This window comes from Shewanella electrica (assembly GCF_022321485.1).
In the GTDB taxonomy this organism is placed as follows: domain Bacteria; phylum Pseudomonadota; class Gammaproteobacteria; order Enterobacterales; family Shewanellaceae; genus Shewanella; species Shewanella electrica.
The window spans coordinates 1-57,671 of record NZ_JAKOGG010000023.1 but is presented as its reverse complement, the minus strand read 5'-3'; the positions used below and the strand labels follow the sequence as shown (position 1 = coordinate 57,671).

General features: G+C 49.0%; 59 protein-coding genes (1 of these 59 running past the window's edge). 28 read left to right on the top strand and 31 right to left on the bottom strand.

The window, feature by feature from the left end:
* The 13 genes from L9G74_RS19410 to phoA all read left to right on the top strand — a co-directional run.
* On the top strand, nt 1-117 hold the final stretch of the coding sequence (locus L9G74_RS19410) for a hypothetical protein (protein WP_238898431.1). It extends 375 nt beyond the left edge of the window; the window shows 117 of its 492 coding nt (coding positions 376-492); the start codon falls outside the window, past its left edge; the stop codon is at nt 115-117.
* 122 nt (nt 118-239) lie between these two features.
* On the top strand, nt 240-2,240 hold the full coding sequence (locus L9G74_RS19405) for an IPT/TIG domain-containing protein (RefSeq protein ID WP_238898430.1): 2,001 nt from the start codon (nt 240-242) through the stop codon (nt 2,238-2,240).
* A gap of 66 nt (nt 2,241-2,306) precedes the next feature.
* Nucleotides 2,307-2,744: a hypothetical protein gene (locus L9G74_RS19400; RefSeq protein WP_238898429.1), complete on the top strand. Its 438-nt coding sequence runs from the start codon at nt 2,307-2,309 to the stop codon at nt 2,742-2,744.
* Nucleotides 2,745-2,849: 105 nt separating this feature from the next.
* Entirely contained in the window at nt 2,850-4,907 is a 2,058-nt protein-coding gene (locus L9G74_RS19395; RefSeq protein ID WP_238898428.1) for an IPT/TIG domain-containing protein, read from the top strand.
* A gap of 172 nt (nt 4,908-5,079) precedes the next feature.
* Nucleotides 5,080-5,547, top strand: a complete 468-nt coding sequence (locus L9G74_RS19390; protein WP_238898427.1) for a hypothetical protein — start codon at nt 5,080-5,082, stop codon at nt 5,545-5,547.
* A gap of 141 nt (nt 5,548-5,688) precedes the next feature.
* Complete coding sequence (locus L9G74_RS19385; RefSeq protein WP_238898426.1) at nt 5,689-6,156, top strand: hypothetical protein; 468 nt, start codon at nt 5,689-5,691, stop codon at nt 6,154-6,156.
* A gap of 87 nt (nt 6,157-6,243) precedes the next feature.
* A complete protein-coding gene (locus L9G74_RS19380; RefSeq protein WP_238898425.1) occupies nt 6,244-6,756 on the top strand; it encodes a hypothetical protein in 513 nt (170 codons plus the stop codon).
* Between the two features lie 107 nt (nt 6,757-6,863).
* On the top strand, nt 6,864-7,376 hold the full coding sequence (locus tag L9G74_RS19375; RefSeq protein WP_238898424.1) for a hypothetical protein: 513 nt from the start codon (nt 6,864-6,866) through the stop codon (nt 7,374-7,376).
* A 120-nt stretch (nt 7,377-7,496) separates the two neighbouring features.
* Nucleotides 7,497-8,099: a leucine-rich repeat domain-containing protein gene (locus L9G74_RS19370; protein ID WP_238898423.1), complete on the top strand. Its 603-nt coding sequence runs from the start codon at nt 7,497-7,499 to the stop codon at nt 8,097-8,099.
* A 557-nt stretch (nt 8,100-8,656) separates the two neighbouring features.
* On the top strand, nt 8,657-9,955 hold the full coding sequence (locus tag L9G74_RS19365; RefSeq protein WP_238898422.1) for an amidohydrolase: 1,299 nt from the start codon (nt 8,657-8,659) through the stop codon (nt 9,953-9,955).
* Between the two features lie 296 nt (nt 9,956-10,251).
* On the top strand, nt 10,252-11,889 hold the full coding sequence (mqo, locus tag L9G74_RS19360) for a malate dehydrogenase (quinone) (protein ID WP_238898421.1): 1,638 nt from the start codon (nt 10,252-10,254) through the stop codon (nt 11,887-11,889).
* A gap of 612 nt (nt 11,890-12,501) precedes the next feature.
* On the top strand, nt 12,502-14,124 hold the full coding sequence (mqo, locus tag L9G74_RS19355) for a malate dehydrogenase (quinone) (protein WP_238898420.1): 1,623 nt from the start codon (nt 12,502-12,504) through the stop codon (nt 14,122-14,124).
* Nucleotides 14,125-14,257: 133 nt separating this feature from the next.
* Nucleotides 14,258-15,655 carry an alkaline phosphatase gene (phoA, locus tag L9G74_RS19350; RefSeq protein WP_238898419.1) on the top strand — a complete coding sequence of 466 codons (1,398 nt, stop codon included), beginning with the start codon at nt 14,258-14,260 and terminating at the stop codon, nt 15,653-15,655.
* Nucleotides 15,656-15,715: 60 nt separating this feature from the next.
* On the opposite strand, the gene L9G74_RS19345 is transcribed toward phoA, so the two are convergent.
* The 3 genes from L9G74_RS19345 to L9G74_RS19335 form a co-directional block, all read right to left on the bottom strand.
* Nucleotides 15,716-16,948, bottom strand: a complete 1,233-nt coding sequence (locus L9G74_RS19345; protein ID WP_238898418.1) for an MFS transporter — start codon at nt 16,946-16,948, stop codon at nt 15,716-15,718.
* A 216-nt stretch (nt 16,949-17,164) separates the two neighbouring features.
* On the bottom strand, nt 17,165-17,365 hold the full coding sequence (locus L9G74_RS19340) for a hypothetical protein (protein ID WP_238898417.1): 201 nt from the start codon (nt 17,363-17,365) through the stop codon (nt 17,165-17,167).
* Between the two features lie 52 nt (nt 17,366-17,417).
* Nucleotides 17,418-17,594 (bottom strand): DUF1328 family protein, encoded by a 177-nt coding sequence (locus L9G74_RS19335; RefSeq protein WP_238898416.1) that lies wholly within the window; start codon nt 17,592-17,594, stop codon nt 17,418-17,420.
* Between the two features lie 266 nt (nt 17,595-17,860).
* Between L9G74_RS19335 and L9G74_RS19330 the strand changes: the two genes are divergently transcribed.
* Entirely contained in the window at nt 17,861-19,246 is a 1,386-nt protein-coding gene (locus L9G74_RS19330; RefSeq protein WP_238898415.1) for a diguanylate cyclase, read from the top strand.
* Here the strand turns inward: L9G74_RS19330 and L9G74_RS19325 are convergent.
* From L9G74_RS19325 to L9G74_RS19270, 12 genes are all read right to left on the bottom strand, one after another.
* Complete coding sequence (locus tag L9G74_RS19325) at nt 19,238-19,672, bottom strand: hypothetical protein (RefSeq protein WP_238898414.1); 435 nt, start codon at nt 19,670-19,672, stop codon at nt 19,238-19,240. The genes L9G74_RS19330 and L9G74_RS19325 overlap by 9 nt on opposite strands.
* A 170-nt stretch (nt 19,673-19,842) precedes the next feature.
* A complete protein-coding gene (locus L9G74_RS19320; RefSeq protein ID WP_238898413.1) occupies nt 19,843-21,756 on the bottom strand; it encodes a CocE/NonD family hydrolase in 1,914 nt (637 codons plus the stop codon).
* Between the two features lie 200 nt (nt 21,757-21,956).
* On the bottom strand, nt 21,957-23,861 hold the full coding sequence (locus L9G74_RS19315) for a CocE/NonD family hydrolase (RefSeq protein WP_238898412.1): 1,905 nt from the start codon (nt 23,859-23,861) through the stop codon (nt 21,957-21,959).
* Nucleotides 23,862-24,099: 238 nt separating this feature from the next.
* The gene (gene dbpA / locus L9G74_RS19310; protein ID WP_275297530.1) at nt 24,100-25,482 is read right to left on the bottom strand and encodes an ATP-dependent RNA helicase DbpA; all 1,383 of its coding nucleotides are present in this window, start codon (nt 25,480-25,482) and stop codon (nt 24,100-24,102) included.
* Nucleotides 25,483-25,576: 94 nt separating this feature from the next.
* On the bottom strand, nt 25,577-26,872 hold the full coding sequence (locus L9G74_RS19305) for a glycerophosphodiester phosphodiesterase family protein (RefSeq protein WP_238898411.1): 1,296 nt from the start codon (nt 26,870-26,872) through the stop codon (nt 25,577-25,579).
* 91 nt (nt 26,873-26,963) lie between these two features.
* Complete coding sequence (locus tag L9G74_RS19300) at nt 26,964-27,176, bottom strand: hypothetical protein (protein WP_238898410.1); 213 nt, start codon at nt 27,174-27,176, stop codon at nt 26,964-26,966.
* Nucleotides 27,166-27,666 (bottom strand): HAD family hydrolase, encoded by a 501-nt coding sequence (locus L9G74_RS19295; RefSeq protein WP_238898409.1) that lies wholly within the window; start codon nt 27,664-27,666, stop codon nt 27,166-27,168. Before L9G74_RS19295 ends, L9G74_RS19300 begins: the two co-directional genes overlap by 11 nt.
* 36 nt (nt 27,667-27,702) lie before the next feature.
* The gene (locus L9G74_RS19290) at nt 27,703-28,137 is read right to left on the bottom strand and encodes a hypothetical protein (protein WP_238898408.1); all 435 of its coding nucleotides are present in this window, start codon (nt 28,135-28,137) and stop codon (nt 27,703-27,705) included.
* A complete protein-coding gene (locus tag L9G74_RS19285) occupies nt 28,130-28,531 on the bottom strand; it encodes a hypothetical protein (protein ID WP_238898407.1) in 402 nt (133 codons plus the stop codon). The genes L9G74_RS19290 and L9G74_RS19285 overlap by 8 nt, the downstream gene beginning before the upstream one ends.
* 126 nt (nt 28,532-28,657) lie before the next feature.
* A complete protein-coding gene (locus L9G74_RS19280) occupies nt 28,658-28,999 on the bottom strand; it encodes a hypothetical protein (RefSeq protein ID WP_238898406.1) in 342 nt (113 codons plus the stop codon).
* Nucleotides 29,000-29,021: 22 nt separating this feature from the next.
* Entirely contained in the window at nt 29,022-29,459 is a 438-nt protein-coding gene (locus tag L9G74_RS19275; RefSeq protein ID WP_238898405.1) for a GNAT family N-acetyltransferase, read from the bottom strand.
* A 62-nt stretch (nt 29,460-29,521) separates the two neighbouring features.
* Entirely contained in the window at nt 29,522-30,445 is a 924-nt protein-coding gene (locus L9G74_RS19270) for a LysR family transcriptional regulator (protein WP_238898404.1), read from the bottom strand.
* Between the two features lie 192 nt (nt 30,446-30,637).
* On the opposite strand from L9G74_RS19270, the gene L9G74_RS19265 reads away from it, so the two are divergent.
* Both L9G74_RS19265 and L9G74_RS19260 read left to right on the top strand, forming a co-directional pair.
* The gene (locus L9G74_RS19265; RefSeq protein WP_238898403.1) at nt 30,638-31,054 is read left to right on the top strand and encodes a universal stress protein; all 417 of its coding nucleotides are present in this window, start codon (nt 30,638-30,640) and stop codon (nt 31,052-31,054) included.
* A 35-nt stretch (nt 31,055-31,089) separates the two neighbouring features.
* The gene (locus L9G74_RS19260; protein ID WP_238898402.1) at nt 31,090-32,313 is read left to right on the top strand and encodes an MFS transporter; all 1,224 of its coding nucleotides are present in this window, start codon (nt 31,090-31,092) and stop codon (nt 32,311-32,313) included.
* Between the two features lie 83 nt (nt 32,314-32,396).
* Here L9G74_RS19260 and L9G74_RS19255 read toward each other — a convergent pair whose 3' ends face one another.
* The 3 genes from L9G74_RS19255 to L9G74_RS19245 are packed head-to-tail and all read right to left on the bottom strand — an operon-like array spanning nt 32,397 to nt 33,697.
* Entirely contained in the window at nt 32,397-32,885 is a 489-nt protein-coding gene (locus L9G74_RS19255) for a GNAT family N-acetyltransferase (RefSeq protein WP_238898401.1), read from the bottom strand.
* Complete coding sequence (locus L9G74_RS19250; RefSeq protein ID WP_238898400.1) at nt 32,863-33,267, bottom strand: ribosomal maturation YjgA family protein; 405 nt, start codon at nt 33,265-33,267, stop codon at nt 32,863-32,865. The genes L9G74_RS19255 and L9G74_RS19250 overlap by 23 nt, the downstream gene beginning before the upstream one ends.
* Nucleotides 33,268-33,286: 19 nt before the next feature.
* A complete protein-coding gene (locus L9G74_RS19245; protein ID WP_238898399.1) occupies nt 33,287-33,697 on the bottom strand; it encodes a hypothetical protein in 411 nt (136 codons plus the stop codon).
* 173 nt (nt 33,698-33,870) lie between these two features.
* Here L9G74_RS19245 and L9G74_RS19240 point away from each other — a divergent pair, with 173 nt between their 5' ends.
* From L9G74_RS19240 to L9G74_RS19225, 4 genes are all read left to right on the top strand, one after another.
* Nucleotides 33,871-34,374 carry a MarR family winged helix-turn-helix transcriptional regulator gene (locus tag L9G74_RS19240; RefSeq protein ID WP_238898398.1) on the top strand — a complete coding sequence of 168 codons (504 nt, stop codon included), beginning with the start codon at nt 33,871-33,873 and terminating at the stop codon, nt 34,372-34,374.
* A 406-nt stretch (nt 34,375-34,780) separates the two neighbouring features.
* Nucleotides 34,781-35,347, top strand: a complete 567-nt coding sequence (locus L9G74_RS19235) for an LOG family protein (protein ID WP_238898397.1) — start codon at nt 34,781-34,783, stop codon at nt 35,345-35,347.
* Between the two features lie 187 nt (nt 35,348-35,534).
* Nucleotides 35,535-36,167, top strand: coding sequence for a hypothetical protein (locus L9G74_RS19230; RefSeq protein ID WP_238898396.1), 633 nt, complete (start codon nt 35,535-35,537; stop codon nt 36,165-36,167).
* A 67-nt stretch (nt 36,168-36,234) separates the two neighbouring features.
* Nucleotides 36,235-36,651: a hypothetical protein gene (locus L9G74_RS19225; RefSeq protein WP_238898395.1), complete on the top strand. Its 417-nt coding sequence runs from the start codon at nt 36,235-36,237 to the stop codon at nt 36,649-36,651.
* A gap of 133 nt (nt 36,652-36,784) precedes the next feature.
* Here L9G74_RS19225 and L9G74_RS19220 read toward each other — a convergent pair whose 3' ends face one another.
* Nucleotides 36,785-37,582: a UDP-2,3-diacylglucosamine diphosphatase gene (locus tag L9G74_RS19220; RefSeq protein WP_238898394.1), complete on the bottom strand. Its 798-nt coding sequence runs from the start codon at nt 37,580-37,582 to the stop codon at nt 36,785-36,787.
* Between the two features lie 114 nt (nt 37,583-37,696).
* On the bottom strand, nt 37,697-38,092 hold the full coding sequence (locus tag L9G74_RS19215; protein WP_238898393.1) for a VOC family protein: 396 nt from the start codon (nt 38,090-38,092) through the stop codon (nt 37,697-37,699).
* Between the two features lie 89 nt (nt 38,093-38,181).
* Between L9G74_RS19215 and L9G74_RS19210 the strand changes: the two genes are divergently transcribed.
* Complete coding sequence (locus tag L9G74_RS19210) at nt 38,182-38,634, top strand: MarR family winged helix-turn-helix transcriptional regulator (protein WP_238898392.1); 453 nt, start codon at nt 38,182-38,184, stop codon at nt 38,632-38,634.
* 204 nt (nt 38,635-38,838) lie between these two features.
* On the opposite strand, the gene L9G74_RS19205 is transcribed toward L9G74_RS19210, so the two are convergent.
* The 7 genes from L9G74_RS19205 to L9G74_RS19175 form a co-directional block, all read right to left on the bottom strand.
* Nucleotides 38,839-39,021 (bottom strand): hypothetical protein, encoded by a 183-nt coding sequence (locus L9G74_RS19205; RefSeq protein ID WP_238898391.1) that lies wholly within the window; start codon nt 39,019-39,021, stop codon nt 38,839-38,841.
* 190 nt (nt 39,022-39,211) lie between these two features.
* On the bottom strand, nt 39,212-40,429 hold the full coding sequence (gene nqrF, locus L9G74_RS19200) for an NADH:ubiquinone reductase (Na(+)-transporting) subunit F (RefSeq protein ID WP_238898390.1): 1,218 nt from the start codon (nt 40,427-40,429) through the stop codon (nt 39,212-39,214).
* A 25-nt stretch (nt 40,430-40,454) separates the two neighbouring features.
* Nucleotides 40,455-41,063 (bottom strand): NADH:ubiquinone reductase (Na(+)-transporting) subunit E, encoded by a 609-nt coding sequence (gene nqrE, locus L9G74_RS19195; protein WP_238898389.1) that lies wholly within the window; start codon nt 41,061-41,063, stop codon nt 40,455-40,457.
* Nucleotides 41,064-41,072: 9 nt separating this feature from the next.
* Complete coding sequence (locus tag L9G74_RS19190) at nt 41,073-41,693, bottom strand: NADH:ubiquinone reductase (Na(+)-transporting) subunit D (RefSeq protein WP_238898388.1); 621 nt, start codon at nt 41,691-41,693, stop codon at nt 41,073-41,075.
* A gap of 1 nt (nt 41,694) precedes the next feature.
* Entirely contained in the window at nt 41,695-42,465 is a 771-nt protein-coding gene (locus L9G74_RS19185; protein ID WP_238898387.1) for a Na(+)-translocating NADH-quinone reductase subunit C, read from the bottom strand.
* Complete coding sequence (locus tag L9G74_RS19180) at nt 42,452-43,687, bottom strand: NADH:ubiquinone reductase (Na(+)-transporting) subunit B (protein ID WP_238898386.1); 1,236 nt, start codon at nt 43,685-43,687, stop codon at nt 42,452-42,454. Before L9G74_RS19180 ends, L9G74_RS19185 begins: the two co-directional genes overlap by 14 nt.
* Nucleotides 43,687-45,048 (bottom strand): Na(+)-translocating NADH-quinone reductase subunit A, encoded by a 1,362-nt coding sequence (locus tag L9G74_RS19175; RefSeq protein ID WP_238898385.1) that lies wholly within the window; start codon nt 45,046-45,048, stop codon nt 43,687-43,689. The genes L9G74_RS19180 and L9G74_RS19175 overlap by 1 nt, the downstream gene beginning before the upstream one ends.
* Nucleotides 45,049-45,597: 549 nt before the next feature.
* On the opposite strand from L9G74_RS19175, the gene L9G74_RS19170 reads away from it, so the two are divergent.
* The 3 genes from L9G74_RS19170 (at nt 45,598) to L9G74_RS19160 (ending at nt 48,859) form a co-directional block, all read left to right on the top strand.
* Complete coding sequence (locus L9G74_RS19170) at nt 45,598-45,861, top strand: chaperone NapD (protein ID WP_238898384.1); 264 nt, start codon at nt 45,598-45,600, stop codon at nt 45,859-45,861.
* A 24-nt stretch (nt 45,862-45,885) separates the two neighbouring features.
* Nucleotides 45,886-48,369 (top strand): nitrate reductase catalytic subunit NapA, encoded by a 2,484-nt coding sequence (gene napA, locus L9G74_RS19165; RefSeq protein WP_238898383.1) that lies wholly within the window; start codon nt 45,886-45,888, stop codon nt 48,367-48,369.
* Nucleotides 48,370-48,430: 61 nt separating this feature from the next.
* Nucleotides 48,431-48,859, top strand: a complete 429-nt coding sequence (locus tag L9G74_RS19160; protein ID WP_238898434.1) for a nitrate reductase cytochrome c-type subunit — start codon at nt 48,431-48,433, stop codon at nt 48,857-48,859.
* Between the two features lie 609 nt (nt 48,860-49,468).
* Here the strand turns inward: L9G74_RS19160 and L9G74_RS19155 are convergent.
* The gene (locus tag L9G74_RS19155) at nt 49,469-50,113 is read right to left on the bottom strand and encodes a class I SAM-dependent methyltransferase (RefSeq protein ID WP_238898382.1); all 645 of its coding nucleotides are present in this window, start codon (nt 50,111-50,113) and stop codon (nt 49,469-49,471) included.
* A gap of 233 nt (nt 50,114-50,346) precedes the next feature.
* Between L9G74_RS19155 and L9G74_RS19150 the strand changes: the two genes are divergently transcribed.
* A complete protein-coding gene (locus L9G74_RS19150) occupies nt 50,347-50,685 on the top strand; it encodes a zinc ribbon domain-containing protein YjdM (protein WP_238898381.1) in 339 nt (112 codons plus the stop codon).
* Between the two features lie 61 nt (nt 50,686-50,746).
* Here the strand turns inward: L9G74_RS19150 and L9G74_RS19145 are convergent, their stop codons facing one another.
* Entirely contained in the window at nt 50,747-50,887 is a 141-nt protein-coding gene (locus L9G74_RS19145) for a hypothetical protein (RefSeq protein WP_238898380.1), read from the bottom strand.
* Between the two features lie 95 nt (nt 50,888-50,982).
* On the opposite strand from L9G74_RS19145, the gene L9G74_RS19140 reads away from it, so the two are divergent.
* Nucleotides 50,983-51,879, top strand: coding sequence for a LysR family transcriptional regulator (locus tag L9G74_RS19140; protein WP_238898379.1), 897 nt, complete (start codon nt 50,983-50,985; stop codon nt 51,877-51,879).
* 58 nt (nt 51,880-51,937) lie between these two features.
* Here the strand turns inward: L9G74_RS19140 and L9G74_RS19135 are convergent, their stop codons facing one another.
* Nucleotides 51,938-52,795 (bottom strand): universal stress protein, encoded by an 858-nt coding sequence (locus L9G74_RS19135; RefSeq protein WP_238898378.1) that lies wholly within the window; start codon nt 52,793-52,795, stop codon nt 51,938-51,940.
* 406 nt (nt 52,796-53,201) lie between these two features.
* Nucleotides 53,202-55,406 (bottom strand): S9 family peptidase, encoded by a 2,205-nt coding sequence (locus tag L9G74_RS19130; RefSeq protein WP_238898377.1) that lies wholly within the window; start codon nt 55,404-55,406, stop codon nt 53,202-53,204.
* 250 nt (nt 55,407-55,656) lie between these two features.
* Here L9G74_RS19130 and L9G74_RS19125 point away from each other — a divergent pair, with 250 nt between their 5' ends.
* Together L9G74_RS19125 and ppa are read left to right on the top strand one after the other, a co-directional pair.
* Nucleotides 55,657-56,619, top strand: coding sequence for a class 1 fructose-bisphosphatase (locus L9G74_RS19125; RefSeq protein ID WP_238898376.1), 963 nt, complete (start codon nt 55,657-55,659; stop codon nt 56,617-56,619).
* Nucleotides 56,620-56,743: 124 nt separating this feature from the next.
* Nucleotides 56,744-57,277: an inorganic diphosphatase gene (gene ppa, locus L9G74_RS19120; protein ID WP_238898375.1), complete on the top strand. Its 534-nt coding sequence runs from the start codon at nt 56,744-56,746 to the stop codon at nt 57,275-57,277.
* Nucleotides 57,278-57,671 lie beyond the last annotated feature (394 nt).

Sequence of the window (57,671 nt, the reverse complement as noted above, 5' to 3'; positions counted from 1 at the left end):
CCTGACGCAGACATTTCAGCAGTATCTATTAACTATAGTGCAGCACTCAGTGGAATAACCGACAGTTGCATATTTAAACACCGCAAAGATAACACTTGGGAAATAGAGTTTAACTAAACGCTAATTAATAATAGATAACTCGCCCATGAGTTAAATTATCGTATGTATGGAAACACATAATATTAAGGGCTGATGCGGATGCAAACGCCCTTACATAAAGCATCATAAGGACATGATAAATGAAACATAAGCAGTACCTTGTGCTACTACTTGCCGCAGTTGTGGTGAGCGCAAGTAGCAATAGCGCATTAGCGCGAACCGACACCAACAAAAACAGCCAAAACAATACGCAGGTTGGCACTTGGGAAAACCCTGATGAAGACGGCGATGGCATCCCTGATGAACTAGATGACTTCCCTTTTGATCCCAATCGCGGCCGACTACCCACCATCGAAGAAGAAGAATTCAACAATAACGTTGGTCAAGCCAATATCGTTGATAGCATTCCAGCCCGTATTAGTGGGGTTATTGATAAAGAAGTAGACATTGATGATTTTAAATTTTCGATTAGCAGAGCCCAAGTGGAGGCACAAAAATACATCAGTGTAGTGCTTTACAAAGATGATCCAAAGTTTACCCCTATTCTTACAATATTGGATGACAATGGTAGTGTCGTACAGTCATCACAATTAGCAATTGATAATACCGGTCGAATCGGAGCAACGATTTTCTTTATCCCCAAAAACGTTGGTAATTATAACGTCAGCGTTTCGGATAAGTATGCCAATGGTGCCGATAGCTTTACCTACACCATTGACGTTTTTCTTGATCAAGACCGCGATGGCGTAGCTGATGAACAAGAGCTCGCCTTGGGGATGGATCCTGAGTTGCAAGATACTGATGGAGATGGAATATTAGACGGTAATGAATACCACGTATTTATCAACCAAACGGAGCGCCTGCTCGACGCTGACAACGATGGAATTCCTAACTGGCTAGATGATGACAGCGACGGAGATGGCATTCCAGACCGTGCCGAAGGTACCGGTAATCAAGACGCCGACTTATTACCCAACTTTGTTGATACCGACAGTGATAATGATGGTATTAACGATAGTATTGATCAGCTTGGAGTTGATACAGATAGCGATCATATCGCCAATTATGCCGATGTGGATGATGATGGCGATTTATTGATTGATAGTAATGACCCAGATCCACTGACACCACTAATGCTTAATAGCAATGTCACTCTGTCAGCAACTAGCTTTACCACCAATAACGGTGACGATTTAGTTAACCAAGCAATGGCTTACCTACCGTTAACCATTTCAGGGAAAAACCTGCCAAAAACCGAAGTTTTTGTCGTTTTAAACAAACGTGGAAATAACGGCCAGCTCGTAAATATTAAGGCAACTCCAACTGATAGCAATAACCTTGAAATAGTAATTCCTGACTTTGCCAATATTGCGCTAGGAGGCGAAGAATTTGACCTATTTGTAGTCGCAGATGGCAAACGCACCAATGAATTACGAGTTAAATTACTCGATAACAATACACCTATGCTTTATAAGCTATCACCCACCAATGCCACCCCAGGTGATACGATTACGGTAACCGGTGAGCACTTTGTTAGTGGTACAAAAATCAATTGGGGAATAAAAAATATAAAACTAAATGTTACATCAAAATATTCTGCAAATTTTGCAGTACCTGATGATGCTGTTAGCGGCTACGCCTATTTGTCTAACCAATATGGTGAGTCACGTTACCTTAACCTTTGGGTTGGTCGACCGGTCGCGTTAAACATTACGGTACCGAATGAATATCTAAATCTCACAGGTCCATTCCATGTATCATTCATAGAAGAAACATATACTAACTTGACAGATATTGATGGTACAGACTATCGGTTTGAAGCTTCATCACCTGACACTGTGCTGGTCAGTAATAGTGATAATGTCATTCTTTTACGTGCCATCATTATGCCATCAGACACAAGTGTTGCATTAACACTCGACTCAACCATAGAAGCAATGGCTCTCACTGGCTATCTTTATAACAAAACTGAGCAACAAATTCGTGAAGCCCGCGTTAAATTACCGACTATAGATGCCTATCAACAACTGGCTAGCTACGTGCGTAGTGGTATAAATGATCCAGAAAAAACTTTTGCTATTAACAACCTTGACGTTGCAGGATTAATTTACACTATTCAAAAAAAATTAAAGAGCAACTAGGTATTGACGATTTGCTAACTAGAACACCATAAAAATGAGAGTTAGATTAAACATTAGGAACTAGCAATGAAACGAATATTAGCGGTTATGACTGGTGCGCTATTGATAAGTGCCACCGCCCATGCCGAGCAGCCAAACTTTGGCTTTAACGCAACAGATAACCAAGACCCTATCTTCGTTAAGAAATGCTTAGCTTATAAACAATCGCTAGTCGATGGCGATAAACAGAAACTATTGAGTTTTGTCGATCCAAAATTGCAAGAGAAATTTGGAGAGCGTTTACAAAACATGATAGATAAAATGATAGCGAAGAGACAAAAGGAGATGCAACAGGCGGACTACAAGCTTGATTACATACGTATTGTAAAGATGGAAAATATGATAAAACCTGACAAAAATATTGCCGCAGTATCCCTTAGATATGCAGCAGAAAAATCAGGAATATCTGAAGGTTGTGGCTTTGAACGTCTGAAAGATAACACCTGGCAAATAGTTTTTAAGTAGATAATTCGCTCATGAGTTAAATTATCGTATGTATGGAAACACATAATATTAAGGGCTAATGCGGATGCAAACGCCCTTACATAAAGCATCATAAGGACATGATAAATGAAAAATAAGCAGTACCTTGTGCTACTACTTGCCGCAGTTGTGGTAAGCGCAAGTTGTAATAGCGCATTAGCGCGAACCGACACCAAAGGAAACAGTCAAAACAATACTCAGGTTGGCACTTGGGAAAACCCTGATGAAGACGGCGATGGCGTTCCTGATGAACTAGATGACTTCCCTTTTGATCCCAATCGCGGCCGACTGCCCACCATTAAAGAAAAGGAATTTAATAATAACGTTGGTCAGGCCACTGTGGTCGGTGGTATCCCGTTTAGAGTCAGCGGTGTCATTGGTACGCCAGTGGATATTGACGACTTCAAATTCACTATCACCCAAGAACAATTGGACAGCGAGCTGTCTATCACCTTTATCCTGTTTAAAGATGAGCCCAAATTTAAACCAATAATGGCACTGATAGATGATCACGGTAACGTTTTAGAGGGCTCATCAACAGCTGTCGCCAATGTCGGCCGTATTGGTAAAACGTATTTTTTCACCCCCGGTTTCAGACTCAAAAGACCGGGTACTTATAACCTCAGCGTATCTGACGTTAACGCTCATGGAGATAAGCGCTTTACTTACACGATTGACGCGTTTATCGACCGAGACAGCGATGGTGTAGCTGATGATATAGAACTCGCGTTAGGCATGAATCCTAAGTTGCAAGATACCGATGGAGATGGCATTTTCGATGGCAACGAATTCCATGTCTTCATCAACCAAACTGAACTCCTACTCGACGCCGACAACGATGGTATTCCTAACTGGCTTGATGATGACAGCGATGGTGATGGCATTCCTGACCGTGTTGAAGGCACCGGTAATCAGGATGCCGACCTATTACCCAACTTTGTTGACACCGACAGCGATAATGATGGCCTATTGGATAACCCGAATAACGCATACATCGACTCGGATGGCGACCGCGTACCGAACTATGCTGATGTGGATGATGATGGTGATCGTATACTCGACATCAATGACGATGCCCTCGGCCAACCACCATACGATAGTTCATTAGAACTATATGGAGCCCTCTTCACCACAGCCCATGGCGATGCTCGTGCTAACGTAGCAATGGCCAATAAGCCGCTAGTCATTTCTGGTAAGAGTTTGCCAAATTCAGAAGTGATAGTGGTACTGAACAAACGGGGCAACGATGGGAAACCAGTAAATATTAAAGCGACCCCAACTGACAAAGAAACGCTGAAATTTATCATGCCAGATTATGCAGATATCGATCTTGGCGGCGAAGAGTTTGACTTGTCTATCGTCAGTAATGGCAAACGCAGTAACGATGTGCGTGTAAAACTACTACGTAATGAATCACCACAGCTTTATGAACTAAAGCCATCAAGTGTCTCACCGGGAGATACCGTCACGGTAACGGGCGATAACTTACTTAGTGATATCAAAATTAGCTGGGGAACATCGTTAGTGCAACTAAAGCTGACCTCACTCAAGACCGCACAATTTGTGGTGCCTCACGATGCGATGAGCGGCCAAGCATATCTGACCAACATCTATGGTCAAAGTCGCTACACCAATATCTGGGTAGGCCACCACATGAAGATAAAAGTCACCATGCCTGATGCCTATCGCAATGTATCAGGACCATTTACGGTTGGTTTCACAAGTGGCCATTACAAGGATATATCAACCATTAATGGTATGGATTATCTCTTTGAAGGAAGCTCTCCTAGTAGTGTATCGATTGATGTCAAAGGTTATAATCGACTATTAGAAGCTATTGCACTGCCTTCAAATAAAACCATTCATTTCACGTTAGATTCAACAATTCAGTCCATGGCGTTGACAGCTTATCTATCGGGTAAAACCGAGCAACAAGTCAAAAAAATTCTCGCCTTACTACCAAGCCTGAAAGAGTATCAATCATTAGCAACCTATATAAAAAATGGTGTTAAAACAGATCTCAAAGCCACCATGTCATTAGACAATATGGACGTTGCAGTGAAGATTTATGAAGTACAAGAAGCACTAGAAAATATTCGAATGGCTGAAGCACAAAAGCAACGTGAAGCTAACCGAAGAAGGTAAGTTAACGTGCTGTGGCGCCGCCAAGCGCCACAGCCAAACTTAGTGCAATAAATAACCACTGATGAAAACAGCTAATGTACAATTACCATCCAGATAGTAGGATCAAGCAGATATTTTATCTCTAACTCGATAGCGCAATAGGGAAAACATAGTCACCATGGAAGGAACAACAATGAAGGGAATATTAGCGGTTATTGCTACAACGCTGTTGATGAGTGCCACTGTCCACGCCGAACAACCTAACTACGGCTTTGAAGCTAGCGATATTAACGACCCAATCTTTAAAGAGAAATGTACCTCATACACTGATGCGCTAACCAATGCCGATGCCGATACAGTTGCCAGTTTTGCCCCCCCTGAGTTTATGGAAAATTACCCGGAGAAGTTTCCGAAAGAAGTAGAGCGTAGAATTAGCAAACACAAAAAATTGCTAGCGCAATATCCTTATTTTAAACTAAAAAAAATATCTATCCGCCAAAATGAAAGTAAAATAGATGTAAAAAGACCTCAAAACAGCATGGTAGTAATCGATACATTGTATGAGGGTTCCCCCAAAGGGACAATTGGGATTAGCTGCCTTTTTATAAAAAACCGCAATAACAAATGGATTTATAGTTTTACAGGAAGAACACATGAATAAGTTCACTTGTCATATCAAGTAGAACTACACCTAATAGATATCTCAATGATAAATATCAATGCCAACATCATTTACTGATGTTGGCTGATGAGTAACTCAGTAGGTAACGAAGAAAACGGACTCACCATGGAAGGAACAACAATGAAAGGAATATTAGCGGTTATTGCTACAACGCTGTTAATAAGTGGAACTGCCTACGCTGAGCAGCCCAACTATGGCTTTGAAGCCAGCAATATTAACGACCCAATTTTTAAAGAGAAATGTACTGCATACACTGATGCGCTAACCAATGCCGATGCCGATACAGTTGCCAGTTTTGCCCCCCCTGAGTTTATGGAAAAATACCCTGATAAGTTTCCAAAAGAAGTAGAGCGTAGAATTAATGAGCACAAAAAAATGCTAGCAAAATATCCTTATTTTAAACTAAAACAAATATCTGTCCTCCAAAATGAAAGTATAATAGATGTAAAAACACCTCAAAACAGCATGGTAGTAGTCAATACATGGTATGAGGTTTCCCCCAAAGGGACAATTGGAATTGGCTGTCTTTTTATAAAAAACCACAATAACAAATGGATTTATAGTTTTACAGGAAAAACACATGAATAAGCTCACTTGTCATATCAAGTAGAACTACACCTAATAGATATTTCAATGATAAATATCGGCACCAACATCATTTACTGATGTTGGCCTATGAGTAACTCTGTAGGTAACGAAGAAAACGGACTCACCATGGAAGGAACAACAATGAAACGAATATTAGCGGTTATTGCTACAACGCTGTTGATGAGTGCCTCTGCCTACGCTGAGCAACCCAACTATGGCTTTGAAGCTAGCGATATTAACGACCCAATCTTTAAAGAGAAATGTACCGCATATACTAATGCGCTAACCAATGCCGATGCCGATACAGTTGCCAGTTTTGCTCCCCCTGAGTTTATGGAAAATTACCCTGATAAGTTCCCAAAAGAAGTAGAGCGAAGAATTAGCAAACACAAAAAAATGCTAGCAAAATATCCTTATTTTAAACTAATAGATATCTCTATCCGCCAAGACATAAGTAAAATAGATGTGAATAATCCTGAAAAAAGTAAGGTATCAATAGTTACCACATATGAGGGTTCTCCAAAAGGGACTATTAGTATTAGTTGTCACTTCAAAAAAAATAGCGATGATAAATGGATATATAACTTCACTGGTAGATGACAAATAGTTCTGAAAAAAAATCTCACTCAGCATACCGAGCGAAAACAAATTAAATGGATATTTATCATTGAAATATCGGTGCCAACATCATTTACTGATGTTGGCCAATGAGTAACTCAGTAGGTAACGAAGAAAACAGACTCACCATGGAAGGAACAACAATGAAAGGAATATTAGCGGTTATAACCGGTGCGCTATTGATGAGTGCAACTGCCTACGCTGAGCAGCCCAACTATGGGTTTGACGCCAACGATATTAACGACCCAATCTTTAAAGAGAAATGCACCGCATACATTGATGCATTAGCAAATGCTGATTACGATACTCTTATGAGTTTCATCTCACCAGAATTAAAAAAACAGTATCCGAAAAAACTACCAATGGAACTTGATAAGAGAATAAGTAAACTACATAAAATTGTATCAGGGTATCCGTACTTTCGAGTGAAAAATATGAAAGTTTCAGAGAAAGGAAGTAATTTCAATTCAACACAACCTAAAAAAAGTGAGATTTTAATACTAGCTACTTATCAAGGCTCCCCAAAAGATATGATATTTTTAGATTGCACATTTGAAAAAACTAGTGATGGGAACTGGATGTATAGGTTTGTAAACAAGTAAAAATGACTAAAACCATCCGTGTCAATTCAAGCAGTATTCAGTAAGGTTTGGTTAAGCTTTGCCAGCTGTAGCGTTACATTGATGCAAACGACAAGGTCGTCACCACAACAAGAGGAACTTATGATGAAAGGCTGGTTTATTAGCGCAGGTTTGCTGGCAAGTAGCTACTCAGTCGCGGTTGCGGCAACGCCGATTTCTCAACTCAAGTTTAGCGATGCTGGCATGGAAAAATGTATCAATGATTCCGCCGCCATTTACAGTACTACCGAGATCGAAAAACTCGAGTTTGTGCAATGTAGTGTGCAGGGCCCTATTTCACTGAAAGGGTTAGGACAACTGCCAAAACTGAGTGTGTTAACCATCATCGGTGGCGAAATCCATGATATTGATGCGCTAACCGATGCAAAAAAACTGGAGATGTTAATGCTTAGCGAATCCAGCGTTCCTCGCTTTGACAAACTCACCCATCACAAGTTGAACCTCGTGCTGAACAAAGTTCAAGCCGATGACTGGCGACAACTCAAGCAGTTACATCTCAGCAGTATCTCTATTCAAAATTCGGTCGATTGCGCAGCCTATAAACCATTGGCGAATGATGATGATTTCATTTTGCTGAGTCCTGATATTGGCGCAGAAGCGATTGCCCAAGGGATGAGAACGAGTCAGCAATATCCGGATAAATTGTTGTTGATGATGGATTGTCCTGTCGATGCATTGAAATAACGAGAGGTTGTTGGTGGAAAATCGCTACACGGCACATCACCTATCTTGCCTAAATCACTCTCTAGCTGCAGAAAACAACCAACAAGGGTCAACAGCTAGAATGTTTCGCTCTAGACGCTATGAACTCCGCCTTACATTGGCGATGCAAGTTAGGGAAAGTGTGAATAAGTCCCGTGCGTGCTCTGCGTGAGCATACAGCTTTCAGCTGCAAGGCTCAGTTTGCCGCGAATATTGAGCACTTTGCACAAAGCAGATCTAGAATTAGGCCACGCCCTACGGGGATTGGTAAGCTCATGCATTGCTGCGTTAGCCAACTTTCAACTTTGCCATGCTACAACATGCCCGCAGTTAGCGGTCTTGAACGGCTATGGCTTACCAACCCAGAGCGTCGCGAAGACTTGTTTGCACCTCCCCTAGCCCCCACTCAGCACTCACATCATTCTCGCAGACAAGTTACCGCCGTAATATTTTGGCAACATTTAATTAGCGTTTTGCTATACAGCCACCTAATGCTTCGGTTAGCCTTAGCCACAAACTTAGGCCTTAATGGGAATGTCATGAAAATCAGAACTATGCTGGCGAGCAGCTTACTTTTTTGTTGTGCCGCTCAGTCAGCGCAAGCCGCCGATGTTAAAACGTTGGTGCAACAAGTACAGCCCGAGGTGATTAACTGGCGTCACCATTTCCATCAACATCCTGAGTTATCTAACCGCGAATACGACACCGCAAAATATGTGGCTAAATATCTCAAAAGCTTGGGCCTGAAAGTACAAACCGGCGTGGCGCATACTGGTGTAGTTGCCATTTTAGATAGCGGCAAACCCGGCCCGGTGGTGGCATTACGTGCCGATATGGATGCACTGCCGGTTAAAGAACTCGGCAACCTGCCTTATCGCTCCAACGTAACGGCGGAATATAAAGGCCAACAAGTGCCAGTAATGCACGCCTGTGGTCATGACACGCATATGGCAATGTTGATGGGCGCAGCCACCGTGTTAGTCAAGATGAAGGACCAACTGCACGGCCAAGTGAAATTTATCTTCCAACCTGCCGAAGAAGGCGCGCCAGTAGGTGAGCAAGGCGGCGCTAAGCTGATGGTGCAACAAGGTGTGCTCAAACAGCCCGATGTGGATGTGATTTTTGGTCTGCATATCAATGCAGCGACTGACGTTGGCACGGTGAAATATCGCCACGGTGGCATTATGGCAGCGGTCGACCCGTTCAAAATTGTGGTCAAAGGCCAGCAATCGCATGGTGCCTATCCGTGGACCAGTGTCGACCCTATCGTTACCGCATCGCAAATCGTCATGGCATTGCAGACCATTGTTAGCCGCGAGCTAGTGCTTATCGACAACGCAGCGGTGGTCACAGTCGGTATGATCCAAGGTGGCAACCGCAGTAATATCATCCCCAGTGAAGTCACCATGGAAGGCACCATTCGCACCTTAAATCCAACGGCTCGCGCGCAGGTTTATGAGGCGATGCAACGTAAAGTCAGCACCATTGGCGCTAGCATGCGCGCCTCGGTAGAGCTAACGCTACCGTATGGTGATAGCTACCCGATCACCTATAACCAACCAGAGTTGATGGATAAAATGCTACCGACGTTAGTCCGTACTGCGGGGAGTGAGCATGTGCAGGAAGCGGTGGCAGTGACTGGTGCAGAGGATTTCTCATTTTTCCAAGAGGAAGTGCCGGGATTGTACTTGTTTGTTGGTGGCAAACCGCTTGATTTACCGGCGGATAAAGCCCCCGCGCATCACACGCCAGAGTTCAGTGTTGATGATGCGGGTATGCCGCTCGGCGTAGAGTTGCTCACTAATCTCACTTTAGATTACTTGCAACAGCACCCGTAATCCGTCACAGTGGTCGGCCAACCAAACTGGTCGACCTCACAAAATCCAACAAAAAGTGATTCGCATCACAAAATAACTTACATAAGTTAACTTAACCAACTTTTCCTTTCGTAATTTGCCAAAGATTTTCACCACTTTGTCTCAGTGCTAGTTTAGCGCCGTTTTAGAACAGCGAACTCCGAAGCAGCGCAGACTGACAGGGGTTCATCAGGGCCACGCCCACTACCTGTTCGCGCTGGATGCGCGCTTTTCTCACAGCAGTGTCCTCCGCTGAATAACTATCAGAGCTAATCACTATGAAAAAAGTCAAACTGACACTGATCACGGCCTTGGTAAGCGCCGCATCGGTATTCACGCCAGCTCAGGCTGACGAACAGCAAGTTGATGTCCTGCTCATCGGCGGTGGCATCATGAGTGCTACCTTAGGTACCTATTTACAAGAATTAGAGCCAAGCTGGTCAATGACCATGGTTGAGCGTTTAGACGGCGTAGCGCAAGAAAGCTCGAACGGCTGGAACAACGCTGGTACTGGTCACTCAGCACTGATGGAGCTGAACTACACTCCTGAAATGCCAGATGGCAGCATCAACGTAGAAAAAGCGGTGAAAGTGAACGAAGCGTTCCAAATCAGCCGTCAATTCTGGTCATATCAAGTGAACAACAACGTGATGCATGATCCTGAATCATTCATCCGTACCGTTAACCACATGAGCTTCGTGTGGGGCGACAAAAACGTTAACTTCCTGCGCAAGCGTTACGCTGAACTGCAAAAGAACACCCTGTTCCAAAGCATGGATTACAGCGAAGATCCAAAACAGATCGCTGAATGGGCGCCGCTGTTGATGGATGGCCGTGATCCTAAGCAACTGGTTGCAGCAACTCACTCCGTAATTGGTACTGATGTAAACTACGGTGAAATCACACGCCAATTAGTTGCCAGCCTGAAAACCAAAGCTAACTTCGATCTGCAACTGCAAACTGAAGTACGCGAACTGCACCAAAACGCAGATAAAAGCTGGACGATCACCGTGGCTGACTTAGCTAACGATGAAGAAGAGCACACTATTAACGCTAAGTTTGTATTCATTGGTGCTGGCGGCGCGTCACTGCCATTGCTGCAAGCGTCTGGTATTCCAGAAGGTGAAGCTTACGGCGGTTTCCCGGTGGGCGGCCAATTCCTGATCACTGAAAACCCAGAAGTGGTAAAACAGCACGTCAACAAAGCTTACGGCCAAGCTGAAGTTGGTGCACCACCAATGTCAGTACCCCACTTGGACGCACGTCGTATCGACGGTAAAGAAGTGCTGCTGTTTGGCCCATTTGCTACCTTCTCTACTAAGTTCCTGAAAAACGGTTCAATGTGGGATCTGTTGGGTTCAACCACTACCGACAACATCATTCCGATGATGAATGTCGGTCTGGACAACTTCAACTTGGTACAGTACCTGATCCAACAAGTGATGCTGGATGATGATGACCGTTTTGCTGAGCTGCAAAAGTACTATCCAAATGCGAAGAAAGAGGATTGGAAACTGTGGACTGCTGGTCAACGTGTACAAATCATCAAGAACGATCCTGAAAAAGGCGGTCGTCTGCAATTTGGTACTGAAGTAGTTTCGTCTAAAGACGCCAGCTTGGCTGCACTGTTAGGTGCATCACCTGGTGCGTCAACAGCGGCACCTATCATGTTGAACGTGATGGAAAAAGTGTTTGCCGATAAAGTAGCTGGTGAGTGGAATGCTAAGCTGAAACAGATCATTCCATCTTACGGTACTAAGCTGAACGGCAATGTCGAAGCCACTGAGCGCGAGCTGACCTATACCAGCGAAACACTGCACCTGCATCCACCTCAAGCGCCGAAAACTGCGGCACCAGCAGGTGATGAAGCAGTGACCATGCCGAAGAAAGAAGATGTAGCAAACATCGAACTGTAATCGACATTTTTTGCCCAATTCAAACAAGCCTCGCTCTACTGAGCGGGGCTTGTTATTTTCCGACATCCTTAACTGTAGCACGTCAAAACCGGCTGAATTCCCACTGTTTGCGGGCAATCGCCACCACTAATTCCGCTTAGAAAATTCATTTGCTATCGGTCATTTGTAAAAAACTTGCAACAATTATTAATTCTGTAAAAAAATTACTCGACGTTAGTCGTATACAATAGTGAACAGCATCACCACCACACCACACATAACCTATTGATTAATAACCAACATAGAGCATTTACTCGGTATAAATTTGGACAATTTCTCCACTTTTGGCCCCCCTTTACAATGCACTAAAAAACCATAAAATTGAGCCACATCACAGTTTCAGTTGCTTAAGTTAACTTAACAGCTCAGCAGACAATGTGTGTTTCAAACATATACCGTCACTTAAGTTAACGGCAGTTTAGCAAGCATGTCTCACCGGATCTTACGGCGCATACCCCAAATTATGTTGCCGAGCAGAGGATGCTCCCGCTCACTAACAGACAGCGAGTGCGTTCCCCTACTTTTGATACTCAGTGACTAAATGCCGTGCAACAATCACAGAGCGATATCAAAATGAGAAAAGCAAAACGTTTAAGGCTCCCTCTGCCTGCAAGTGTTTCATCATTTTTTAGTTCCGCCCATCAGCAAGCGCCTGAGCAGGTTGATGTGTTGCTGATTGGTGGCGGCATCATGAGTGCAACAATGGGCACTTATCTGCAAGAGCTAGCACCCGATTGGACCATTCTCATGGTGGAACGGTTAGATGACGTCGCCAAAGAAAGCTCCAACGGCTGGAACAATGCCGGTACTGGTCACGCCGCACTGGCAGAGCTGAACTACACCCCGCAAATGCCCGACGGCAGCATCAATATCGATAAAGCCATCAAAGTCAACGAAGCCTTCCAAGTCAGTCGCCAATTCTGGGCGCATCAAGTCGAGAGAAAAGTGCTCGGCAATCCTGAAAGCTTTATCCATACCGTTGACCATATGAGCTTTGTTTGGGGCGATGATAATGTGGCATTTCTCAAAGCGCGCCATGAAAAACTGAAAGATCATCCGCTGTTCCAAAACATGGAATACACCGAAGATAGAGAGCAGTTAAGCCAATGGGCGCCATTGCTGATGCAAGGCCGAGCCGCAGACCAAAAAGTGGCAGCAACCCGCTCAGGTATGGGCACTGATGTAGACTACGGTGCCATTAACCGCCAGTTAGTACACAGCTTGCAGCAGCACCCAAACTTTATGCTGCGGGTGAATAGCGAAGTACGCAAATTTAAGCAAAATGCCGACAAGAGCTGGACCATCACCGTGCATGATGTTGTCACGCATCAACAGCGCACCGTCATTGCTAAACACGTATTTATTGGTGCCGGTGGTGCCGCACTGCCACTACTGCAAGCGTCAGGCATTCCCGAAGCCAATGGCTATGGTGGCTTCCCTGTTGGCGGTCAATTTCTGATCTGTGACAATCCAGAAGTAGTCAAACACCACAATGCCAAAGCCTATGGCAAAGCCGAAGTAGGCGCACCGCCAATGTCCGTGCCGCATCTTGATACTCGCTACCTCGATGGCAAAGATGTACTGCTGTTTGGCCCGTTTGCCACCTTCTCGACCAAGTTCCTTAAAAACGGCTCACTGTTTGATTTGATCCGCTCCACCACCACCAAAAACTTTTTGCCGATGACCCGCGTCGGTCTAGACAACCTCAATTTGGTGAAATACTTGGTGGGCCAAGTGCGACAGAACGATGATGATCGCTTCAACGAGCTGCGTAAGTATTACCCCAACGCCAACAAAGACGATTGGCAACTGTGGACCGCGGGGCAACGGGTACAGATCATCAAAAAAGACCAACGTCGTGGTGGTCAATTGCAGTTTGGTACGGAAGTGGTGGCCGCCGCTGATGGCACCCTAGCCGCACTGCTTGGCGCCTCACCTGGCGCATCAACAGCGGCACCTATCATCATGGATGTATTAGGTAAAATGTTCCCAGCACAAGTGCAAGGTGAATGGCGTGACAGCTTAAAAGCCATCATTCCATCTTATGGCACCCAACTGAATAATGACCGCCAAGCCAGCGTTGATGAACTCAATTACACCAGTGAAATCTTGCGCCTGCACAAACTGCCGCAAGCCGACGCTGTAACCCCATTGCCAGCCACACCAGCCAACACTGAGCAACAAATCGCGTCTTAAATGTTCATGCTGACTCCCTTAGCCCAAGTTAAGGGAGTCAGATCCGCTCAAGCTATCTCTACCCCCGTCACCTAACTGTCACATTGCTTTTTTAACATGCGTCCTAATTGCCCCATGATTGATAGGATTCATTTTGAAACGCACTCTGCTTGCTTGTTTATTGCCACTACTGACCACTCCGGTGATTGCCGCCGATTGGACTGACCGTCATGCCTCGGGCGATTTAACCCAAACGGGCGGTGCTCGCCGCATGCAGCAAGACATTACCAACGACTTAAAAGCCTCACTCAGTAACAAACAGGCGAAGAACGTCATTCTATTGATTGGTGATGGCATGGGTGATTCAGAAATTACTATCGCTCGTAACTATGCCCGCGGTGCTGGTGGCTTCTTCGCTGGCATTGATGCCTTGCCGCTCACCGGCCAGTACACCCACTACTCGCTCGATAAAGATACCCACCTGCCAAACTACGTTACCGACTCCGCCGCCTCCGCCACCGCGTGGACCACTGGCACTAAATCGTATAACGGCGCTATCGGTGTTGATGTGTATGGCAACGCCAAAGCTAGCCTGCTCGAGTTAGCCAAAAAAGCCGGTAAAGCCACCGGTAACGTATCGACGGCCGAGATCCAAGATGCCACGCCAGCGGCTGAATACGCCCATATATCCCAGCGAAAATGTTATGGCCCGAGTGCCACCACGCTGAAATGTCCCGAAGCCTCGCTTAAAAGTGGCGGCTTAGGCTCGATCAGCGAGCAACTGCTCAATGCCCGCCCAGATGTGACGTTAGGTGGCGGCCGCGAAACCTTTGATGAGAAAGCCCTCGCGGGCGACTGGCAAGACAAAACCTTGATGGAGCAAGCCTACGACCGTGGTTATCACTTTATCTCTAGCGCAGCGGAACTGGCCGAGGTGACCAATGCAGACCAGAAAACGCCGCTGCTCGGTTTGTTTGCTCCCGGCAATATGCCGGTGCGCTGGCTTGGCCCCAAAGCTAGTTACCACGGCAACTTAGCCAAAAATCCTGTGGTATGTAAGCCCAACCCTGAACGCACCGCCGATATTCCAACACTGGCGCAGATGACCGACAAAGCCATTGAACTGCTGAGTAAAAATAAGGCTGGCTTCTTTTTGCAGGTGGAAGGTGCTTCCATTGATAAACAAGATCACGCCGCCAATCCTTGCGGCCAGATTGGTGAGACTGTCGATTTAGATGAAGCGGTACAAGTGGCATTGAAGTTTGCTAAAGCGCAGGGCAACACGCTGGTGATTGTTACCGCTGACCATGCCCACTCGTCGCAAATTATCTATCCCGATGCGGAAGCGCCGGGGCTGACCCAAGGTTTGTTAACCCACGATGGCGCCAAGATGAGTATCAGTTACGGTAACTCTGAAGCGGGCAGCATGGGCCACACCGGCACCCAACTGCGCATTGCCGCCTACGGTCCACATGCGGCTAACGTGGTGGGACTGACTGACCAAACCGATTTGCACTTTACCATTTTGGATGCCTTGGGCATCAAACATTAATAACCCGTTTTAAGCAAAGGAAGCCCCCTGTGCTCTCAATGGGGGCTTTCTTTTTTCTGGTTACTCTTTCAATTTCTCGCGCTGGCGGATCACTGGGAACATCCACATCCATGCAGCCACCACCACTAACGTGCCCACACCACCAATCACGGTGGCGCCCACAGCACCTAATGCAGCGGCTAACATGCCAGATTCAAACTCGCCTAGCTGATTGGAGGTATTGATAAAAATCGAGTTCACTGCCGTCACACGGCCACGCATCTCATCCGGTGTTTCCAACTGCACCAAGGCACCGCGGATCACCATGCTGACCATATCAAACGCGCCTAACGCAAATAACGCGATCAGTGACAGATACAGGTTGGTTGATAGCGCAAACACTAGCGTTGCCACGCCAAACCCAGCCACAGAGGCAAACATAATCTTACCGACTTTACGCTCCAAGGTATGACGCGCCAGCCAGAATGACATCAACAACGCGCCCACGGCGGGAGCTGCACGCAACAGCCCTAAGCCCCACGGGCCAGTATGCAGAATGTCTTTGGCAAAAATTGGCAACAGCGCCGTGGCGCCGCCGAGTAACACCGCAAATAAGTCGAGTGAAATCACGCCGAGGATCACTGGCCGCGCACGGATAAAACGCACACCAGCAAATAGGTTATCTAAATTCATCGGCTGCTTTTTATGGATTTGATGGCGATAGTGCAGCCCAGTCAACGCGATGATCGAAATCAGATACAACATGGCGGATAATCCATACGCCACCACCGGCCCGCCAATGTATAACAAGCCGCCCAGTGCTGGCCCCGCAATACTGGCCATTTGAATACCGGATGAGTCCACCGCTAACGCCCGCGGCAATACTTCATCGGGCACTAATGCGGGTAACATCGACTTTAATGCAGGGAATTCAAACGCTTTAAACACGCCAATGATAAACACCAACAGCAAAATCCAGTATTCACTTAATAGCCCGAACCAACTGCCGCCCACCAGCAGCAACAAGGCAATCCATTGGCAACTTTGGGTAACCATAACGATATTGCGCCGATGCACTTGGTCAGCCACGTGCCCTGCGGGCAACGCCAATAACACCGAGGGAATAAACTGCGCTAAGCCAATCAGGCCCAGACTGAACGGATCACCCGATAACTCATACACTTGCCAACCTACGGCGACCGACAACATTTGAAAGCCAAAGGCCGAACTTAAGCGGGTGATCCAGTAACGCCAAAACGCGGGATAAGCTTTGAGTGACGCCGATGCTGCCGCCACGTCGGAGATTGCGCTCATAGATTAAATGAATATTAAAAATGAGGAGGAGCTTGATGCTAACACGCCCCACCGCACTGCTCTAGTCGCAATTCGTATCAAGCTAATAAAGTGGCATGCACCACGCTAGTCTTTTCAACAGATGCGTCAACTCTGGTCTAAACGAATACTGCGCAGTTGTATATTCAGGCAAGAAAAAAGCGACCCGATGGTCGCTCTTTCTCAATCGCTGCGAGATTAACAGTTAGTTTCTTTCGAACCCATCTGCTCTTTCAGCTCTTCGCACTTATCTTCAACGGCATTACCTGCATCCGTCATGGTGTTATCAATTTTCTCACCAATGTCTTCCGCTGAAGTATTATCCTCGCCGCCAATCAAGGTGGCACTCAGCAAGATAACTACCACGGCAGCAATAATTAACAGAATAATGTTTCTCATGTTCGACTCCTTGTGACTGTCATGTGTTCAGTTGCAGACTAATTACATCGCTTTACAGTTTCGGTGGACGGCCTCGTAACACACCAGCGACCAGCGAGATCAGCAGTAACACAATAAAAATAAAGAAGATGATCTTCGCGATCCCTGCGGCTGCACCAGCGATACCACCAAAGCCCAGCAGTCCGGCAACAAGGGCGATGACCAGGAAAACCAATGTCCAACCCAACATAGCAACCTCCTTGCTTCGTTTATCGTTGCGGTGATTAGACTAATGCTAAGGGGATGCCAACTTTAACAATTCAGATTAATCACATGATTTTAAATAAAAAAATTTAATTATGTTCAAATTGCCGTTATGCTACCCAAGAATAAATGCGGCAATTTTTACTGCTTAGGCAGTAAGAGTTGCAAAGGGAGATCAACGCGATAACGCGGTTGAACTGCTAAGCTCTAAGCTACTGGCAGTTGGTATAAATCGCCAAAGGACACCTCATTTTGAGTCTTACGAATCGACAAAAGACACTGCTCTGGTTACTCACAGCACTGTATGTTGTGCTTGCGATCGTCATCATTGAGTTTGTCACACAAACCTTTGTAGAACGGCAGATGGCCGCCGAGAAGGCCACGGTCAATGACCGTTTGGCGTTAGTTCGCTCAAAGTTAGAATCGGCCATTTTTATGGATACCTATCTAGCCGACAGCCTCGCCACCGTGGTAACCATCGATCCCAAGTTTGCCATGGATAACTGGAATACCATTGGTGCCAAACTGCTTAACAAAGCCCTTTATGTGCGCAACGTTGGTATCGCGCCAAACAACATCATCTCGCACACCTATCCGCTCAAAGGTAACGAGAAAGCCATCGGTTTTGATTTCCGTAGCAGCCCAGATCAATTACGTACCGTTGAGTTAGCGCGTAAGTTACAAACGGTGTACATCGCGGGACCATTGGAATTAGTGCAAGGCGGCCAGGCAATTATTGCCCGTTACCCTATCTTCGCCGACTTTCCACAAAACAAGCAGTATTGGGGCTGTGTCAGTGTAGTGATGGATTATCCCAAGCTGTTGCAAGAAACCGGTGTGCTCGATATTGATGGTGCCCATATTGCGTTGATGAAACACGATGCCGCCAATCCCACCGGCAAAGTGATTTATGGCAGTGCCGCCATATTTGAACAGGCTGACGTGTCGTTGTCGTTAAAGCTTCCAAATGGCGAATGGCTGATTGGTGCGACCTACGATATCGACCAAGCAGAGCATGTACTCATGACCCGCACTAGCATTCGCGCTATGGGCGGCACGGCGGCACTACTCGCCTTCATTGTGTTGGTCCTGCTGTATCGTCATTATCGCTATGTCCACACAGTGTCGATGCAAGATGAACTGACGCACTTGCCCAATCGCCGTATGGTGATGCAGTTGCTTGATCGCTTGAGCGCCCAAGCAGCAACCGACAAACGCACCTTTGCCGTACTCAATATCGACTTAAACGGTTTTAAAAAAGTGAATGATGAGCTTGGACATCATGTTGGCGACGAGTTACTGAAACATATCGCTCAGTTGCTGCGCACGTATGTTCGCAGCAATGATGTGGTGGCGCGGATGGGCGGCGATGAATTTATTGTGGTGCTGCAAAGAGTCCGCACCACCACAGATATTGCCGCCGTAGCAGACAAGCTAAAAGGTAAAGTGGAAGCGCAACCACTGATATGGCAGCAGCATCAAATTATCCCTTCGTTAAGCATTGGTTTTGCGTTGTACGATAACGCCGATATCTCAATCAAAGATCTGCTGAAACACGCTGATGGTGATATGTACTCCGCCAAGAAACGCCACAAGGCTGCACAGGTTAAAGATGATAGTGACGCGTCATTACTCTAAGGGAACATCAGCCGCATTCATGCTGATAACTTGCCAATAACCTAAGCGTTCGGTCTCGCCTGTCAGCGGCACAAAGCGAATACCAGTTTCGATGAATTGGTAGGTGGTGACTGGCGGACCGTCTGGACAACAATCGCAACTAAAGACAAATGGTTTGGGCAGATAGCCTTGATAAACAACTGAAGCGTCAACGCTGACGTTCGCGATATTAACGTCATTTGCTAACGCAAGTTCCAGCTGTTCACTGGTATGCGCCGCGGCAAAGCTATCAATATTGGCCGTCAGTTGAAATGGTTCAGCCACCGACGCTGTAGGCGCTACGCTGGTAACCGAGCTACAGGCGGCTAAACCACTCGCCATTAACGTAAACATCGCCGCCCGAATAACCACATGTTTGCTTGGCGTCAACAACCCTATCCTTGTCATTAATCTTTCGCCTTGTGCTGAAAATTTCATCACATGCAGTCTAGCGCTAACGGTACGTTACTGGCAATCAAGCAAAAGGTCGAGCAAGTACCATACTCACTCGACCTTGATTTAGTTCAGCAACACCGTCTCATCAGACTGGCGCAATAAGCTAATCGCGGTAGAACTTACTACTTCGCAATCGGCAGCACGATATTTGATGGCGCTTTAGCATCGTGATGCACCTTGATGGTGGCTTTTTTATAATCCTGCGGCTTAGCCCAGAAGATGTTATCCACGTAGGTTTGTGGGTTGCGGTCATACAGCGGGGACAAGCTTGATTGCACCTGCACCATGATCTTATGCCCCGGCAGGAACACGTGATCCACGTTCGGCAGTTCAAACTGATAATGTTCCACTTTGTCTGGCGTTAACGCGGCCGGTTTATCAAAGCCATGGACATAACGACCACGGAAGATCTCAATCCCCAACGGCAGTTCAAAGCCGGTCATCTCTTGGCCGACATAACCTTGCGCATGCCCTTCAGACGTCGTATTCGGGTACACATCCACCAGTTTCACCACCCAGTCACCATCGCTGCCAGAGGTTGAGGCAAACAGGTTCACCAGCGGTGCACCCATAATGTGCACCGGTTTATCGAGCACATCGCTGCTGTACACCAATACGTCTGGACGGCTTGAGGCAAAACGTTGGTCATGCACTAACCACGGTTTCCATTGGCTGGAATCATCCATATTGATGGGGCGCGGAATAAACGGCACCGGCTTAGCGGGATCAGACACATAATCATCAAACGCTTGCTTGGCTTTTGGCGCATCAAACGACAGGCCAAAGTTATCACTCAGGTAGATTTTTTTACCTTCGCCCATTGGCCATTTGCTGGATTCTGTCCACTGATTTACGCCGGTGCTGTAGGTCAACACTGGCGGTGTTTTTGGATCAGGTGCGCCTTTGAGGTAATGATCGAAAAACGGTTTCATGTACTTCACGCGGAACTCTTTGGCGGTATCGCCAGTAAAGGTCAGCGCGCCAAGTTCATAACCGTAGTGATTTACGCCAGAGTGGCGCCACGGGCCAATCACCAACGACACTTTGTCGTTGTTTTTATCTTTCGGCTCAATCGCTTTATATACCGCTGGTGCGCCGTAAGAATCCTCTTGGTCCCATTGACCAACAATCAACATGGTCGGTACTTTCAGCGGCTCTTTGGCGAGGATTTTGTCGACCGCCTGCAATGACCAAAACTCCGTGTACGCTGGGTTTTCAGTCATCTTGCGCAAGAATGGATAGTCTTGATAGCCCCATTTTTTGATGAAATCACCGGTCGAGCCAGCTTCCAAAAAGCGCGTGTAATCATCCATTGGTTCAGTTGCCACACCAGCACTCTCTGCTTTGGCGGTGCTTTGCTCAACGGTGTAACCGATATTCACATTACGAAATGCGCCGTTGTGGAACCAGTCATCCCCCATCCAGCCATCAACCATCGGGCTTTGTGGTGCCGCGGCTTTTAGTGCTGGATGCGGATTAATCTCCGCCATCAAACTGGTAAAACCAAGATATGACGAGCCAACAATACCGACATTGCCGTTAGTTTCCGCCACGTTTTTCACCAACCAATCAATGGTGTCATACGCATCGGTGGATTCATCAATGCCGGTGTTATTTAGCGGGCCAACCACTGGCCGATTGGTAATGTACTCACCTTCAGAGTTGTGCAACCCGCGAATATCTTGGTAGACGCGAATGTAATTGTCTTGCACATACTCGATGTCCATCGCATCGACCAACTCTGCAATATGTTGGCTGGTATTACGCGAGGTGCTGCCTTTGGCGTCGTACGGCGTGCGACTTAGCAAAATCGGCGCAGTCTTGGTGCCCTTTTTCATCAAAATGACGGTGTAAAGTTTAGTGCCATCGCGCATTGGCACCATTTCTACCCGTTTGATGTAGTCGGCTTCAGGGCGGATTTTGTTATAGCTGGCAACGCCATCTGGCGTCATTGGGGTGACTTTATCTGCCGCCGCATAGGCTGCAGGCAACAGGCCACTGGCAGCAATGGCCACCAGCAAAGGATTCAGTTTCATGGAAAAGCCTCTATCTAATGTTGGCAATGGCGTCGAGCTAATGCATTGAGCCACGAGGACGCACATCGCCTTTTTATGATTGTTATATGGTCGGCCAAACGGCGCGAGCAGTGGACTAAGGTACCCCGTCCACCGCGCTGCCGCAAAAGGCAAAAATGTTACATGGCGTAACGCATTGCCTTACGCAGCATCTTTGGCGCTTATTTAACGATGGGCAACTCAATATTAGTGTTGTGGAACACGCTCATGGTGGCCTTTTGATAATCCTGCGGTTTAGCCCAGAAGATATTATCCACATAAGTTTGCGGGTTGCGGTCATACAGCGGGAATAAGCTCGATTGCACTTGGATCATCAACTTATGCCCCGGCAGAAACACGTGATCAACGTTTGGCAACGCAAACTGATAGTGCTCTACTTTGCCCGGTGTTAACGGCGCGGGCGAGGCAAAGCCATGCACATAACGGCCACGGAACGCTTCCAGCCCGACCGCCAGTTCAAAGCCGGTCATCTCTTGGCCGACATAGCCTTGCGCATGCCCTTCTGAAGTAGTGTTGGGATAAACATCAATCAGCTTCACCACCCAATCAGCGTCGGTGCCGGTGGTGGATGCAAACAAGTTCACCAATGGCGCGCCCATGATGTGCAGCGGTTTATCGAGCACCTCACTGGTGTACACCAATACATCAGGGCGACTCGAGGCAAAGCGTTGATCATGCACTAACCAAGGGCGCCACTGGTCGGAATCATTTAAGTTAATCGGCCGCGGTACAAACGGCACCGGCTTGGCCGGATCGGCCACATAATCATCGTGGGCTTTAGCGTTGCCATCTGGCTTGAATGACAGCCCCATATCAGCATTTACATACAGTTTTTGCGGCGTGCCCATCGGCCATTTTGGCGAGACATTCCACTTATTTTCGCCAGTGGCGTAGGTCAGTACCGGCGGTGTTTTGGGATCTGGTGCCCCTTTAAGGTGGTGGTCGAAAAACGGCTTCATGTACTTCAGACGAAACTCTTTGGCAGTGTCACCAGTAAAGGTTAGCGCACCGAGGTTATAACCATAATGATTGACGCCAGAATGGCGCCACGGGCCAATCACCAACGACACCATATCGTTATTTTTATCTTTCGGCTCAATCGCTTTATACACCGCTGGCGCGCCGTAGGAATCCTCTTGGTCCCACTGACCGACAATCAGCATGGTCGGCACTTTTAGCGGCTGCTTGGCGAGGATTTTATCCACCGCCTGTAGTGACCAAAACTCAGTGTAAGCCGGATTTTCGGTCATCTTGCGCAGCATCGGATAGTGCTCAAAACCCCACTTTTTCAGGTAATCGCCGGTAGAACCCGCTTCTAAAAAGCGACTGTAATCATCTTGTGCGCCCGTGGCGGTACCTTCGCTTTCAGCTTTAGCGGTACTTTGTACTACCGAGTAGTTGATCACCGCATTGCGAAAGGCGCCGTTGTGAAACCAATCATCGCCCATCCAACCATCAACCATCGGGCTTTGCGGCGCGGCGGCTTTGAGTGCCGGATGCGGATTAATTTCCGCCATCAGCGTGGTAAAGCCCAAGTAGGATGAGCCGATAATGCCGACGTTGCCGTTACTTTCCGGTACGTTTTTCACTAGCCAATCAATGGTGTCGTACGCATCAGTGGATTCATCAATCCCAGTGCTATTCAGCGGGCCAGTGAGTGGCCGATTGCCGATAAACTCACCTTCCGATTGATGCACGCCGCGCAAGTCTTGATAGACGCGAATGTAGTTATCTTCGACATAATCCACATCCATGATCGGCACAAGTTGATTCAGATGCTGGCTGTTACCGCGAATGGCGCTAGCGGCGGCGTTGTAAGGCGTGCGACTTAGCAGAATTGGCGCGTTCTTGGTGCCCTTTTTCATCAGCATGATGGTGTATAACTTGGTGCCATCGCGCATAGGGATCATCACTTCGCGCTTAATAAAATCCGCTTCAGGGCGGACGGTTTCATAGCTGGCCACGCCATCGGGCGTCATCGGGGTGACTTTATCGCTAGCTGCTGCGCATAACGCGGGCGCAACACTGGCGGCCAGTAGCGCCAATGTGACTGGGTGAAGTTTCATGGATTGCCTCAATTGTGTTGACGATATTTTTATGGGTTGATGTCTACGCATCTTTTTTGAATACCGTATACGTTTCAACCATTAATGGCAAAACAAAACTAAAACAAAGCATTACAATCAGGCAACATGAATAAGCGAACTTACAGCATGGCTAAAGCCCTTGTTGGCAGCATAAAAAAACGGCCTGAACTCAGTTCAGGCCGTTGTCGAATTTGGCTAATAGATGGCTGCGAGCAAATTAACGTCCCATCACCCAAGCGCGGAATGATTTGCCTTTGAGCTTGCCTTCACTGAGTTTCTTGGCCGCTTGTTTACCGAGTTCACGGCGTACCGCAACATAGGCCCAGATGTCGTTGACTTGGATTTTGCCAACATCGCTGCCGCTAATATCTGTGCCAGCGGTCAAGGCGCCGAGAATATCACCCGGACGCAGCTTGTGCTTTTTACCGCCTTCGATACGGATACAGCTCATGTTGGCCAGCAGCGGCGCGGTGTTGGTCACTTCTGGCAACTCATCAAATTGCAGTGTGCCGTAGCGGTCTTCTAGCAGTGCCAAACGCATATCATCGTTGCCCGCCACTAAACTCAACGCCACACCTTTAGCACCGGCGCGGCCAGTACGACCGATACGGTGCACGTGCGCCTCTTGCTCAAAGGCCAGTTGGTAGTTGATGACGAGATCTAGCGCATCGATATCCAAACCACGCGCGGCCACATCGGTTGCCACCAGCACTACCGCACTTTTCAGGGCGAAGGCCACTAAGGCGCGATCGCGTTCACGCTGATCCAGATCGCCATGCAGTGCTACCGCATCAAAACCTTTATCGGCCAAGAAGTCGGCCACATCTTGGGTTTCTTGCTTGGTGTTACAAAACACCACGGCGCTTTCTGGCCGCTGTTTTAATAGCAATTGATACACCGCTTGGCGACGCGCTTCGGCATTGCTAATGCGATAAAACGTCTGCTGAATATTGGCGTTAACTGCGCTCTCAGCCACTTTGACTTCAACTGGTTGCTGCAAGGTGGCTTTTGCCAACGCGAGGATCGATTCAGGGAAGGTGGCGCTAAACAACAGGTTTTGGCGCTTAAGCGGCAGAAACGCGCGGATTTGATCTAATGCGTCGGTAAAGCCCATCTCCAACATGCGGTCGGCTTCATCCAAAACGAATTGGTTAACATCATCTAGGAACAGACGGCGCTGTTCGAGATGTTCCAACACGCGGCCAGGCGTACCGACAATGATGTGCGCGCCGTGTTCCAGCGAGCCAATTTGTGGGCCGATTGGTGTGCCGCCGCACAGGGTCAAAATCTTAATATTGTGAATGCCACGGGCAAATTTACGCAGCTCACTGGCGACTTGGTCAGCCAGTTCGCGAGTTGGACACAACACCAAAGATTGCACGCGGAACAGTTTCACGTCCAACTGCTGCAAAATGCCCAAACCAAAGGCGCAAGTTTTACCTGAGCCGGTTTTGGCTTGCGCCAGCACATCGCGGCCATCAAGAATAGCTGGCAAGCTTTGCGCTTGAATTGGCGTCATGTGCGCGAAGCCTAGATCAGCCATGGTCGCAATAAGTGAAGGTTGCAGCGGCAATGCGCTAAAGTCAGTAGATGAAGTCAAAATAGATCCTGATGCCCAGTCAAACAGAAAGGAAAGCGTGAAAAAACGCGCTATTGTAGCAGTTATTCAACTTTGTGCTTGGAATTGTGCGCGATCACAACTCCATGCAGTTGGCGTAATAGGTCACTGTGCCGGGCCAATCGCTAAAGATCGCGCTAACGCCCACCTGTTTCGCTAATACATCCAACACCTTAAGCATATCGCCATCCTTGTGAATGGCCTGTTGTACCGATTGATAGTACCAACCGCCACCGTTAGCGAGCGGGCCAGAACGTTCAAAACTCCACGCCACAATCTTCAATCCGGCTTTTTTCGCTTCTAAGGCGTAACGCGATGGCACAATCTCGCCGTCAGCATTGACAGTCAGCAGCATCCACATGGCAGGAGCGATAGTGGTCACGCCCTGCTGTTTTAGCTCGGCCATGCTCCAACGCCAACTGCTCGGCAGCATTGGATCAAACTGTTCGCTGTTGCTGCCTTCATCAAGAAACAACGCCTGCTGGCCAAAAGCGGGCTCATGCTCAATCCAGTAACGTACATCGGCCAACGAGAACGACTGCGGCAACACTTCACTGGCGCTAATCCCTGCCTTACGGTAGCTATCAATTAACTTTTGCGCATATTGCTGCTGCGTCATGCCGTTAAATGGCATCGGCACCATCGGCGCTTTTAACTCAGGGGTTTGTTTAACGCCGAGTTGTTTAAACAGCGCAATGGATTCGTCCAAACTCATTAAGGTGCCGCGTTGCTGATATAACTCGGTGCGCCAAGCCGGTGTGCCTGCCAGATAATCTGCTGGCGTAGTGGCTTGCGGATTCGCGCCCTCCATTTTGCCCTTGAGCTGTTTAAACTGTGCCAGCGTGATATCTGAGGTGCAGCACTGCACTGCTGCGGGTTTACCGCTAGCAAGATCGGCGGGCGAAAATGGCTGACGGCACTGTTGGGCGATGTCGTCATGCAGCAGAATGTCGGTCGTTTCGGCCAGATCGCACTGGCTATGGCGGCAAACCAATTCATTATCTTTGGTAAAAGTGACATCACACTCCAGCGTGCCCGCGCCCATACGCGCGCCAGCGAGATAGCCTTCTTTGGTGTGTTCAGGGAATTGCAGCGGTGCGCCGCGATGGGAAATAACAAACTCACTGCGATAGAACGGCCCAGCAGCACACTGCTGCAGTTTGTCTTTGAGGGCGCCGTCGTCCAGATCATCTACCAGATACAGCGGCCGCACACCCACCTGCGCAGCAACACCGTGGTTGGCCTGCTGGGAGTTGGCCGCATCGGCCGTGGCCGACTGGGTGGCACAACCTGCCACACCCAACAGATTTATTACCGCGAAGCCTAATGCGACTTGCCGCGCGGCTAACTTGCATACTGCTAACTTGCTCATAACCGTCCATTAGTGATTCCTTTCGAACCACCAGCTTAACGGCAATTGATGACAATTTCGACAGTGTTGATGGATTAACGCCTGCAGCTTATCAAGCCTTGTGCTGCTGCGCTTTGATGAAGGCAGACACTGAACCATCCCAACCGCAACTAACACAGCGGCCTGCTCGCATTTGATGGTTGCAGTTATCATAGCCATACAGCTGATGAGCGCACTCCGGGCACAGGCCACTCATCGGCGACACGGCCACAATAAAACGGCTGCCGCATTCGGCGCAGGTTTGCATTGGCAGGTTATCCTTCATGTTCGTTTTCCTTCACTGCATCAATCAAGGCGGTTAATTCACTAATCTGCCGCACTTGCGGCGCATGCGCGTTGTCTACGCCCGTTGGATTAAACCAAATGGCTTGCGCGCCTGCGGCCAAAGCGGGGGCAATGTCGTGGTGATAGTTGTCGCCGACCATCAACAATTGACCAGTTGGCACGGCTAACGCTGCCGCCAGCCGCTCAAAAAATTCCGGCGAGCCTTTGCCAATACCGAGATTGGCCTTGCAGAAATAGCCGCGAATAAATGGCGCTAAACCAACACGGCTAAAGGCAGCGTGAATATCCGCCTCAGCAGAATCAGCGGCGTTGGTAGCAATGTAGATTGCATGCTGGCGCGATAGCTGCGCCAAGGTGGCTAGCGCACCATCAACGGCGCGCACTTCCGGCCAATCACACATTTTACCGGGCTGTTCGGGGAAGTCGACCATCAAGGTATCGCCCCAATCAAACAAGTAGATAGTGTTCAACGCCCTGCTCCCCTGCCACATTCAACGGCTACGCTATTAGCCATTATTGCTCAGTAGTTGCTGCTGTTTTTTCTTGGCGGTGCGCCCCTGAAATATCAACAGACCGCTCAATATCAGTAGCAGCGTCGATATCATGCCCCCCGCAACATAATCGCTCATCATCTCTAAGGCGTAGGCGTTTTCCATCGCCATCAGCTCAGGTGATAACCGCATGGCGAACATCGACACCACCACCAACAAGGTCATGCCAATACCGGAGAGTAACGTTATGCCGGTCACCGTCTGCCAATTTGAGCCTCTAAACAACGCCAGCCCCAGCAGGTGGAAAATGACTAACGGAATACAACTCAGCGACAGCATAACCCATTTGCCGTTACCCGCCTCTGGCACGTTGATAAACGCAAATAACCCTACCATGTACACCAAAAAACCGGCGCCAATAAAAAACAACACACCGAAGACATTACGCATGCGTCACAGGCTCCTCAGTTGGCTTAGCAAAATAGGCATTAGCATTGGGGAGATAGAGGAAGAACGTACAGACAAGGAAAATAACCATTCCGGGGACCAGCATGGCCTTGGACGGCATATTGAACAATGACACGGCAAAAGAAAATAGATGCCAGCCAACATACAGCCAGCGGCCGACATTGTTACCTTTGAGCAGCAAAAATCCATTAATCACCAGCACAAACAACGCAGTGGCTGAAAATAGATATTGAAAAGCCACGGGTAACGCATTCGACTGCATCATTTGCTGCGCCAGCGGGTTATTTAGTGTCAACAATCCCGTCATTAAAGACAGCAAACTTACCACGACAAGGTACCAACCAATAATGGTCACTGATGTTGGGCGTCCTTTCATACATACTCCTATTGAACAACATCTAAAGATATAAGCTATTGAATCGATTAATAAGTTAAAAATCACGCGTGATTAACACGCTGTAATGCGGCGGCAATAATACCTGCTTTTTTTGATAGGGGGCAGTTATCTATCGGCATCGTAATAAAAGGGCAACTGCGGCGCATCAAAATCACCATCGTCGTATTTATCACTGATATGCGCTGGCAGCATCGGCCGCATTTTAGCGTGGATGGCAGTGTGCAACAGCTTATAAGCGCGTGGGTCATTGACCGAACCGAGAAAGCGTTCGATATCCGCTAGCGTTTGGTAATGTTGCGGTTGGTGGAAGAAACGTTGAAATTCTTGCAAGGTCGCAAAAACGTACAGCAAGTCTTTGAGGTTGACCGTCACCTGTTCATTGGCGTCAATGGCGGCTAAGCCGTAGGTAGCCAGCTGTTCTAAATCATCGCTAAATTGTTTACTCACGTAATCCCTCAATATCCCTATTTCAGTCGTTTACTTTAAGTCGCTTTACCAGGCAATAAGTGGTGTGGCCTTTTGGGTGATCGGCCAACTCACCATAGACGGTGTAACCCAACTTTTCGTAAAACGGCTTGGCCTGAAAATCCAAAGTCTCCACCCGCACGGCGCTAAAACCCTGCGCCAGCGCATGTGCTTCTGCGGCCTCAAGCAGTTGCCGCCCCACGCCGTGGCCGCGACAGTTATCGGCTAACCACAGCAGTTCAATAATGCAATAATCCCAAAAGGCGTTGGCGCGAATGCCGCCACACACCTGCCCGAGGGCATCACGGGCAAACACGGCAAAGTAGTTGTCGGCTTCTAGCGCAACCGCATCAGGCAAAAAGCGCTGGTTGTAGGACTGAATACCGCGGCTGAGTACCGCGAGATCATCGCGTTCTGGCGTGCGGGTAACTTCAATATCCATATCAGCTCGTCCTCAGTTGGCTATCGCACTATGCAAACGCCAAGCCTAATAAAAACAACGGGCTAAGACAATTCACCTAACCGCGCATCGCGCTCCATCAACTTGGCATATTCACCGATAAACTCGCAAAAGTTACGGGCGGCAGGCGAAAGATAGCGGTTTTCCATCCACGATAACAAGATAGTGCGCTGCATGGCATCGTGGTTGATCGGCAACTTCACCAAGTGCTCGCGCGGTGCACCCTGCCACCAGCTTTCTGGCATTAATGCCACGCCAACGCCATCTCGCACCAGATGCGCAATCACGCTGCTATCAAAACTTTCAAACACCACATTGGGGCGGAACCCGGCCTGCAAGCACACGCGATCGGTGATTTCACGAATACCGTCCTCGCGCGGATAACTAACAAATTTTTCCTGCGCAATATCGTCCAGCGTCACCGAAGCCTGTTGTGCCAGCGGATGGTCATCTCGCACGGCAAGACAGATTTTTTCGCTCATCAACGTTTGTGATGCCACGCTGTTGCCATCGCTGGGGTATTCCAACGGCAGCGACGTAATGCACAAGTCCACTACTCCATCACGCAGTTGGTTAGCAATCTCATAGCGCCCCGCCACTTGGAACAGTCGGAATTTAATCTCGGGATGCTGCGATAGATAGTTAGCAAACAGATTAGGCAGAATTTGCGAGGTGGTGACACCGACCGTGACATGGCCGGTGTCGTCGCCAGCCATATCGGCAAGCTCCTGCTTGGCCTGCTCCAGCTCGTTAAAAATTGCTTTGACCCGTTTTAGCAGCACTTCACCGCACGGATTAAGCTCCAAGCGCCGCCCACGGCGATCAAACAGTGGCACGCCAAATTGTTGTTCAAGATTGGCAATGGTTTTACTGAGCGCCGGCTGCGCCACGTTGAGTTGTTCGGCGGCACGGGTCATGTTGCCCAGTTCGGCCACCAGTTGAAACGCTTGCAGATGGGAAAAATTCATCTATATAACTTTTTAGATATTAAATTATTAGAAAATATATATTTTTAATTATTAAAAATCAATGATATACCTAGCACTCAGATTTGTTTTACCTCTTTCCGTGCAAGATGCGCTCAATTTCCCGCTCCCCAACGCTTAGCGCGCGGCTCGATCTTCGCCCGACATCTTGCCGTTTTCTAAGGAATAAACACTATGTTGGGATCAAAACTCTTAGTCGGCTACGACGGCGCTGAGCTGTCCAGTCGCGCCCTAGATACTGCGTTAGCTCAGTTACGCGACCATCCGCAAATCACCGTTGATGTGGTGTATGTCGAAGAAGTCGCCAAGCTGAGCAACGGCGTTGAAGTGATTGATGACAATGTACAACATCGCAACGATACGCTGTTTGAGCAACTACAAAATAAGGTAAAGGACATTTCGGCGCGCGTCCATTTGCACCGCCTAAGCGGCCAAAACGCCTCCTATGTATTGCTGCGTTTTGCTGAAGAACATAACAACGACTTGATCATCGTCGGCAGTCGCGGCCTCACCGGCATTCGCGAATTTCTCGGCAGTGTCAGTCACGCGGTAGTGCAGCACTCCTTAGTGCCGGTGCTTATCGTCAAATAATCCCTGTTTCGTTCATCAGTTTTAACGGAAATCTTATGTCTGCAACTAAAAGCGTCCTCTGGACCAAAGATTACATTATCAACAGCGTTATCTGCTTTCTTATCAACTTGGCTTATTACCTCACCATGGTCGTGGTAACCGATTACGCCATGAAAAGCATGCACGTATCACTCGGTGTGGCGGGGTTATCCTGCGGCATTATTATTCTCGGCGTACTGGCAGCCAGGCTGTTTGTCGGCCGCTCCATTGAACGTATCGGCACTAAGTTGTGTTTATACATTGGCTTAGCCGTGTTCCTCGTCGGCGCGCTGGCTAACCTGTGGGTGCATGACATCTACAGTTTGTGTTTGGTCAGGTTTGTTCAGGGTATCGGTTTCGGTGCCGCCTCAACGGCCACCGCAACCATCATGGCGGAAATTGTCCCTGAAGAACGCCGTGGCGAAGGCACCAGTTACTTTTCACTGTTTGTCACACTCGCAACCGCCATCGGCCCATTTGCTGGGCTGTATGCCTATAGCAACGGCGATTTGAGCGTCAACTTAGTGGCTTCATGCATTCTGCTAGTGATTGGCGTTGCCTTAGCTTACATTTTAGTGGCGCCAAAATCGGTGGTATTACCCAAAACTACCGCTGACAAATCCGGCTTGTCGCTGGATGCCTTTTTCACCGTTAAAGCGCTGCCGCTATCGTTGATCACCTTCTTTGTTGCTATCGGTTTTGCCTCATTGCTGGGCTTTATCTCGCCCTACACCTCTGAACAAGGCTTAGAAACCGGCGGCAAGTTCTTCTTTATCATGTACGCCATCTTCACTTTTATCAGCCGTCCAGTCACCGGCAAACTGTTTGACCGTAAAGGTGCCAACATCGTGATGATGCCGGCGTTTGTGTTGTTTGCCATTGGCTTGTGTGTACTCGGAATGGCGCACAGCAACTTTGCCATTTTGGCGGCAGGCGCTCTGATTGGTTTAGGTTTTGGGACGTTTATGTCGTGCTCACAAGCGATTGTGATCAAACTGGCGCCCGCCGGACAGATGGGCAAAGCCAACTCTACCTTCTTTATCTTTATGGATTTAGGTGTCGGCCTTGGCCCGTTGATGTTGGGAGCAATTGTGCCATCACTGCAATTCTCTGGCATGTATGAACTGCTGGCAGTAGTGATGCTGTTGTGCTTAGTGGCTTACTATATTTTGCATGGCCGTAAACAAGCGCAGCACCAACGTGAACAACAGCTACAACTGAGTCAACATATGAGCCATTAACGGCGTTCAGTTCGGCTAGCTTATATCGTTTTCATCTGCATCAACCCACAGCAGCCCACATCTGCTGTGGGTTGATTTTTATATCAATCTTGTTTGAGCGTTTTATACATCACGTAGCAATCCACCAAACCTAGCTCGCCGTGACGATAGGCCTTTGGCAAGGTGCCGACGATATCAAAACCGAGTTTCTGCCACAGCGTTACCGCCACTTCATTGGTCGAAACCACACAGTTAAACTGCATCGCAGTAAAACCTGCCGCTAGCGCTTGTTGCTGCGAGTGTTGACACATCTTGCGTGCAATGCCTTTACCGCGCGCCGCCACACTGACCATATAACCGCAGTTACATACGTGATTCCCCGGCCCCATGGCATTGGCTTTGAGATAATAGATGCCGAGCACTTGCCCATTTTCGACCCAAGCAAAGCTGTACTGCGGTATTTCACACCATAAGTGGTACGCCTCAGCCTCGGTAATATCGGCGGCATAAGCATAGGTTTGCTCTGCCTGCACAATCGCTTGAAAGGTGGGCCAGAACTGAGCAAATTGCTCACGAGTTAACGTGCTGATCACGGCGTACTCCTTTAACGCGGCGGGTGAATGCATCGAGCAATAGAATTGACAGCAAACCACAACTGTAGGCCAGCAGGTCGAGCCAATCAAAGGTCGAACCAATCACAATACGCGCCACACGATACTGTTCCAAACCGAGCACACTGACCAGATTGAAATATTGGCCGACCTCAATGGCACAGGCAAATAACCACGTGGCGAGTGCGAGCCATAACGGTCTGAGCTTGATAAAGGCGGCCGCGGAATAATGGAGCCACACCACAACCAACACATCGCCCATAAATGGCCGAATAAAACGGTCGTGTACATAAAGCGCGATAAACACCAACAGCAGCAATAACGCTACGCTGGCGGCAAAGTAATAGCGATGAAATCGAAGCAAATCCGTATCCTTGCTGACGTTAAGCGGGCAGTAAAAACTGATGAATCTTATCGCGCACCGCTTGCCAATCGATGGCGCGAAAACTGACGAGCGGCTGTTGCCAATTTTCCTCGATGGGCGGCGATAAACGGTAAGTTAAAGTGTGCCCGCCAACTCGCTGGGTAAAGCTTTGCTTGGGTGAGGGAGCAATTATAGGCTCAGCTTGCCAAGCTAATAGCAGTAGTTGATAACAACCATCGGCGTTGCCTTCAGGTAGCCACCCTAGATCTATCGTGCGCCGTAAACTGGGGTTTCGCAGCAGCAACATATCCTCATAAAACGGGTAAGCCAACACGCCGTTGGCATCAATACACTGTTGTGGGGTAACTTGATAGAAGTGGTTAATCACCACCTGCCAGCCTGCGGGAATCGACAACGCAACTAATTCCATCTTTGGGTAAATATCCTTATTGTTGGTGCGCCCCAACCATGCGGCAAATATTTGCGCTATTATCCTGTGCTTAGGCAAGGACAGGCAATCTTTTATGGCATTGAAATTTTAGCTATCATGCCAGTCTTTTTTGAAGCATGTAACACGGCTATTTGACAATCTAAGGGTACTTTATGCCAGCGCCACAAACTGCTAACGAGCAAGACCATGCCGATAGATTACTTGAGCAATGGCGACAAGTCAGACCCGAACTCGATTGTTCACCGATGGCGTTTTTTGGCCGTTTAAGCCGTATGGCATTACTGGCCGAACGTGAGATCGTCGCCGTCATCAAACAACATGGATTAACGGCTGGAGAATTCGACGTGCTAGCGGCGTTGCGTAAAAATGCCACACCATTAACCCCCACCGAACTATACCAAAGCACGTTATTAACGTCGGGAGCCATGACTGCGCGGTTAGATAAACTCGAACAACGGGGATTAATCACTCGACAACATTCGCAAAAAGATCGACGCAGCATGATAGTGCAGTTAACACCGGAAGGCATGAGCTTAGTCGATACCACAGTAGACGCCCACGTTGCCAATGAGCAGCAGCTCATCACTCCGTTGACCACCGAAGAGCAACAACTGCTGACAGGACTGATGCGTCGCTGGCTGCTAGCGCATGAGTAATCATCACCCGCGATAATCATTCGCCGCTTTAGCAACTCATTCGCCCCAAAGCGAGCAACATGGTCATCGTTTACATCCATTAGTCGTTTCCCCAACTTAGTTGCCAATGTCATTATTCATCGGCCATTAGCGCGAATACTGTCATGGTTTCGGCCGCTAGCTGAGCGACGCTAACGACAGGCCAGCAAGTATGGGGCGCAAGCACAATAGACGCGACATTGGCTATCCCCACATGACGACAATAGCCAAAAACTGCCCAGCCAGATGCAGGCAGTTATCATCACAAAATCCAGCAATATATCTTTACATCAAGATTCTTAATATATAGATTACTTCTGACTTAGTATCAGGCAAGAGTGGCTCCGATAACGGATAAAACCTCACCATAGTCAATACTGGAATTGTCATGAAAAGTGTTTGTATCTTCTGTGGTTCAGCTAATGGTAACTCAACTGAATATATTGATATTGCTAAACAAACAGGGCGGTTGTTAGCAGACTCCAACATCACCTTAATCTATGGTGGTGGGCGTGTTGGGCTCATGGGAGCGGTGGCCGATGCAGCCCTTGAGCATGGTGGCAAAGTCGTAGGCGTCATGCCACGGTCGTTAGTGGAACAAGAAATCGCCCATGACAGACTGACCGAGTTACATGTGGTGGATTCCATGCATCAGCGCAAAACACTCATGGCCCAATTAGCCGATGGATTTATTACGCTTCCGGGAGGATGTGGGACCATGGAGGAACTATTTGAGCAATGGACGTGGGCGCAGCTCGGTATTCACAACAAACCTTGTAGTCTCCTCAATGTTGCGGGCTATTTTGATCCGCTGATCGACATGATTCAAAAAATGACCACATCGGGTTTCCTTCGGCGGGAGTATCTAGAGATGCTAGTAATCGATATATCGCCAGCAGGGATCTTAAAGCAATTTAAAGAGTATCAACCACCAAAAAAGAAATGGCAGCAGTAACGATGTAAACCATTGAGCTATCCAGTCATAAATATCGATTAATAATCACCTTTGTTGATCGCTTTTATAGTGGGCATAAAATGTTATGGACAATATTGCCGCGAGGTCTCCCTCAAAAAAACACCTACGCACAGATTTAATTTAGAAAATTAAGCACTAATAGCTCAACAGCGTTCAAGGACAGTTTATGAAAATTAACAATTCAAGTTATAACGTGTACACACCAGCACGGAGTAAAATTGAAAATCAACAAAAGCAATATAATGATTTATCACAGCAAAGCATCACAGATATAAAGCCAGCAGCCAAATTTGACACTCAGGCAAACAAAGTGAAGATGGATGATACAAACAACATCGACCCACAGCTAAATTCAATTAAAGAAAAAGACGCACTCAGTAGAACATCCAGCGACTGGGAATATTTATTCAAAAATGATAAACGTCTAGCTGAAATCACCGCTAAAGGTAACAACAACCCAGGGAGTTTAACCGCTGAGGAAGTTGATTATGAACAAAAGGCTCGCGGTTTTGTCAACACCATAGCCAACTTAAATGAAGATGAAAAATCGTTATACAATCTTGCAGTTAGCAAAGGTAACTCATCAGCAGCAGAAGGAATTAGCCAGATCGCTTTAATCAGAATGATGGGGCACGAAGCCACCACAACCAATGGTGAACACTATGACCCGAGAACAACTGAAATTAATGAAGAGAATATAAGCAAGTTATTTATCAATAGCATCAATGACAACAGTGGCAATTCAAAGAACAACTTCCAAGCTTTATTGGCATTACTAAAAGAACAGCCAACTTCTTAGTTAGCCATTATTTAAAATAAATACTGCGCAATTCTAAAATCGCATCCAGCATAAAAATGGAACTCATATGAAAATCAATGAAAATAGCAACATTGCATTTACTCAAAAGACTAAAATAGACAGCCAAAATCAAACAGGGGCAATTAGCTTTGCTAATATCATGTCAAAAGAGATGGAAAAAAGTCAGCAACCTACCGCAGACTTTACCAATATGACCAGAAAAGACTTATTTGATTGGATGAATAGCCAAATACACAGCGGCAAGATGACCTTAGATGAAGGTATCCCCTATTTGGGCATGATAATGAGTAACGATGCCTTAACTGGCGCCCCTATCGACATGGCAACCGATACCACTCGGTTCAACTTTGTCGCAAAAGCTCAAGCAGGCTGGGAAGGCGCTAATGCACGCAATGACATGAGATCGGCACAACAACTACAATCAGCAATAGAGACAATGTTATCCGCTAGGGCAAAAGGCTAATATGCCATCGGCGCAGTATTGCGCGTGGCAAGCTGTCCGTGGTCGTCAATCTACCGAGCTGCGTGAGCAACGTCTGATTTAACGTTACAGCCCACCACGCTCGGCCACCTTACCGCTTAATTTGGCAGTGGCACTAGCCGCCCACTACAGCTTGCTGCGGCACACGGCGCGATAATGGTTTTTTCGCTTCGCTGAAATGGCTCAGTTCCAAGCGGCCATCGCTGTGCTCAATCACGGCGGTGCAGTTTTCCACCCAATCACCGGTATTGATATACAACTTGCCGAGCTGCTCCAACAACTCCGGAAAGTGAATATGACCGCAAACAATGCCGTCCACATCCTCGGCAATAGCCCGAGTTATGGCAGCATGACGAAAACGCGCCATCGCCCGTTCCGCTTTGAGCGAACAACGCTTAAGCATGCGTGCTACCGATTGATACGGTAAACCGCCTAGACGCCGAGCCAGATTCCACCAGCGGTTGAGCAATAGCACCACATCATAGGCTTTATCACCAAACCAGTTTTCCCACTTGCTTGGGCAAGTATCACGGTCAAACTCATCGCCGTGCAGCATCAGCAAACGGCCGTGAAATGGGCTGTGGTAGATGTAGGATTGATGTACTTCAATATGATCAAACAGCCCACCCACATAGTTACGCATGATGCGGTCGTGATTACCGGGGATGTAGATCACTTGGCAACCGCCACGAGCCCGTTCGCACAATAGCGTCAGCACTTTTTGATGAGACTCCGGCCAATATTGCCGCCGCGATAGCGCCTGCATATCCACCACATCTCCCACCAGAAACAGCCGTTCGGCATGATGTTTTTCCAAAAATGCCAGCAGGTAATCGGCACGACAATGTTTTTCACCCAAGTGAAGATCAGACAACCAAATCGCTCGATGATAACGGCTAAATCGCTGTGTCATACGCCACAACTCCCTTTAGAAATGTTGGCGACTCATGTGGTCGGCAGCCTATTAAATTGGCAAGGGTAATGTAAAAACTGGCGTTTACAGTGCGGTGACAGACAGTTGATGCTTTTATGACATGCCGCTTGAGTCAGAGCTAGGGGCTGCCGTAGTATGCGCCGTGATGGTGTAACCGAATGGATCGCGAAACGCAAAGTAGCGACCGAACGGGCCGTCCTTTGGTGCAAACACAATCTCAATGTCACACGCAGTCAGGTGCGCATGAAGTGCATCTGCATCATCACAACCAAACCACAGAGCAATCCCTTCGCCACGGTTTGCCTGCTCACTCAGTGGCTGCAGCGGTGTGCGCACCGCAAACGGGATCGGTTTAGTATCAAACACTACAGCCCCCGTTGGATTCTGTGGCATCGGCTTCAGCCCGACAATATCAGTGTAAAAATCACGGGCTGCGACTAACTCTTCCGTTTGAATACCAATGAAGTCAGGTCCAATCAAATGCGCCATAAATAGCTTTTCCTCGTCTAGTGTGAAAAAATCATATCAGCATACTGATAACAATATCAGGGCACTGACATTATATAAGGATACTGACATTGTCAACGAACAACAGCTATTCCAGTGCAGATAATCCGACCCACACCATTGGCTTTGCACTCAAACTGGCGCAACAAACACTGCGTAACCATATGGACACCGCATTGCATCAAATCGGTTTAAGTACACCGAAGTACGCGGTGTTGGCTCGATTGCAGCTTGCTCCTGGCGCATCCAACGCTGAGCTGGCACGGGCTGTATTTGTTACGCCACAAACCATGCAAGCCATTCTGGTAGGGTTAGAGAAAGAAGGCCTTGTAACGCGTACGCCGCACCCACAACACGGACGGATCCAAACAACTGAACTCACCCCTGCAGGTTGTACAGCGCTTACAAAAGCCGCGGATTTAGTGGCTGATGCTGAAAATCGTCTAAGAGCTGCCGCAGAGCCGCTGTCACCGGAATCGGTGATTGAACTTCTTAAACGCTTGAGTCAGTCGTTACGCGAATGACATGCCGTGAGTCATCTGACTCATGGAGCAATCGACCATATTCAACTTGAGCATGTTTGTCGTTAGTCGATAGATTGCGACTCGGGGAGCACAACTCATGAGCGACATTAGAGGAATACCTGAAGAAGTAAAACGGTGAGATAAGCGCAGACGCTAATTGAAAAAACCAAGGGGAGCATCAATAAGGGCTCCCCATTCGTAGTTTTAAGGCTCTACTCGTGCCGCAACATGGGTATTGCTATCACTGCTCACCTGCTGTGATACAGCAGAGTGGCTATCTGGCATCAGCCACTGATTTATCGCGTCTTTGTGGGCGGTAAACATGTAGACGAATACACACAAAAGTAACGCGGCGGCGATGGTAAATGGGCATTTTAACCGTTGCATAAACAATTCCTTTTACTTGAGTCCGTTAGCTGAAAGTACATGCATTCACACGTTTTCAAGTGCTGACTTTGTTATACATCACGGCTTTCATCATGCCCAAAAGGTGCTCTGAGCGCAACAAATAGTCACATAAAAAAAACAACGTTACATAAATGCAACGTTGTTTTTTTATGCTCAAAGCCCGTAATTGTTAGCCGCCGAAGTCATCCAACAGGATGTTATCGCGCTCTACGCCAAGGCTTTCCAACATAGAGATCACTGAGCTGTTCATGATTGGCGGGCCGCACATGTAAAACTCACAATCTTCTGGTGCTTTGTGGTTTTTGAGGTAATGCTCGTACACCACGTTATGGATGAAGCCAGTGTAACCAGTCCAATTATCTTCAGCTAACGGCTCAGACAAGGCTAAGTGCCAGTTGAAGTTATCAAACTCGGCCGCCAAGGCATCAAAGTCTTCTTGATAGAACACTTCGCGCAGTGAACGGGCACCGTAGAAGAAGGTCATCTTACGGCTAGTGCGACGAGTTTTGAGCTGATCAAAGATGTGTGAGCGCATCGGCGCCATACCCGCACCACCACCGATAAACACCATCTCGGCATCGGTATCTTTGACAAAGAACTCACCGAATGGGCCAGAGATAATCACCTTGTCGCCTGCTTTCAGGTTGAAGATGTAGGAAGACATCTGCCCTGGTGGCACTTTATCGTTTGGCGGAGTGGCAATACGCACGTTCAGCATAATGCGGCCTTTTTCCGCCGGATAGTTCGCCATAGAGTAGGCGCGCATCACCTCTTCATTCACGGTAGAAACTAAGTTAAACAGCTGATGTTTTTCCCAGTCTTCTCGGAATTTTTCGGGGATATCAAAGTCTTTGTAATACACCGTGTGCGCTGGCGCTTCAATCTGAATATACCCACCGGCTTTGAATTTAACCTCTTCGCCTTCGGGCAGTTTCAGTAACAGCTCTTTGATGTAAGTCGCGGTAGAACGGTTAGAGATAACCTCACATTCCCACTTCTTAACGCCAAAGATCTCCTCTTCCAGCTCCAGTTCCATGTCGGACTTCACCGCCACCTGACAGGCCAAACGGCAGCCCTCTTTGGCTTCTTTCTTGGTGATGTGCTCCATCTCGGTCGGCAGAATATCACCACCGCCAGATTTGATATGCACGCGACATTGACCACAAGTACCGCCACCACCACAAGCCGATGGCACAAAGATATCTTTACTTGCCAAGGCGCCGAGCAGTTTGCCGCCGCTGGCGACAGTCACGCTTTTGTCGTCATCATCGTTGATGCGCAGCGTCACATCACCGCTTTCAACCAAGCGGCTTTTGGCAAACAGAATAATTATTACCAGCAGACATACCACCAGGGTAAACATGCCGATGCCGTAGATCATTTCCATCTGTATGTACCTTCTGTTGAATGCCTTACAAGGTGATGCCAGCGAAAGCCATAAAGCCCAGCGCCATCAAACCCGTAGAGATAAAGGTAATGCCAATGCCTTGCAGACCTTCAGGAATATTGTTGAACTTCAACCGTTCCCGAATCCCCGCCAACAACACAATGGCTAATGCCCAACCCGCGCCCGCCGCAGTACCGAACACCACCGATTCGCCCAAGTCATAATCACGGTTCGACATGAAGATAACCCCAGCAAAAATCGCACAGTTAACGGTCAGTAGTGGTAGGAAGATACCCAGTGTTTGATACAAAACCGGCACGTACTTATCGAGCACCATTTCCAGAATTTGCACCAACGCCGCAATCACCCCAATAAAGGTAATCAACTGCAAGTAGCTCAAATCCAGATTCGGCAACCCAGCCCATCCCAACGCGCCCGGTTTTAGCACCCAGGTATAAATCAACTGGTTGACTGGCACCGCCAGCAACATCACCACGATAACCGCGACACCTAAGCCAAACGCAGTAGAGACTTTCTTCGATACCGCCAAAAAGGTACACATACCGAGGAAGAACGACAGCGCCATGTTGTCGATGAAGGTCGCCTGAATAAACAGATTAATATAGTGTTCCATGTCGGCTCCTTACTTGCGCTTACGACGGGCGATGTTAACCACCCAGATGATGGCGCCAATCAAGAAGAATGCACTTGGCGGTAACTTGAACATTTCGTTTGGTAGATACCAGCCACCATTTGCCACGGTTTGAATGATCTCGTGACCAAACAACGAGCCAGCGCCCAGCAGTTCACGCACAAACGCCACTGACAGCAGAATAAAGCCGTAACCGGCAGCGTTACCGATAGCATCCATTACTGACAGCAATGGTGGCTCTTTCATAGCAAACGCTTCAGCACGGCCCATCACGATACAGTTGGTGATAATCAAGCTCACAAACACCGATAACTGCTTAGATAGATCGGGCGCCAAGTCTTGCAGCACCATATCCACCACAATCACCAACGAGGCGATCACCGTCATCTGCGCGATAATGCGCACACTGTTTGGAATAAACTGGCGGATCAGCGAGATAAAGAAGTTGGAGCAGACCAATACAAAGGTCACTGCCAAGGTCATCACTAACGCCGTTTGCATCGAGTTACTTACCGCCAAGGCGGAGCAAACCCCTAACACCTGCATTGCTACAGGGTTATTCGCAAAGATTGGCGAAATGACGAGTTCACGAGTAGAGATACGTGCGCTCATGTTACACCCCCGCCGCTTTCAGTTTTTCCAACAGTGGTTCATAGCCTTCTTTGCCGAACCAGAATTGGATCAGTTTTTCAACGCCAGCACCGGTGCGGGTTGCCCCACTGACACCGTCTACCCCATTGAGATCGCCCGGCTTAGCACCGCCTTTGACAATCTTCAGCGCAACGTCGCCGTTGCTGTTGTAGATCTGCTTGCCGTGCCATGTCATGCGCCACTCTTCATGGTTAACGAAATCACCAATACCTGGGGTTTCGCCATGCTCGTAGAACACGATGCCTTGTACGGTATTCAGGTCTTTTTCCATGCCGATAAAGCCATAGATGATTGACCATAAACCTTTGCCGTAAACCGGCAGTACCAAGGCTTGCAGTTGACCTTGATCGTCGTTGACCTTGAAAATGCGCACATTGTTCGCACGGGTCTTAATTTTGGCGATGTCCTTGCTGATCTTGCTGGAAGTCTCAGGATTAATCGCCGCCATATTGGCGTCGTAATCCAGCACGTTATCCACCGCCACTGGTTCACCGGTTTCCAAGTTCACCAGCATTGGCTGCACTTTAGCTTTGAAAATGTCACGGAAGTTATCGTTGGTCACCCCTTCGATATTGGCCGCTACCAGCACGTTGCGCATCAGCTCATCGCGCTTCTTGGTGAGCTTACGCTCTTTGAGCACATCGGCGGTGCCAGTGATCATGAAGGAGCACACGAGGCACAGCACAATGGTAAATACCATGGTGCCCGCAATACTGTCTTTATTGAATGCCATTACGTTTCAGCCTCCGTTTGATATTGAAACGTGCCACCAGCGAATCCAGCAGCGGCGCCCATAAGTTGGCAAAAAGAATCGCTAGCATGATGCCTTCGGGCATTTTGACGTTAGCTACACGAATCACCACCGCCATCGCCCCGACCATCAAACCAAAGATGATTTTGCCCGGACGGGTGTATGCAGTTGTGACCGGATCGGTCGCCATAAACATCATCCCCAGAGCAAAGCCACCTGTAACCAGATGCCATGTCCAAGGCATGGAGGAGTAAACATTTTTAGCATCGCCAAACACATTAAAGGCGATAGCGGTCAGGATCATGCCCAGCAATACGCCAGCCACAATGCGCCAATCAGCCAAACGGGTTAGCAGCAGCAAACCACCGCCAATCAGAATCGCTAGCGTGCTGGTTTCACCTACGGCACCAACTTCAAAGCCTAAGAACGCATCCCACCACTTAGGATCGGAAAACGCGCTGAACCAGCTGTAATCCGCCCCTGCAAAACTCAACTGCTGCGCGATACGACCCGTTTTAGAGGCAATATCCAAGGTGGTCGCACTGGTGTAACCATCAACGGCGACCAGTTGTTGCACGGTGGAAACTTCGGTTGGGTAAGCAAAATAGATAAAGGCGAGGCCCGCCAACGCAGGGTTTAAGAAGTTATAGCCCATGCCGCCGAACAGCTCTTTAGCCACTACCACACCAAAGCTGATGCCCATGACCACCAGCCACAAAGCGATGTTGGCCGGCATACACAAACTAAACAGCAGTGCGGTAACAAAGAAGCCTTCATGCAGATCTTGCTTTCTGACTTTGGCAAATACCACTTCCCAGAACAGCGTAGTGACCAACGCCGCCAGATAAATCGGCGCGTAATACACTAAGCCGTAAAACACTTTGCCAGCAAAGCCCGTGTCGGCTGAGAACTCGCCAAACAGCGTGCTATAAATCGCTTGATGCCAAGTGTCTGGCAATTTCGCACCACCGGCTAACGCCAACTGCGCTTGCAAACCAATGTTGTAGATAGCAAACAAGATCACCGGCAACAGGCACATGCCGACGATAGTCATGGTGCGTTTTACGTCGATAGCATCACGCACATGTACTGTGTCTTGAGTACTGCCACCGTGGCCGATAAACAGCGAACGGAAAAAATCCTTAATGGTACTTCCGGGCGCGTAGTAGGCGTCCTGAAGTCCGGGTTTATTGGACTTACTCATTAACCTTCCCTCTCGATGATCGTCAGACAAGCACGCAGCTCCTGACCGAAGTCGTACTTACTTGGGCAGACAAAGGTACACAGCGCCAGATCTTCTTCATCCAGCTCTAGTGCGCCCAGCAGTTGCGCTTCATCGGTATCTCGCACCACCAGATCGCGCACCAATAAGGTGGGCAGAATATCCAGCGGCATCACGCGGTCTAACTGACCAAAGGCCATCATGGCGCGTTTAGCACCGCCAACATGGGTGGTCATGTCATACAGCTTGCGAGGAAGGAACCGAGATAACACGGTACGAGTAATTGAAAACTTATCGGTGCCAGGGCGAACCCACGGCAGCACACTTTCCGCATGGTCTTCTTGCAACACGGAAACTTGCAGCTTAAAGCGGCTTAAAAAGTCCAGTTCATCCTCGGCCGCATGGCCTGACAGCACTGAACCTGACACCACCCGCGCGGTATCGGCATCTTTGATCTGCCCCGCCACCAGCTCACTGGCTTTGGCACCAACCACAGTGCGTAGCAGACGTGGATCTGTCACGGCTGGCCCAGCCAAGGCCACCACGCGGCGACTATCGAGCTGACCGGTGGCAAACAAACGGCCGACCGCAATCACATCTTGGTAGTTGATGTGCCACGCTTGGCGCTCCATGCTCACTGGCATCAGCTTATGCATGTGAGTACCGACTAACCCAGCAGGATGCACACCTTGGAAACCGTAGACTTCAACACCATCAACATCATGACCGGGCAACGCATCGGCTTGACCGTCTTGGCACAGATAAACTGTACCGTCGGTCAATAAACGCAGCACCTTAATGCCAAAGGCAAAATCATCAGCCGCTTCTTGGATAATGACACGAGGATCTGCGGCTAATGGATTGGTATCCACCGCAGTAATGAACAGGCCAGCGGGGGCTGAACCTGGTTTTGGAGCACGGGAAAATGGACGAGTACGCAGTGCAGCCCACAAACCACTATCGAGCAGCTTTTGCTGCACCGCATCGCGGTTAAGTGTGCTTAGCTCAGCGGCACCGAAATCGATGGCATCATCACCATCGCAATCAATCACCACCGATTGCAGCACACGGCGTTCACCACGATTCACCGCGCTGACCACGCCAGCGGCGGGGGCGGTAAAACGAACACCTAGGTTACTTTTGTCCTCGAACAACGCCTGGCCTTTTTTGACCCGGTCTCCCACTTCAACCAACATGGTTGGCTTTAAGCCAACATAGTCGTTGCCCAACAGAGCAACTTGTGAAGTAGATGCGGCCGGTTCAATGATCTGCCTGGGCGCTCCAGAAATAGGCACATTGAGGCCTTTTTTTACTGTGATTACACGCTCAGAAGTACTTGACATTGCGGATCGCTCTCAAGATTTTAGGAAACTGTTCACATGGTATATTCGCGCCAATAAATTTTCCGTCATCTAAATCACATAAGGCTAAAAATTTGTAATATAAATACAAATGTCGCAGTAATTTTCATCCATTTTTAAGAAATCCGGTTAGAAAACCACATAAATTGCGTGGCTAAATTTCAGAATAAACTTAAAAATACCTGAATAAAATTGACGATGTGTTAGATGCATAACGCAGAGATTAGTGGGAGGAGCGGCGGCGAGGTTAACGATAAACTCGCGGCGAAAGTCACTCCTACTAAGCTGCGGGTTATGGCGGCAAATATCCACTCCCTGTGGTGCCCTACTTACTACGAAGCAAAAGCTACTTAAGCACCAGCTAAATCATCGAGTTATGCGAGCAAGATCACGCCAAAAACATGATCATGATCGCCTATCCGCCCGTTTACCTCTAGCGAGGTATATCTCGCCACATTTTGTAAGTTCTAGACTTTTACTCACTTAAGTCACCGGTGAAAACCACCGCCTGCATGTCGAGTGAATACAGCCATGTCTCACGCCACCACTGTGGAATACCACATCACCAGTTTGGTGATCCATGCTGCACAGCAGCATCAAACGCAATTGCAGCAGCACATCAGCGCCCTCGCGGGAGCAGAGGTTCATGCCTGCACCGCTGACGGCAAGATGATCGTCACCGTTGAGGGCGAATCACAACAAGCGATTCTGGATCAGGTTGAAGCCATTAACGGCTTGCGAGGGGTACTTTCGAGCAGCCTGATCTATCACCAAATTGACCAACACTGTCATTAAAATTCATAAGAACGAGGAAACACCATGAGCATCAGTCGCCGCGAGTTTCTAAAAGCGAACGCCGCCGTCGCCGCCGCTACCGCCGTAGGTGCCACACTGCCGATTAAAATGGTCGAAGCAGCGTCGCAAGAAGATAACATCAGTTGGGATAAAGCCCCGTGCCGTTTCTGCGGTGTGGGCTGCTCGGTATTGGTTGGTACCAAAGAGGGCAAAGTAGTTGCCACCAAAGGTGACCCAGAAAGTTCAGTAAACCGCGGCCTCAACTGCATCAAAGGCTACTTCCTGTCCAAAATCATGTACGGCAAAGACCGCCTCACCACGCCGTTGCTGCGGATGAAAAACGGCCAGTACGATAAAGAAGGGGAATTCACGCCCGTGTCGTGGGATGTGGCGTTTGACACCATGGCCGCCAAATGGAAACACGCCCTAAAAACCAAAGGGCCGACCTCGGTGGGCATGTTTGGTTCAGGCCAGTGGACTATTTGGGAAGGCTACGCCGCCTCAAAACTGCACAAAGCGGGCTTCCGTACCAACAATATCGACCCGAACGCACGCCACTGCATGGCCTCAGCGGTTGTCGGCTTTATGCGTACCTTTGGTATCGACGAGCCTGCCGGTTGCTACGATGACTTTGAAGCCGCTGACCACTTTGTGCTGTGGGGCGCCAACATGGCCGAGATGCACCCTATTCTGTGGGCACGTTTATCTGGCCGCCGCCTGAACAACCCGAACGGCAAAGTGCACGTATTATCGACCTACCAAAACCGCTGTTTTGATCTAGCCGACAACGGCGTGATCTTCCGGCCGCAATCAGATTTGGTGATCCTCAACTTTATCGCCAACTACATCATTCAAAACAACGCGGTAAATACCGAGTTTGTTAACAAGCACACCAAGTTTGCCCTTGGCGAAACCGATATCGGTTATGGTCTGCGCCCAGAGCATCCGCTGGAGCAGAAAGCCAAACACGCTGGTAGCGGTAAATCAACGCCGATCAGCTTTGAGGAATACGCCAAGTTTGTTAGCAGTTACACCTTGGAATACGCTTGTGAAATGAGCGGTGCCAGCAAAGAGCAACTGCTGCAACTGGCAAAAACCTATGCCGATCCAAGCGTTAAAGTGATGAGCTTGTGGACCATGGGCATCAACCAACACGTGCGCGGCGTGTGGGCTAACAACATGCTCTATAACCTGCACTTGCTCACCGGTAAAATCGCCACGCCGGGTAACAACCCATTCTCACTGACGGGTCAGCCATCCGCCTGTGGTACCGCGCGTGAAGTGGGCACCTTTGCCCATCGTCTGCCCGCCGACATGGTGGTTGCCAACGAGAAACACCGTGATATCTGTGAAACAGCTTGGGGCTTACCAAAAGGCACCATTCCCCCCAAACCTGGCTACCACGCCGTGTTGCAAAGCCGCATGCTGAAAGATGGCAAACTCAACTGCTACTGGAGCATGTGTAGCAACAATATGCAGGCCGGACCGAACATCAATGAAGAGGTGTATCCGGGCTTCCGTAATCCCGAGAACTTCATTGTGGTGTCGGATCCCTACCCAACCATCACCGCCATCACTGCCGACCTAATTCTGCCAACCGCTATGTGGGTAGAAAAAGAAGGCGCCTACGGCAACGCCGAACGTCGTACCCACATGTGGCACCAACAAGTGAAAGCGCCAGAAGGCGCTAAATCTGACTTGTGGCAGTTGGTCGAGTTCTCTAAACGGTTCAAGGTCAGCGAAGTGTGGCCGGCAGAACTGTTGGCGCAAAAACCAGAATACGCCGACAAAACCTTGTTCGACGTACTGTTTGCCAACGGCACCGTCAATCAATTCCCGAGCAGCGACTGCCAAGGCAGCATGAATGACGAGGCCGATGCGTTTGGGTTCTACATTCAAAAAGGCCTGTTTGAAGAATACGCCGCCTTTGGCCGTGGACATGGCCACGACTTAGCCGAGTTTGATGCATACCACGCCAGCCGTGGCATGCGTTGGCCGGTGGTCAATGGTCAAGAAACCAAACGCCGCTTTGTTGAAGGCTCAGATCCTTACGTCAAGGCCGGTGAAGGTTTCAATTTCTACGGCAAACCCGACGGTAAAGCGGTGATTTTCGCCCTGCCCTACGAACCAGCGGCAGAGGAACCAAACGAAGAGTTCAACCTGTGGCTGAGTACCGGCCGCGTGCTGGAACACTGGCACACCGGCACCATGACCGCCCGCGTGCCTGAACTGCACCGCGCCGTACCAGATGCACTGCTGTTTATGCATCCAGAAGATGCCAAAGCCCGTGGCGTTAATGACGGCGATGCAGTGTTAGTGTCATCAGCTCGCGGCGAAGTAAAAACCCGCATTGAAACCAATGGCCGCAACAAACCGCCGCGCGGCGTGGTGTTTATGCCGTTTTTTGATGCGCGCCAACTGGTGAACAAATTGATTTTGGATGCCACTGATCCGCTATCAAAAGAAACCGACTTCAAGAAATGCCCTGTAAAAGTGGTAAAGGCCTAATAACCGAGCGCCAGCGCTGCTCACGGCAGCGCCTTATTTGCCAACAGGCGGAGACAATATGATGAAAAAATTGCTCACTTTAGCCGCAATCGTGTTTGCGGTAGCAGGCTGTAGCGGCCAAAACAGCAGTGAAGCCACTGCGCCAGTGAATGTGAAATCCTTGGCGGGCGACACCACCGTCCCGGTGACCTTACCCGCAGCCGAGATGGCTCAGTATCCACAAAAAGGACACGCCATCGCCCGCAACTATGCCCAACAGCCACCGCTCATTCCCCACAAAGCGGACTACCCCATTACCTTAAAACGCAACACCTGTTTAAGTTGCCACGCATGGGGCAAGGCGGAACGGATGCACGCCACCGCCATTCCAAAATCACACGTAATCGACGATAATGGCACACTCAATGGCCGAAATTATTCATGTAATCAATGCCATGTACCGCAAGCCAGCAACAAACAAGCGATCGTGGGAAATGGATTTGGAGAATAATAGCAGTCGCGAGCTACGAGAAGCGAGTTACGAGCGGTAAGAAAAGGCAATTGCAAGCCGCGAGTTTCGAGTTAATAGCTTAAAGCTTTAGGCGACAAGCCCAAGGATAAAAGCGGAAAGCAAGGGCGAACATCCAGCTCGTAACTCGTGACTTATAGCTCGCAACTCGTCGCTCGTAACGCGTGACTCGTTGTTGATCACCGAGCAACACCCCAGTGGTTGGGTATTCCTGCAACGGCTGGGTTAGAAAACGTTAGTCATTAGGATGATGTTCTAACGTGGTTTACAGATGGCGTCTCCGTGGTTGCGGAAACGCCATCGCTTTAAATGGCTGACGCCAGTGTCGAGTGTCGAGTGTCGAGTGTCGAGTGTCGAGTGTCGAGTGTCGAGTGTCGAGTGTCGAGTGTCGAGTGTCGAGCAAACGCTACCGCGCCAAGCTCACCACCACAACTATCTCCTCAGCTTTAAGCTTTAAGCTCGCAACTCGCAACTCGCTACTGTTTTATGCTTTCAACTCGTGACCCGCAACTCGCTACTGTTTTATGCTTTTCTGCTTACAGCTCGCTACTCGTAACCCGCAGCCCGCAGCCCGCAGCCCGCAGCCCGCCACTATCTTTTCTTCAACACCATCACCCTTGGCGGCAGCCATTCGACGACTTCAAGGCCGTAGTGCTGACAGAGCCAATCATAGGTGTCGCGATGGAAGAAACTCACATGGGTTGGGTCGCGGGTGTAGTGCCAGTCATAAAACTGCTCATGGCTTTGCCAAGTATCTGTCATCACGCCGAGCAGCCCATCTTTGGGCAGTAAGGCCACCAGCTTGGCTAGCTCTTGGTCGGGGTGATGAAAATGCTCAAAGCACTCGCTTGATAAAATAAAGTCGTACTGCGGTTGCAGCGCAATGGGGAAAAAGTAGGGATCGTAGTTATCGCAGCTGACTTGATACGGCGCTAACAGCGTTGGCATTGCAGGGCCGGGGCCGCAACCAAAATCTAAGCCGTGCATGCCCGCCCGCAGATGCGCCGCCAGTGGCAACGCCAAACGGCTGAGAAACTTTAAGTACCCCGCATCTTCGGGGTTGTTCTCATGGGTAGCGTAGTAAGCGTGTTCATCGGCCAAACTGAGCCGATGCAGCGGCGCCATAAAGATCAGCGCGCACTCTTGGCAGTGCCAATAGTCACGCGGTACGCGCGCGGCCACGGGCAGTTTGGCTTGTTGGCTATGGCATAACGGGCAAACGAGAGAACTGGTCATCAATCAATTGTTACTGTGAGCTAATGCCGCGCACTGTAGCATGAGCCAACAATAGCTCACAAAAATTACCCTCCGCTTACAACAAAATCCATATCAATGATGAAACCATAATAACTTTATGGTTATAATCCGCGCCCGGCTGTTGTGAGGTGAATTGCCATGCAAGCCGCTATATTTGATTTTGCTGTGCGCCCAAAGGCGGACATAAACCCATATAACATGAGAAACATTCGATGAGTGACTTGCCCAACTGCCCTAAATGCGATTCAGCCTATGCCTACGAAGATGGCAGCATGTTGATCTGCCCTGAATGCGCCCATGAATGGAACCCACAGGATGCTGGCGCTGAAGAAGATGGTCTGATCGTTAAAGATTCCAACGGCAACTTGTTGGCCGATGGCGACACGGTAACCGTGATTAAAGACTTGAAAGTGAAAGGCGCGTCTAACCCGCTGAAAGTGGGTACCCGTGTGAAGAATATTCGCTTAGTTGAAGGCGACCACAACATCGATTGTAAAATCGACGGTTTTGGTGCCATGAAACTCAAATCTGAGTTTGTGAAAAAGGCCTAATCGCCCGTTGCTTAGCAACATCATTGCTCAATAAAAAACACCCGGTTTTGCCGGGTGTTTTTTATGCGTGTTTCAGTTTTTTACTGGTCATCGCTGGCTGACGGCGCTGAGATTGCGCAGTGTCTTTTTTTGCCTTAGGCTCAACAGGCGCAGTTGCCGCGTCAAACAGGGCTGTGACCCAACCACCTTGATATGCTTTCATGGAAATACTCCTGTCAATTTATTCGACTAAAGATTAATATCGGATACCGCAATAGGTAAAATGAATTAAATTGATAGTAAGGATGCCGAAATAGAATGAATGTTCCGATCAAGACGTTACATTGCTTCTTACGCTTAGTGGAAATCGGTAACTTCACTCGAGCAGCGGAGCAGCTCTATCTGACTCAGCCCACCTTGAGCAAAATGGTGCAGCGGCTGGAAGAATCCCTCGAACAGCAGTTGCTGATCCGCAGCAACCAAAAAGTGGAACTGACCCAAGCGGGGCAGATTTTCCATACCAGCGCCTGCCAAATCATGGGCCAGTGGCATCGTATGGAGCAGGACCTAGCCAACTTGAGCGGCTTAAAATCCGGCCATCTGCGCTTAGGTGTGTGCCCGATGATGAGCAGCCTGACTATCGATATTCTTACCGAGTTCCGTAAGCTCTACCCCGGCGTGGAGTTGCAGATGCAGGAGTTTGGCGGCTTTGGTAGTGAGCAAGCCCTGCTGGCAGATACTATCGACATCGGCTTTACCGCCCTGCCGGTCACCCACACCGAGCAGCTGTCGTCCACGCTATTACAAGCCTACCCGCTTAAGGTCTGTTTGCCGCAGCATCATCCCTTGTCTGATAAAGAGAAGATCAGTTGGCAAGATCTGTCGCACTATCCGTTTATTGTGTTTAACGATGATTTCTCGCTGACCAAGCAGTTCTCTCGCATCACCCGCGAGTTAGGCATCAACCTCAATATCGCCTTTCGCAGCGGTCAGTGGGACTTTATTGGATCTATGGTGGAAGAAGGCATGGGGCTGGCGATTATGCCGGAACCAATTTGCCAAAAATTGAATAGCAATAAGCTGACCTTCCGCGCCATGGAGCAGGAATTGACCTGGCAGATCGGCTTGATCTGGCGGACGAACTTACCGCTCACACCCGCAGCCGATGCACTGCTGGAACTGAGCCGCCGCATGCGCAAAAGCGCACCGCGCTAACGCCAGTCTTATTAGCTGCGCCCTGTATCAGCAGGGCGCAAAGCTATTTACATCAGCCTTAGCACGCATCCACCGCCCCTTTAGGGATCACTAGCACGTCACTACGGATGTTCTGCAAGATCTGCTCCGCGGTGTTGCCCAATACAAAGCCCGCAATCCCTTGGCGTTGATTCGCGCCCAACACCACATATTGGCTCTTAAGGCTACACGACAGTTGGTAAATACACTGCGCCGGATCACCGCAAATAAAGTGCACTTGCTCTGGTGGCAAGCCGATGTCGTTCAGTGCCTCTTGGTGGCGTTGATAAGCCTCTTTGACCAACTCGTGGGAATTGATGACGGCTAAATCCCGCAACAGCCGTGGCGCGCGCACAATAAATGCTAAGTGCAACGTCGCACCAGAGATCTCTGCCAGTTGCGCTGCGTACTGGCTCACCTTTTGGTTGAGCGCCAGTTTTTCTGGCTTAAGGGTATCTAAATCCAGCGCCATCAGTACCGTATTGCCGCGCTGCAATGGCTGCTCGGTCAGCAGCATCACCGGCACCTTACTCGAACGTAGCAGATGCCAATCGCTCGGACACAGATTGTTACTCGCGTAGATCCCTTTAACCACCATACTAAAACCGTTGGCGGCACTGTGTTCGGCAACGTGTTCACACATATGTTTATGCCACACCACGTTAACAGGCACATCGGCCAGCTCATGCGCTGCCAACTGCGCCGTTAACTCCTGCCGTTTGTGCTTCACAATCTGTTGCGGCGCATCCCCAAATAACACCGGGTTATCGGGAATATATTCATAACAATAGGCAAACACCTCGGGCGCGAGGGCGAGCTGCCTAGCCAATTCAACTCCTTTTGCGATGACATCTACTTGAGCGGCTTCCTGCGGTTCAATAATGAAGAGCTTACTCATACGAGTTCTCCCGCATCTGCATGGGTTGTAAAAGCAATGGCGCTACGCCACAGCACTGCCGTGGTACCTTGCCATTGTTCTAAGTGTAACAACTCAGCAACAAAACGTAGTCCACACCGCGCAGTTAATGACGCGCTTGCGGCTGCCTCGCGGCGCAGCGCTACGGGGCTGATTGCGGCAAGCTATTGGTAAATTGGTCGTTATTGCTGAAATTTACCGCAGTATGATGACCACGCTGCACTGCTCCGATCTGTTCAACACACACCGAGGTACGCCCATTTGATCAAGATGAAGCCTGTTGTAGAGGGAGAGCAACCGCCAGCAAGCCGCTTGCTCGCTTAAAACGCCGCACAAAAAAAGCCGCTGATGAGCAAGGTCACCAGCGGCTCTGAACCAAGAAAAAACCTTACTGCAACTTACGCTCTAAGAAGTCAGTAATCGTTTTATACAGGTGAGTTTTCACTTGGTTGCCACGCATTGAATGCTTGGAACCGGGATAAGTCATCACTTCAAACAACTTGCCATCATCTTGCAGCGCTTTATATACACGCGTGCTGTTTTCAAACAACACGTTGTCATCGGCCATGCCGTGATACATCAACAAACCACTTTGGTAATTTTTCACGTACGGCATCACGCTGCTGAGGCGATAGCCTTCGGCGTTGGTGGCGGGGTTACTCAAATAACGCTCGGTGTAGTGAGTGTCGTACAAGCTCCAGTCAGTCACTGGCGCGCCACTTATAGCGGCTTTGAAGTAATCTGGCGCTTTAAACAAACACAGCAGTGCCATGTAACCGCCGTAGCTGTGGCCGTAAACCGCAACACGCTCACTATCAATCCACGGCAAGGTACGCAGGTAATCCACGCCTTTTTTCTGATCTTCTACTTCCGCTACACCGAGTTGCTTGTAGATCACTTGTTCAAACTTGGTGCCGCGATGGCCTGAGCCACGGTTATCCAGTTGGAACACCGCAAAGCCTTGCTGCAGCAAGTATTGGGTAAAGTAATCTTGGCTGCTCCACGAGTTAGTGACCAACTGCGCATGTGGGCCGCCGTATACGCGCACCAGCACCGGGTACTTTTTGCTGGCATCAAAATCAACTGGCTTGAACAGGCGATAATGCAGCGTTTGTCCATCTTCCGCTTTTAAGCTGCCAAATTCTGGCAGTTGCCACAAACCCGCGTAGTCATACAACGGATGGCCTTGTTTAACCGCGTTTTGTTCCACCCAAGCTAACCGTTTGCCGCTGTCATCGTGCAATGAGATCTGCGGTGGCTGCGCCAGTGAGTCAAAGTAGTCGAGGTAGATCGCTTTGTTGTCGGCAAATACTGCGCTGTGCATGCCGCCTTTATCTGACAATTTGCTAAAGCCTGAACCATCAAACTTCACTTTGTAGAGGTGTTTTTCAACATCGCTATCTTTGCGGCCAGAGAAGTAGATCCACTGTGCTTTCTCATCCACATGGTCGATGCTATCCACCGCCCACGCGCCTTTAGTCAGTTGTTGTTTCACTTTACCGTTGTGGTCAAACAGGTAGATGTGGTTGAAACCATCACGCTCTGAGGTCCACAAAATGTCGCCGTTTTTCAAAAAGTGCAGGTCATCGTTGAGGTTCACCCACGCTTCACTATGTTCTTTAATCAGCGACACCGGCTTGGCATTGCTGGTCACATCCACCACCCGCAAATCCAAGTCATGTTGATCGCGGCTTTGCCATTCAAACGACAAATGTTTGCTGTCTGGCAACCATTTCACTCGCGGCAGATAGATATCGGTTTCTTTGCCAATATCCACCCAGCTGATGTTGTTGTCAGCCAACGCAATCACGCCCAATTGGATCAGCACGTTCGGCTTACCGGCATACGGATAACGCTGCTGGGTCAGCTTGATGCCATCGGCATAGATTTCGTTGCGCGTCACTAGCTCTACTGGCGTTTCATCAACGCGGTTAAAGGCGATGGCCGATTCATCTGGCGCCCACCAGTAGCCGCTCATTTTGCCCATCTCTTCTTGGGCAACAAACTCGGCCATACCGTTCTTAATCGCACCGCCGCCATCTTTAGTCAGTTGGGTGACTTTGTTGCTGGCTAAATCCAACAGCCACAAGTTTTGCCCCTGCACGTAAGACACAAAATGGCCTTTGGGAGACAGCTTGGCATCGGTAATAAAGTCATTACCAGTCGGCAACAGCTTGGCTTTGCCCTCCGCTAGTGCGTAGTAATACAGCTTGCCAGAGGCCGGGATTAACAGCGCTTTACCATCGTCTGACCACGCGTATTCCATGATTCCTTCACCATAGATACGTTGGCGTTCACGGCGGGCTTTTTCTTCGTCCGACAGTTCACCTTGTGCCAACTTGTCAGCATTCAGCAACACGCTCACTTTGCCGCTCGCCACATCCATCTGCCACAAGTCGTAAAAATGTTGGTTGTCAGCACGGCCGACCAAAAAAGTCGCGCGGCTGCCATCGGGAGAGATCTTCAACTGGCGCGGGCTTTTACCGGCCAGATCGGGCGAGTCATATAACCGCTCTACGGTTAACGCTTGCTTGCCACCTTCAAGGCTTTGCGCCTCGGCGAGGGTGGCCGCCAATGTCAGAGGGATTGCCATAAGTACAGAGAACATCCTAAGTCGATTCATTTATTATTTTCCGAGGTGATCGATTAACTTACCAATGCGAGCCGACATTCTGCCCTATTTTGCCCATGGCAGACAAACTAGCGCCAAATCGGGTATTATGATCGGCTTGAGGAAAGGTGCTAAAACGCCTTGCATCAGCAGGCCAATGCCGGTGCAACGCAGCTACGGGGAACATTCGCGCCTTTCCACCATTTGCCCCTCATGAAAACAAGGAAATAGTATGCAAACGCTGGCACAAGCCCTTGCGGAAAAAGCCGTTCCGGATTCATTGACTCATCTCATCAACACCCTTGCGACAACCTCTATCAGCATCAGCCAAGCCGTTCGCCGCGGCGCATTAGCTGGCGTGCTGGGCACCACCGACCATGAAAACGTGCAAGGTGAGACGCAAAAAAAATTAGATGTGATCACTAACGACATGCTCAAAGAGGCATTAGCCGCCGCAGGCAATGTGCGCGCACTGGCATCAGAAGAAGAAGATGAGCCAGTGATCGTCAGCGACAGCGGTGACTTTTTAGTGTGCTTTGACCCACTCGATGGTTCATCCAACATCGACATCAACTCGCTGGTGGGCACCATCTTCTCGGTATTGCCTGCACCTGCTGGCGCCGTGAGCGAGCAAAGCTTTTTGCAATCGGGTCGCCATCAAGTCGCCGCCGGTTATGTGCTGTACGGCGCTGCCACCATGCTGGCGCTGACCACCGGCAAAGGCACCCAGCTATTTACCCTTGATACCGACAGCAACGAATTTGTGCTGACCCAAGACAAAGTCAGCATTGCCGCAGACACCGCCGAATTTGCGATTAACATGTCCAACCAACGCTTCTGGGAAAGCCCAATGCAGCGTTACATCGACGACTTGCTGCAAGGCAAAAACGGCCCACGCGGCAAATCATTCAACATGCGCTGGATTGCCGCCATGGTGGGTGATGTGCACCGCGTACTGTGTCGCGGCGGCATTTTTACCTACCCAACCGACTGCAAAAACCCTGACAAACCGTACAAACTGCGTTTGATGTACGAAGCCAACCCAATGGCGATGTTGGTGGAACAAGCCGGCGGCAGCGCCAGCACTGGCTACCAAAATATTCTGGATATTGCCCCAGAAGCGATCCACCAGCGGGTAGCGGTGATCCTTGGTTCAACCAACGAAGTCGCCACCTGTTTGCAGTACCACAAGTAATCGAATTAAGCGGATAGGCTTGTCAGCATTGGCAAGCCACGCTTTCGCGCTATAATAGCCGCCACACTGATATTCGCGCCGTCTATACGGCCAAGTTGCCACTGTTAAGTGAAAGGATACTTACATGAGCTTAAATGCTGTGCCTGCGGGCAAATCTCTGCCAGATGATATCTACGTTATTATCGAGATCCCACAAAACCACGATCCGATTAAATACGAAGTAGACAAAGACACAGGCGCTTTGTTTGTTGACCGTATGATGACCGCACCAATGTTCTACCCATGTAACTACGGTTACGTGAACCAAACTCTGAGCTTGGACGGTGACCCAGTTGACGTATTGGTGCCAACTCAATACCCACTGCAACCAGGTAGCGTAATCCGCTGTCGTCCAGTTGGCGTACTGAAAATGACCGACGAGTCAGGTGAAGACGCTAAAATCGTTGCCGTACCGCACGACAAGATTTCTAAAGAATACAAACACATCAACGATGTGAACGATCTGCCAGCACTGCTGAAAGCACAGATCAAACAGTTCTTTGAACACTACAAAGATCTGGAAGAAGGCAAATGGGTTAAAGTTGACGGTTGGGAAGATGCTGCTTCTGCCCGTGCTGAGATCCTGTCTAGTGCAGAACGTTATAACGAAGGTAAGTAATTTACCTTTCGTTGGTTTGACTGAAAAAGCCCGCAAAGCGGGCTTTTTTGTTGCCGGTTGGCAACGGGGGTTGCTGGTTGGTTTTCGTGTTAGTCGGTGACACTTGGCGTTGCTTGCCAGCACTGGTGTGCTAAATCGCCTGCAGCGGGCTTTGATTTTATGGCTTGCGCCATAGCAAGCTTCGCTTGGCAAGATTATCACTACGTGATTGCAAACTTCGTTTGCGAAAGTCGTGGAACTACTCGTTCCACACCAGAGGACAAGGGGGCTAGACGGCTTCGCCCCCTTATCAATCCCCCTGCCGCCCCGACGTCGCGAAACGCTACGGCGCTTCTGGTTTGCCATTTTCGCAAATCGCTCTGATTCGCGGTCCCTCGCTCACCATCGCTTCTCG

Bases quoted from the DNA above. Each gene is read 5' to 3' on its own strand.
- L9G74_RS19405 (WP_238898430.1), top strand. From the start codon at position 240: ATGAAACATAAGCAGTACCTTGTGCTACTACTTGCCGCAGTTGTGGTG.
- L9G74_RS19400 (WP_238898429.1), top strand. From the start codon at position 2,307: ATGAAACGAATATTAGCGGTTATGACTGGTGCGCTATTGATAAGTGCC.
- L9G74_RS19395 (WP_238898428.1), top strand. From the start codon at position 2,850: ATGAAAAATAAGCAGTACCTTGTGCTACTACTTGCCGCAGTTGTGGTA.
- L9G74_RS19390 (WP_238898427.1), top strand. From the start codon at position 5,080: ATGAAGGGAATATTAGCGGTTATTGCTACAACGCTGTTGATGAGTGCC.
- L9G74_RS19385 (WP_238898426.1), top strand. From the start codon at position 5,689: ATGAAAGGAATATTAGCGGTTATTGCTACAACGCTGTTAATAAGTGGA.
- L9G74_RS19380 (WP_238898425.1), top strand. From the start codon at position 6,244: ATGAGTAACTCTGTAGGTAACGAAGAAAACGGACTCACCATGGAAGGA.
- L9G74_RS19375 (WP_238898424.1), top strand. From the start codon at position 6,864: ATGAGTAACTCAGTAGGTAACGAAGAAAACAGACTCACCATGGAAGGA.
- L9G74_RS19370 (WP_238898423.1), top strand. From the start codon at position 7,497: ATGATGAAAGGCTGGTTTATTAGCGCAGGTTTGCTGGCAAGTAGCTAC.
- L9G74_RS19365 (WP_238898422.1), top strand. From the start codon at position 8,657: ATGAAAATCAGAACTATGCTGGCGAGCAGCTTACTTTTTTGTTGTGCC.
- mqo (WP_238898421.1), top strand. From the start codon at position 10,252: ATGAAAAAAGTCAAACTGACACTGATCACGGCCTTGGTAAGCGCCGCA.
- mqo (WP_238898420.1), top strand. From the start codon at position 12,502: ATGAGAAAAGCAAAACGTTTAAGGCTCCCTCTGCCTGCAAGTGTTTCA.
- L9G74_RS19345 (WP_238898418.1), bottom strand. From the start codon at position 16,948: ATGAGCGCAATCTCCGACGTGGCGGCAGCATCGGCGTCACTCAAAGCT.
- L9G74_RS19340 (WP_238898417.1), bottom strand. From the start codon at position 17,365: ATGAGAAACATTATTCTGTTAATTATTGCTGCCGTGGTAGTTATCTTG.
- L9G74_RS19335 (WP_238898416.1), bottom strand. From the start codon at position 17,594: ATGTTGGGTTGGACATTGGTTTTCCTGGTCATCGCCCTTGTTGCCGGA.
- L9G74_RS19325 (WP_238898414.1), bottom strand. From the start codon at position 19,672: ATGACAAGGATAGGGTTGTTGACGCCAAGCAAACATGTGGTTATTCGG.
- L9G74_RS19320 (WP_238898413.1), bottom strand. From the start codon at position 21,756: ATGAAACTGAATCCTTTGCTGGTGGCCATTGCTGCCAGTGGCCTGTTG.
- L9G74_RS19315 (WP_238898412.1), bottom strand. From the start codon at position 23,861: ATGAAACTTCACCCAGTCACATTGGCGCTACTGGCCGCCAGTGTTGCG.
- L9G74_RS19305 (WP_238898411.1), bottom strand. From the start codon at position 26,872: ATGAGCAAGTTAGCAGTATGCAAGTTAGCCGCGCGGCAAGTCGCATTA.
- L9G74_RS19300 (WP_238898410.1), bottom strand. From the start codon at position 27,176: ATGAAGGATAACCTGCCAATGCAAACCTGCGCCGAATGCGGCAGCCGT.
- L9G74_RS19290 (WP_238898408.1), bottom strand. From the start codon at position 28,137: ATGCGTAATGTCTTCGGTGTGTTGTTTTTTATTGGCGCCGGTTTTTTG.
- L9G74_RS19285 (WP_238898407.1), bottom strand. From the start codon at position 28,531: ATGAAAGGACGCCCAACATCAGTGACCATTATTGGTTGGTACCTTGTC.
- L9G74_RS19275 (WP_238898405.1), bottom strand. From the start codon at position 29,459: ATGGATATTGAAGTTACCCGCACGCCAGAACGCGATGATCTCGCGGTA.
- L9G74_RS19270 (WP_238898404.1), bottom strand. From the start codon at position 30,445: ATGAATTTTTCCCATCTGCAAGCGTTTCAACTGGTGGCCGAACTGGGC.
- L9G74_RS19265 (WP_238898403.1), top strand. From the start codon at position 30,638: ATGTTGGGATCAAAACTCTTAGTCGGCTACGACGGCGCTGAGCTGTCC.
- L9G74_RS19260 (WP_238898402.1), top strand. From the start codon at position 31,090: ATGTCTGCAACTAAAAGCGTCCTCTGGACCAAAGATTACATTATCAAC.
- L9G74_RS19245 (WP_238898399.1), bottom strand. From the start codon at position 33,697: ATGGAATTAGTTGCGTTGTCGATTCCCGCAGGCTGGCAGGTGGTGATT.
- L9G74_RS19240 (WP_238898398.1), top strand. From the start codon at position 33,871: ATGCCAGCGCCACAAACTGCTAACGAGCAAGACCATGCCGATAGATTA.
- L9G74_RS19235 (WP_238898397.1), top strand. From the start codon at position 34,781: ATGAAAAGTGTTTGTATCTTCTGTGGTTCAGCTAATGGTAACTCAACT.
- L9G74_RS19230 (WP_238898396.1), top strand. From the start codon at position 35,535: ATGAAAATTAACAATTCAAGTTATAACGTGTACACACCAGCACGGAGT.
- L9G74_RS19225 (WP_238898395.1), top strand. From the start codon at position 36,235: ATGAAAATCAATGAAAATAGCAACATTGCATTTACTCAAAAGACTAAA.
- L9G74_RS19220 (WP_238898394.1), bottom strand. From the start codon at position 37,582: ATGACACAGCGATTTAGCCGTTATCATCGAGCGATTTGGTTGTCTGAT.
- L9G74_RS19215 (WP_238898393.1), bottom strand. From the start codon at position 38,092: ATGGCGCATTTGATTGGACCTGACTTCATTGGTATTCAAACGGAAGAG.
- L9G74_RS19205 (WP_238898391.1), bottom strand. From the start codon at position 39,021: ATGCAACGGTTAAAATGCCCATTTACCATCGCCGCCGCGTTACTTTTG.
- nqrF (WP_238898390.1), bottom strand. From the start codon at position 40,429: ATGGAAATGATCTACGGCATCGGCATGTTTACCCTGGTGGTATGTCTG.
- nqrE (WP_238898389.1), bottom strand. From the start codon at position 41,063: ATGGAACACTATATTAATCTGTTTATTCAGGCGACCTTCATCGACAAC.
- L9G74_RS19190 (WP_238898388.1), bottom strand. From the start codon at position 41,693: ATGAGCGCACGTATCTCTACTCGTGAACTCGTCATTTCGCCAATCTTT.
- L9G74_RS19185 (WP_238898387.1), bottom strand. From the start codon at position 42,465: ATGGCATTCAATAAAGACAGTATTGCGGGCACCATGGTATTTACCATT.
- L9G74_RS19180 (WP_238898386.1), bottom strand. From the start codon at position 43,687: ATGAGTAAGTCCAATAAACCCGGACTTCAGGACGCCTACTACGCGCCC.
- L9G74_RS19175 (WP_238898385.1), bottom strand. From the start codon at position 45,048: ATGTCAAGTACTTCTGAGCGTGTAATCACAGTAAAAAAAGGCCTCAAT.
- L9G74_RS19170 (WP_238898384.1), top strand. From the start codon at position 45,598: ATGTCTCACGCCACCACTGTGGAATACCACATCACCAGTTTGGTGATC.
- napA (WP_238898383.1), top strand. From the start codon at position 45,886: ATGAGCATCAGTCGCCGCGAGTTTCTAAAAGCGAACGCCGCCGTCGCC.
- L9G74_RS19160 (WP_238898434.1), top strand. From the start codon at position 48,431: ATGAAAAAATTGCTCACTTTAGCCGCAATCGTGTTTGCGGTAGCAGGC.
- L9G74_RS19155 (WP_238898382.1), bottom strand. From the start codon at position 50,113: ATGACCAGTTCTCTCGTTTGCCCGTTATGCCATAGCCAACAAGCCAAA.
- L9G74_RS19150 (WP_238898381.1), top strand. From the start codon at position 50,347: ATGAGTGACTTGCCCAACTGCCCTAAATGCGATTCAGCCTATGCCTAC.
- L9G74_RS19145 (WP_238898380.1), bottom strand. From the start codon at position 50,887: ATGAAAGCATATCAAGGTGGTTGGGTCACAGCCCTGTTTGACGCGGCA.
- L9G74_RS19140 (WP_238898379.1), top strand. From the start codon at position 50,983: ATGAATGTTCCGATCAAGACGTTACATTGCTTCTTACGCTTAGTGGAA.
- L9G74_RS19135 (WP_238898378.1), bottom strand. From the start codon at position 52,795: ATGAGTAAGCTCTTCATTATTGAACCGCAGGAAGCCGCTCAAGTAGAT.
- L9G74_RS19130 (WP_238898377.1), bottom strand. From the start codon at position 55,406: ATGGCAATCCCTCTGACATTGGCGGCCACCCTCGCCGAGGCGCAAAGC.
- L9G74_RS19125 (WP_238898376.1), top strand. From the start codon at position 55,657: ATGCAAACGCTGGCACAAGCCCTTGCGGAAAAAGCCGTTCCGGATTCA.
- ppa (WP_238898375.1), top strand. From the start codon at position 56,744: ATGAGCTTAAATGCTGTGCCTGCGGGCAAATCTCTGCCAGATGATATC.